The sequence below is a fragment of the Pseudomonas sp. Irchel s3f10 genome (assembly GCF_900187515.1).
Classification (GTDB): domain Bacteria; phylum Pseudomonadota; class Gammaproteobacteria; order Pseudomonadales; family Pseudomonadaceae; genus Aquipseudomonas; species Aquipseudomonas tensinigenes.
This window is the reverse complement of the sequence record NZ_FYDZ01000005.1, coordinates 283,936-341,606: the sequence shown is the minus strand read 5'-3', so window position 1 is coordinate 341,606 and position 57,671 is coordinate 283,936. Positions and strand designations below refer to the sequence as shown.

Genomic DNA, 57,671 nt, shown 5'->3' with positions numbered 1-57,671 from the left:
CCCGTGGGTGCAGTTGTCCTACGCGATTCAAGGTGTGCTGGAAATCCAGACCAGTGCCGGGCGCTTCGTCGCCCCGCCGGAGCGCGCCGTGTGGATCCCGGCGGGCGTGCCGCATCGGGTATTCAGCTCGCCGCACACGGAAATGCGCAGCCTCTACATCGATTGCAGCGTCGCCGGGTGGGCGCTCGAGCGCTGCCATGTACTCGGCGTCAGCGATCTGCTCAGGGAACTGATCCGCGCGTTCAGCCAGGTTCCGGTGGAATACGACCAAAGCGGCCCGCATGGACGCCTCGCTCAAGTGATCCTCGATCAACTGGCCGAGGCGCCGCAGATCGACCTGATGTTGCCGTTGCCGCAAGACGCTCGCTTAAAGCAGATCTATCAGAGCCTTGAACAACACCCGGAACAGCAGACCACACTGAGCCACTGGAGTGAGAAGTTCGGCGTCACCGAAAAAACCATCACCCGCCTGTTTCTGCGCGACACCGGCCTGACCTTCCGCGCCTGGCGCCAGCGCCTGCGCCTGCTCGGTGCGCTGACACCGCTGGAGAAAGGTGAACGCGTCACCGACGTCGCGCTGGCCTGTGGTTACGACTCGACGTCGGCGTTTATCGCGGCGTTTCGTCAGCAGTTCGGGGAAACGCCGGGGGAGTTCTTTCGTTGATCAGCGATCCGCCAGCTCTTCCAGCAAATCCGCCGACGGCACGAAATACAGGCTCCCGGTAACCGCCGTACTGAAGTCCAGCAACTTGTCGTAGTTGCCCGGCGGTTTGCCGACGAACATGTTTTCCAGCATTTGCTCCATCGGCTCGGGCGAGCGCGCGTAACCGATAAAGAACGTGCCGAACTCCCCTGCGCCCGGTCGGCCGAATGGCATGTTGTCACGCAGGATCTTCACTTCCTCCCCGGCTGCGTTGGTGATGGTGGTCAGCGCGCTGTGCGAGTTGCTCGGTTTGACCGCGTCATCCAGTTCGATATCGGAGAGTTTAGTGCGGCCGATAACACGCTCTTGAGCTTCGACGCTCAAGCCGTTCCAGGCAGTCATGTTGTGCAGGTACTTCTGCACCAGCACGTAACTGCCACCGCTGAACTCGGGGTCTTCGTCACCGACGATGGTGAAATTCACCGCTTTGCGCCCGACCGGGTTTTCCGTGCCGTCGACAAAACCGATGATGCTGCGCATATCGAAATAGCGGAAACCTTGCACTTCGTCGACCACGGTCACCGCATCGCCGAGAACCGCCATGATTTGCGTGGCCAGTTCGAAACACAGGTCCATTTGATCGGCGCGAATGTGCAGCAGGAGATCACCCGGGGTTGCCGGAGCGTGGCGACCTTCCCCGCCAAATTCGCGAAAACCGTGCAGCGACGCTGGTCGTGGATGGCCGAACAGGCGATCCCAAGCGTTCGAGGAAAAGCCGCAGATGCAGGTCAGATTGCCGGTCGGTACGCGCTTGCCGACCGAACGCACCAGGCCGGCGACATCGCCGCACCAGTCTTTCACGGTTTGCGCGGCTTCCGGCCCGGCATTCAGCGTCGCGACGATGAAAATCGCGCTGCTGGTGATCGGACTGCACACCGCTTGAGGTTCGAGAATGTCGGTATTCATCGTTGAAAACATTGCTCCGTAAAAAGTGCCCGAGCTGTTAACGGGGGCGGATAATTCGTTTTTATCGAACTGTTGCGCAGAAATAAACGATTTTTCTTTACCGCAAAGTCGTCGCTAGCATGGCCCCGTCTGACCCCAATCCAAGAATAGACAGGGAGCGTGACATGCCAGCCACAAACATCAATATCGGCGAACCGTGGATGTGGGCCGCCTTCATCGTCTTCGTACTTGCCATGCTGGCATTGGACCTGTTCGTCTTCGGTGGACGCAAGGCGCATCGGGTGTCAGTGCGCGAAGCCTTGTCCTGGGTCATCGCCTGGTGCTTGCTGGCACTGAGTTTCGCCGCACTGCTCTGGTGGTATTTGCACGGTGCGTTCGGCGCCGAGATCGCCCGGGAAAAAACCCTCGAATTCCTCACCGGTTATTTGATCGAGCAATCGCTGTCGATCGACAACATGTTCGTTTTCGTGATGATCTTCAGCTACTTCGCCGTGCCGCCCGAATTGCAGCGACGGGTGCTGCTGTACGGCGTGCTCGGGGCGATCGTGATGCGCGCGGTGATGATTTTCGCCGGTGTCTGGCTGGTGTCGCAGTTTGAATGGCTGCTGTATGCGTTCGGCGTTTTCCTGATCTTCACCGGGATCAAGATGCTGGTGTTTGCCGACCACCAGCCGGACCTGGACAAGAATCCGTTGCTGCGCTGGGTGCGCGGGCATATGCGCATCACCAGTAGCTTTCATGGCGAACGGTTTTTCGTCCTGCAGAACGGCGTGCGCTGGGCTACTCCGATGTTTCTGGTGCTGGTGCTGATCGAGGCCAGTGACCTGATGTTTGCGGTCGACAGCATCCCGGCAATTTTCGCCGTGACGACTGACCCGTTCATTGTTTTCACTTCGAATATCTTCGCAATCATGGGTCTGCGCGCGCTGTACTTCCTGCTGGCGGACATGGCCGACCGCTTTCACTTGCTCAAGTATGGACTGGCGATTGTGCTGGTGTTTATCGGCGGCAAAATGGTGTTGATGCCGTGGTTGCACATGCCAGTGGAGTGGTCGTTGGCGGTGGTGGGTGGGGTGATTCTGGGGGCGGTTCTGCTGAGCCTGGTGATGACCAGAGAAAGCGAACGCAGCACGGAATGACACACCACAAAACCTTGTAGGAGTGAGCCTGCTCGCGATAGCGGTCTGTCAAACGACGCGATGTTGACTGATCTGGCGCTATCGCGAGCAGGCTCACTCCTACAGGAGAGCGGTGTTACTTGTCGGATTTGATACTGGTCCACACCCGTGTACGCACACGCTCAAGTTTCTGCGGCAACGGCTGCACGACGTAAAGGTTTTTCAGCGCTTCCGGGGTCGGTGTCAGGTTCGGGTTGTCGGTGATTTCCTTGTTGATCAGCGGTATCGAATCCTTGTTCGCATTCGGGTAACCGAGGAAGTCGCTGATCGGCGCGATCACCTTCGGGTCGAGCAGGTTGTTGAGGAATTCATGCGCCTCGGCGACGTTCTTCGCGCTCTTCGGAATGGCGAAGGTGTCGAACCAGATCGGTGCGCCCTCCTTAGGCAAGCGCCAGTCGACCACCACGCCGTTTTTTGCTTCTTTGGCGCGATTGCCGAACTGGTAGAAGCTGCCGGAGTAACCGATGGCCACGCAGATGTCGCCGTTGGCGATGTCAGTCATGTATTTGGCCGAGTTGAAATAGGTCACGTACGGGCGAACCTTGAGCATCAACTCCTTGGCTTTTTCATAATCGGCGGGGTTCTGGCTGTTCGGGTCGAGGCCCAGATAATGCAGGGCCAGCGGCAGGATTTCCGTCGGCGAATCAAGCATCGCCACGCCGCAGGATTTGAGTTTTTCCATGTTCTCCGGTTTGAACACCAGATCCCAACTGTCGACCGGCGCGTTGTCGCCCAGTGCCGCTTTGACCTTGGCCGGGTTGAAGCCGATCAGCACGGTGCCGACCATGTAGGGCACGCCGTACTGGTTGCCCGGATCGTTCTTGCCCAGCAGTTTCAACAGTTCCGGGTCCTGGTGGCTCCAGTTCGGCAGTTTCGATTTATCCAGCTTCTGAAACACGCCAGCCTTGATCTGCGTTTCAAGGAACTGGTTCGACGGCACTACCAGGTCGTAACCGGAGTTGCCGGTGAGCAGTTTGGCTTCCAGGGATTCGTTGGTGTCGAAGGTGTCCCAGATCACTTTGATGCCGCTTTTTGCGGCGAAATCCTTGGGCACCGACGGCAGGATGTAGTCCGCCCAGTTGTACACGCGCAGTTCGCGTTGCTCAGCCTGGACGGCGCCGGCCAACAGCGTCAGCCCACACACAGTGGCACCCAGAATGCGTTTCATCGTGACCATGGTTGTTCCCCAAAAGGCAGCGTGAGTTCGATGGTTTTTATGTTCTGTACACGGCAGCGGCTGTAAAGGTAGCCAAGGGTAAAAAAGGTTGAGCGTCTGGTTATGGTTTTGATTCTTGCTGACAGCGTAGACGGATCACAGTGGGGGATGGGCCAAAAGGGGATCGATGTGGCCAATTTGATTGACCGCCGGAATGCGGAAACAACAATGCCCGGCACTTGGCCGGGCATTGTCGGGTAGCGGATCAGCTCAGTCGGTATAACCCAACCTGGCCGCCCTGCTCTGCTGAGTCTGGCCGCGTGTCGCCAGGCAGTAATACAACGGCACGGTGACCACCAGGCCGACCAGCCAGGACAAGTCCGCGCCCTCGACCAGATTGGCGTAAGGCCCGACGTACAGCGAGGTATTGGCGAACGGCAGTTGCACGATGATGCCGATGAAGTAAGCAATGATCGCGTGCAGGTTAAAGCGCCCGTAAACCCCGCCATCGGCCCGGAAGATCGAGGTGATGTCGTAGCAGCCGCGCTTGATCAGGTAGAAGTCGATCAGGTTGATCGACGCCCATGGCACCAGCACCAGCAACAGCGCCAGAATCAAACCAATGAACTCGGAAATGAAATCCGCCGACGCGCCCAGCGCAACCACGCAGCAACCCGCCAACACTACGCTCGACAACACTATGCGCACCTTGATGCTCGGCGTCCATTGGCTGGCGAAAGTCTGGATCGATGTGATGATCGAGAGCACCGCACCATACAAATTCAGCGCGTTGTGGCTGATGATATTGAGCAGAAACAGCACCATCAGAATCGGCCCGAGCCACCCGGTCGATTGCTTGACCGCGACCATCGCTTCAGTGCCTTCCGGGTTCGCCAGCACCGCAACGGCGCCAAAGCTGAACGACAGAATCGTGCCCAGCGTCGCGCCCAGATAGGTCGCCCAGAACGGCTTGGCAATGCCGATATCCGCCGGCAAGTATCGCGAGTAATCGGACACGTACGGCGAGAAACTGATCTGCCAGATAATCCCCAACGACACCGTCGCCAGCCAGCCGGACAGGTTGAAACTGCCGCGAGTGAGGAAGTCCGCCGGCAAGTCATGGGCAAAGATATAGATGAACCCGGCCAGCAACGCGCTGCCCATCACCCAGGTGCCAATGCGGTTCAGCGTGTGAATGAAGTTGTAGCCGATCACGCCAATCGCCGTGGCCGCCAGTGCACCGATCAGAATGCTCAGCGGCGCCGGCACCGATGGCGCGATGCCGACGATGGATTTACCCGCCAGGACGATGTTGGAAATAAAGAAACCGATGTAGATCAGCGCGGCAAAGAACACGATCAGCAGCGCGCCGTAACGGCCGAACTGGCCGCGACTCTGAACCATCTGCGGAATGCCCATGCGCGGGCCTTGGGCCGACGCCAGCGCGATCACCACGCCGCCGATCATGTGCCCGAGCGCAATCGCCAGCAGCCCCCAGAGCAAATCGAGATGGAACACTTGAACCACCATGGCGCCGGTGACGATGGGCAGTGGCGCAATGTTGGTGCTGAACCAAAGGGTGAATAGGTCGCGGGCCTTCCCGTGGCGTTCCGCGAGTGGGACGTAGTCGACCGTATGGTTCTCGATCAACGGATCTTGCCGGGACATCTGGGACATATGCATGAACTCGAGTTTGTCTGTTCTTATCGTTGTATGAAGCCAAACCGGGGGGACTCTTTGGCCGCCCCTCATATGCAGACCATATTATGGTATTCCAAACAATTCACAAGACTGATCCGTAGTTTGCGGCGCCAACTGATACGCCATCCTCGCTGAAACCGTGACCTGCAGACCAGCCGAAAGCCCCGTAAACGCTGAGTTTCCGACGAACGCGGCACGTTTATCGGTTCAGCTTAAAAGCCCTTGCAAAGATTGAATACTGGTATACCATCAGACCAACAAACACATAAAAACAGCGTCACAACACCCGAGGACCGACCAATGATCGATGCCGCCATCTACAAACAAGTCATGGGCTCGTTCCCGTCCGGCGTAACCGTTATCACCACCCTGGACGATGACGGTCAGATCGTCGGCCTGACTGCCAGTGCATTCAGCTCGCTGTCGATGGACCCGGCGCTGGTGCTGTTCTGCCCCAACTACAGCTCCGATTCGTACCCGGTACTGATCAAGAACAAACGCTTTGCCATCCACGTTCTGTCCGGCGGCCAGCAAAGCGAAGCCTACGCCTTCGCCCGCAAAGGCAAGGACAAGGCGCAAGGCATCGAATGGACCTTGAGCGAACTGGGTAACCCGATCCTGGCCAACGCGACAGCTATCATCGAATGTGAGCTGTGGCGCGAATACGAAGGCGGCGACCACGCCATCATGGTCGGCGCGGTGAAGAACCTGATCGTCCCCGAACAGCACAGCGGACCGCTGGTGTACTGCCACGGCAAAATGGGCGCCCTGCCCGTCCTGGCCTGATCGTCAGATCCGCACCAATCAACTGTAGGAGTGAGCCTGCTCGCGATAGCGATTTATCCGATGTCGATGTCTTTTCTGACACACCGCAATCGCGAGCAAGCCCGCTCCCACATGTAGCCTCAACAACAAAAGATCCGAGGAAGCGTCATGAAATTTTCCCTGTTCATCCACATGGAACGCTGGGACGAAAGCGTCAGCCACCGCCAACTGTTCGAAGACCTCACCGAACTGACCCTGATGGCCGAGGCCGGTGGTTTCAGCACCGTGTGGATCGGCGAACACCACGCCATGGAATACACCATCTCGCCAAGCCCGATGCCGCTGCTCGCCTACCTCGCCGCGAAAACCACGACCATCCACCTCGGCGCCGGCACCATCATCGCGCCGTTCTGGCACCCGCTGCGGGTCGCCGGTGAATGCGCGTTGCTCGACGTGATCAGCAACGGCCGCATGGAAGTCGGCCTGGCCCGTGGCGCTTATCAGGTTGAATTCGATCGCATGGCCGGCGGCATGCCTGCCTCCAGCGGCGGCCAGGCATTGCGCGAAATGGTCCCGGTGGTCCGCGCCCTGTGGCAAGGCGACTACGCCCACGACGGTGACATCTGGAAATTCCCGACCTCGACCAGCGTACCGAAGCCGATCCAGCAACCGAACCCGCCAATGTGGATCGCCGCCCGCGACCCGGATTCGCATAACTTCGCCGTGGCCAACGGCTGCAACGTGATGGTCACGCCGCTGATGAAGGGCGACGAAGAAGTCCTCGACCTGAAGAACAAGTTCCAGACTGCGCTGGACAACAACCCGGATGTGCCGCGTCCGCAATTGATGGTGCTGCGCCACACTCACGTGCACACTGCCGATAATCCGGACGGCTGGAAAGTCGGTGCGAAAGCCATTTCGCGTTTCTACCGCACCTTCGATGCGTGGTTTGGCAACAAGGAAACGCCGGTCAACGGTTTCCTCGCACCGAGCCCGGAAGAGAAGTTTGCCGGGCGCCCGGAGTTTGAGCTGGAGAGTTTGCACAAAACGGCGATGATTGGTACGCCGGAGGAGATCATTCCGCGGATCAAGTACTACCAGGAACTGGGGGTGGATGAGTTCAGTTTCTGGTGTGACAACAGCTTGCCGCATGAGGAGAAGAAGAAGTCGCTGGAGCTGTTTATCAAGCATGTGGTGCCGGCGTTTCGGTAAACACTTTGCTGGCTCGGCCCGGTAAATGAAAACGCCCCGATAGAGTTCGGGGCGTTTGGTTTTACGTGGGCTCATCGTCCCAGAAATATCCTGCGGGTGCGTATTGTCCATCTCGGAAAACAGCGCACCAACCAAAACTTCGGTAGAACATTTCAAGATCAACGATCTGGTAAAGGCCTTCGCTAATTTTACTTAAGGTAATCAGACCATTGGCATAGTGGGTGTATTGACCACCCGCCCCGGCGACCGCACGTCGCTCCAACTCGTCACGACTCCAGCCAGATACGATCCCGGATGATTCAGGGACTGTATCCGAGAAGGAAATTTCGAACTGCGTTGAAACCTTGCAAAGGCAGGGAATCCGTTGCTGTCTGAGCAAATCATCGGAGATGAGGTTGTCAGGGAAATGAATGTTCAATTTCAAATGGCTCAGGCTCCGATAAAACTGGTAAAACTGGGAAAGACCGTCTGTCCCCCTTTATTACAGCGATTATTCAAATTCGATGGAGTCGAGAATTGTTTGCAGCTGGACGGGATCAGCTGCACCACCAAAATAGTATTCATTCCCGCCCAAATCCTTCAAATCGTCCGGGGTTTCCTTCCAGTAGAGGACGAAGAATTTTTCATCCAGCAAATCTTCCATAGCCCCTCCGTCCTGAAATGACGACACCCGAATGTAGGGTCCATAAATATTGTCAATACATACCACAACACGTTTGCCAGTTACTGAATCAATCATAGTTTCAATCCCATTTTATACTGTTGAACCAGTCGAGTTCCTCCTTGGTTGGGGGGAAAACGGGGACAGACGCACAGAGTTCGGAGGCAACGGAGACCGGGAAACATTGGAGAAAGCTCTGCGTGATGAGGTGCATCATCAGGCGCAGTGCCTGGAGTAGATTTGTGGGGATCCCTCAGGTCTGTTCCCATTTGTTCCCCCTTCTTCAAATCCCACACAAACTTCTGAACTCATCCAGTGACATTACTGAACCCGGGTCAGTTTCTGGTAGCAGTACATCTTGAACAACTACAACCCGCGTCTCAAAATCAATCAAAACATCAAACAAATTGAAGTTGAACTCACGGATGCACGTAACAGCACCGGGCTCTTGCGCACTTAAAACCCCAGTGCGTAATAGCTCACGAGCACCTTCATTAAGCTCCTCACTTAAAAAACGTTGAAACAACTCATTCATGATTACAACCTCACAGTGGAAACGCGATAGGGAAAACGGGGACAGACCATGTTTTCGGAGTACTTTCTAAACGTGGTCTGCCCCCATTTATCCTTCTACATTTAATCTTTAGTGAAGTCGTCGCAACGTATCCAGTCAGTGAGCTCCAATGGTAGCTTACAAATAGAAGTCTGCATCAACTTCGGGAGATCCACTAACTTTAGTGCCGATTTTGGTTTGGCAATTAATTTATAACCACCCTGCTCGGAAGCGTCATGACTGAACAACCCTCTGCCGGCCATTTCAACAAAAGATTTTAAATAGCGCGCACGCTGAGCTTCATCGGCAAACTCAACCAAATTGGCTTCTACTATCTCAACGTCCACGCCTCCAGGCCTTGAATAGAAGTAGTCATAAATTTCCTCATATCTGGAAATTGACTGACGGACATCGTCAGGCACAACCCCATTTCCACCTGTAGCGAAATGAGCGATGACCCCACCACGACATGAGGCAAACCAATCAAGATCATTGATTTCCAGAAATTCGTCATTCATTTCCATTACTCGGCTCCGAAAACATTAGTGCAGTTATCACACCTAGGAACTACCTGCCCCGTCCTTGGGCGGATCGCGGGAGTGAATTTTATATCGCTAAGCTTCAATCCTGGTTTTTTTAGAAGCAACTCATTTGCAGCTCTAAACTCAGCGCAACGACCTATAGTATTTCCACAAGCGGGAAAACGGGGACAGACCATGTTTTCGGAGTACTTTCTAAACGTGGTCTGTTCCCATTTATCCTTCAGTCAATTACGTTAAACGTGGTCTGCCCCCCTTTACCCCTGTCTAAATGTGGTCTGTCCCCATTTCCATTCAACTAGTAAGTCCCCGCAACCTTTTAATCTCTTTCTTAGCCAAGCCTCTGTTTCTTTGAGAAACTTTTTTGTCCGCGGATATAAACTTCAACTCTTCGAAAAACTCAAGAGCCTCTTTAGAATTTAATTGACTCACCCAATTCAGGGCGAGATCAATCCAATAATCAGACTCGTGCTTCAACCCCACGCCTATCAGTGCAAAATAAGGAAAGTCGGACCCCAATTCCAACTTTACTTCACTAAAAGGAAGTTCAAGTAATGAAATCACGCGTTTAAAGTCTGAGTCATCCGCCAAATTAAAGGAAGCCGAGGCTCCATCAAGTCGCCAACCTCCAAATTCATCCTGACAAATGAAGAAATCGCCACCTAGAATTTTTTTTCCTGACGAGGTACTCATACTTCAAATCCCCGGATTATGCTTCACATTGATTCCATACTGCTTCATTGATTCCTCAAAATTAAAACGAACCTCTGGAGTCCAGTTTTTCCAATAATGCCCACTATGCTCATTGGTTAGAATCTCTCCGCTTGGACCTCGCTTAAACATCCCGCCCACCAAAGTCGCTGGATTAGCACCTATGGTAGCGCCTAGCTGCTCATGAGGAGAACCCCCCAGATTTGTACTCGGCTTACCAACAGCGAAATAATTTGTTTTAGGGTCAAAAACAAATTCAATCGCTCCACTTCTGGTTGACGGATAATAGTTAGTTATAGCCTTGGAGGAAGATGAGTTTGGCTGCAAACCTAAAACCCCGGGTATTGGTCCTGACCCGGCCCAGCTAGTGCTCGACTTCGTACCGCCACCGGGGATTTTAATGCCAAGTATAGGCCCCGCGATGATCGGACTTAAACCCGGATCAATCGGGATCGTGAAGTCACCCATCGCTTCCTGCTCTTGCAGCGGAATATGCTCTCTGAGCGTGTGCCTTAACTCTTCATCCACTTCCTGTACAGAATTGTGACCCTGCATTTGGTCTATGTGTGAATGACCCTGTTGGTTGTATACCGTTGCGTTTTTCGCAATTTCCGAACCTAATGAGAGATCTCCACCCACAGCTGCAGCACCAATCAATCCGGTAAGTTGAGAGAGAGACTTTTGAAGCTCTTGATTGCCGTCAGCCATGAAAAGCAGCGCATTCATCGCCGCTTCGTTCAGCCCTGCGGCGGCCGCGCCTGTAGCAAAATCTCCACCCATGACTTGGGAGATCAAACCACCCATCAACGCATGTGCTACGACCTTTTCAACGCTGCCATCCGGAAACTTGATCGTCTTGTCACCAACCCAGTTGAACCCGGTCGCCATGGCGACACTGCTCGCCTCACCCAGCAACGCCGCTCCGAAATTGTCACCAAAGCTACCGCCGCCAATAGTGGTCGAAATACCGCTGGAGATAATCGCGCGCCCCGTCGTGCGGATAGCGACATCAGTAATATTGCTGGTGGTCAGGATATTTGCAGTTTTACTGCCCCCAGCCGCAAACCAGTTGGTGTCTGCATAGTCGAGCATGCCCGCCGTAAAACCGGCGATAGCCGCATTTTTCAAGCTTCCGGCACTGAAGGTCTCCTTGAATGCGGCCCCGAGATCACCCTTGTTATTAATGGTGCTGGTAACGCCCGTGGTTGCCAGACTTGTGGCGACTGCCCCACCGAAGCCACCGCCGACCAGGCCCAGCCCTGCCGGTCCCATCACGAAGGACATCATGATGGCGATTGCGATTTGTGCTGCCGGACCCAGTCCCGAGTTTTCGTATTTGAAAGACTCGTGAATCTCCTTCACCCGCTGCCAATCCACGTCCCCCCGGGCCTCAGCATCTTTCAACCATGCCAACTGCGGATCCGCCTTGACCATAGCGTCGATGGTCTGGCTGACGGACTGCTGATTCACATCTTTGATGTCGATTTTCAGGCCATCGACCGCCTTGATAACGATATTGCCCTTGGCGATCATCTGGGTTTGGCGCAAGGTCTCGTCGGTATTGCCGCGACCTTTGGAGGACACCCAGCCAGCGCTGTTGTTGGTCTTGGTATGGTTTTCGTCATGGAGGTCCTTGACCCCCTGAAAAGTAATCGCCCCGCCACTGTCCAGCGTGATGTTGTTGCCACTTTCCAGTTTGGCGACCTGATACAACTGATCACCCTTGCTCGACAGCGTCAGGTTGCCACCGGCCTTGATTTCGGAGCCGACGTGCTTAATGTCGGTCACCTCGTCGTGCTGCATCTTCAGCTTGCCAAAGCTGCCTTTTTTCTTCATGTCATACAGTGAGTAATCCGTATCTTGCGCGGCCAGGAGTTCTAGGCGGTCTCCCGCAACCAGGTAGGCTTCATCACCCGCAGTAACGCGGCTGGAAATCACACTGAGGTCTTTGCCCGCATCCAGTTTGACGTCGCCGCCCGCCGTGATGCCGGACATGACCTGAGTGACATGGTCTTCCTGACGGGTCATGTGCTTGTTTTTTGAGAGCGAGTGCTCTTCATCCGCCGCCGAGGTGATGACCAGGTTCTCGGTGGCTTTCATCGAGACATCACGCTTGGCTTCTATGTCACTGGCAATGACATTGATGTCACGCTTGGCATCCGCCTTGAAATCACGCCCGGCATCAATATCGGCGCCCAGTTGCGTGACGCTGCTAACAGCTCCCCTCCAACCCAGCGACGCGCTGTCGTTAACCTGCACAGAGACCACATTGACATCACGCCCGGCATTCAACGCCATGTCCTGACCGCTTTTCATCACGCCGCCGATGACGTTGATGTCCTTGGCCGCTTTGACGGTCAGGTCGTTGGCGGCTTCAATCCGCGCTGCGTTATCGGCAAAGTCCTGATGCCGGGTGACGGAGCCGTATTGGTTGTCCATCGAAGTGATGGTCCGTTCGTTGATCACATCGCCCGTGCGGGTAGTCAGGCTGACGTCCTTGCCGGCAATGATGCCGCCGGACTTGTTGACGATGTTATTGGTTGCCAGCAGATCGAGACGATTGCCTGCCTCGATCGAACCACTGTTGACCAGGTCCTTGCCCGCCGTGGCGGAGAGGTTGTTGGTGGCTTTGAGCGTGCCGACGTTGTCGAGGTTTTCCCCCGCAATAAGCGTCACATCGTTACCGGCAATCAATGCCCCGGTCGGGCCGAGACGGCCGCTGGCCTGCGCCAGATACACCACCGGCACCAGCACTTTTTCACCATTCACTTCGTGCTCTTCGAGCCAGACAATGTCGTGGGTCAGTGCCGCGACTTGCTGCGAGGTGAGGCCGACGCCGACCGACAGGTTGAGTGCGTCCTTGCTGGCGATGGCGTTGTTCATCAGGTACTTGAACATGCCCTCGTTGGAGGTCTGGCCGTCGATGAAAGCCTGGCCGGTGCGTGCGGTGACGGCTTGCTGGATCAGGCGTTGTTCGTAGAGGCCGTCGCCCAGACGTTTGGCGCTCTGGTCGGGGTTGTAGCCGAGCTTCTCCAGCAGATAATCCGAGCTCATGAACGACTTGAGGTCGGTGAGCACCGGGTTGGTTTCGATCAGGTATTTGTGCGGGTTCGAGGGCGCCGTGGTGTCCGGCAGGCCAGTGACACGCGTGACCGGACGAGTGTCGATCGACTCTTTCATGTCGTTACCGCGGCCCGGGTTGCCCGTGCCTGCAGAACTCTCCGGCACTTTGACGTCGACCGTACTGGCGACTGTCTGCACCATGCTTGGCGTACGGTGGAATGTATCCACGGCGCGTGTGCTGTCGGACACCGGCGCCGGCGCATCGATAAACAGGTTGCGGGGCCCGCCGCTGCTGTCGGCGACCGTGTGGTCCTGGGCATTCACCGACTCACTGGCGACTGTCCACGTTGGCGCTGGCCCGGTGTTGCCGGCTGTGGCGCCACTGGTGCCCTGCCCGCTCAGACGGAACAAACCGTTCTCGCCTGTCGGCAGCGAGAAGCCAGGCAAGCTCAGCGGATTGACTTGCTGTTGCGCAAGATCCGGCGGCAGTTGGCTGTTGATGCGCACAACGACAGTGCCGCTGTTGCCGACCGAGGTATCGGCGACCTTGTTGGTGCCCCCGGTGGCGCTGTAGTCCTGATGGATAACGCTGTTTTCTACTTCCCGGGTCGCGGTAATCGAGACATTGCCGCCGGCCTGAATCACTGCATTACGCGAGTTATTGGCATCAGCAGCACCGGTACTGTTCACCGGGGTTTCAACCGCAAGACGGCTTTCGTAAGGCGCCAGTTCGCTCGGTAATGCCAGCAGATTATTCGGGTCATACATCGATGGCGTTGACGTCTCAAAGCCGGCGCTGAATCCAGACATGGCCCGGCCGTATTTGCGACTGCCGACGTTTTCGCCCGTCTCGGCGTCGACGATGACGATGCCATTGCCCACGGTTGTGGCGATCGCTTTACGGATCAGACCTTCCGGTGCGATGACGTAGTACACAAACGGGAAATCAGGGTTGTTGCGCTGGTTGTACGGCATGATCACGTTGGCCATGAATTGCGCCGTGGTGCCTGTGCCCATCTCGAAGTTGTACTGACGCGTGACTTCGACAGTCCCGCTCTTGGCGCCGATGTTCTTCAGGCTGTCCGCGGTAATGGTGATGTTGCCGCCCGCCGCTACCGTGCTTTTGCTGTTGAGGAACGTGCCACCCGTAAACGTAAAATCCTTGCCGACGTTGAACATCGCCGAGGCGCTGGTATCGGTGTCGAAGAACTGGTAGGTCTCGCGGCTGGCAAGGAAGTTGTTGAAAGTGCCGCCAACGCAGTCACCGCACGTTGCTGCAATGAACCCGGAAATGAGCTTGCGTTCAACCGACGCCGTCGGCCCTTCTGTGCGGTTTTCAAACACGTCGGCGCTCAGCGTGAACCCGCGTCCGCTCTCCATCGAGCCGGAAATGTTGTACACCCCCGCTGCCCGCGCTGCGCCGCCATACCCGCCCATCACCACATCGCCCAGACCGTAGAAATCACCGTGCTGGTTGGTCAGCGTGCTGACGCCGAGGGTCATGTTGTTGCCGCTGAAAATCAGCCCGCGATCGTTGAGCAACGAGGGCGTGTTGATGATGAGGTTCTGCGCCGCACCCAGGGTGCCGTAGTTGGCAACACTGCCCGCGTTGATCGTCAGGTCTTCACTGGAGGTCATGCGCCCGGCGTTGCTGAGCTGCCCGCCGACATTGACGGTCGACGTGGCACCCACCGCGAAGCTGCCGCCCGCCGCAACGTTCATCTGCGCGACGGAAAGGTAAGCGCCGCGCTGACTGGTCAAGCGGCCGCTGCCGGCGTAGGTTCCGCCGATTTGCATATCGAGGATGCCATCACTGGCGATCAAGCCATCGTTGCTCCAGTTGCCGCCCCGGATCTGCAGGGAATCGGAAGCCAGCAATTTGCCGCTGGCGGTCTGGCTGAATTGGCCGACATTGACGTTCAGGCGACCCGCCTGAATGACGTTGGAGTTGCTCCAGCTGTCGGCGTTGAGTTCCAGCAGCCCGCCGGTGACGATGCTGCCGCCGGCGCCGATGACATTGGCGGTGGAGATGTCGAACTTGCCGCGCCCGACGTGGTTGAGTTGCCCGCCGGCATTGAAGAGGCCTCCCACTGCCAGGGTCATGTCGGTGTTGGCGGTTTCCAGCACGCCATTGCGGTTGTCGAGCAAACCGCCGATCTGGAACAGGGTTTTGCCGGTGTTGCCCAGCGAACGCAGACGACCGTTCTGGTTGTCGACGCTGGCAGCCTTTACGCTCAGTTGGGTATCGCTTTCGATGACACCCGTGCCGTTACGCAACGCGCCACTGAGACCGAAGTCGATGCGGTTGGCAGCGATCTGCCCGCCAGCGTTTTCCAGACTTGTGCCGGTGACGCCCAACAGTCCTTTCGAATACAGCACGCCACTGCTGTTATCCAGCGCCGCCGTGGTAATGCTGCTGTCGGCCGACTGCGCGGAAATGCGCCCGCCGTTGTTGTTCAGGCCAGCCAATGCAGTAAGCGTCAGGCTCTGCGCCTGAATGATGCCGCTCTGACGGTTATTGTTCAGGTCGAAGCCGTTGCGCAGCACACCCACGGTGCGAGCTTCCAGTGCGCCTTTGATGCTGGACAGCGTGCCGCCACGGTTATCGATGTTGGCCGCTTTGACAAAGACATTGCCGCTTTGCGCGATGACCTTACCGCTCTGGTTGTCGAAGTCACCGCTGACCTCAAGGGTCAACGCGCCTTCGCTCTGGATCGAACCTTTGCCGTTGCGCAGGCTGGCTGCATTGAGTTGGACGTCGGCATTCTGGCTGTAGATCAGGCCGTCGGCGCTGTTGTTGACGGCGCCCGTTGCGGTGATCTGCAATTGGTCATTCGCCGCGACGGTGCCCTTGTTGCTGTTGTCCAGAGAATCGGTGTGCGCTTCCAGTGTTTTCTGGCTGACGATCTGGCCGTTCTGGTTGTGCAGATTGGTCACACCCTTGATCAACATCGCGCCGCTGCTCGCCAGTTTGCCGGCGTTGTTGTTCAGCTCTCCGCTCAGGTTGAGGGTGATCGCGGCGTTGCTGGCGATCTGGCCACCGTTGTTGTCCAGACCTGTGGCCGTGGCCGTGAATGCCTGTTCGACATTGATTGAGCCGCCGGCATTGCTGAACGCTGTGCTGACGACATCCAGTGCAGCACCACTGAAAATCAGGCCCTGGTTGTTATTGAGTGCGCCGCTCAAGGTCAGGGTCTGCCCTGCACCGCTGCTCAGATTGCCTTTGTCGCTGTTGTCGAGGCTACCCGCCTTGATATTCAGATTGCCTTGGGCAACTACCGCACCACTGCCGCTGTTGAGCAGCGCATCCTTGAGGTCGACCAAGACATCGGCGAATTTGCTGGAGAGCGTGCCGTTGTTGCGGTTGTCGAGGCTGTCGGCATTGACGGTGAGTCCCTGCCAGCCGGAGATCAGGCCTTTCTGGTTGATCAGGCTGGAGCCACGCAACAACAGTTTTTCACCGCTGATGATTTTGCCGGCGCCGTTGTTCACGGCACGGGCGAGCAGCTCGAAACCGAGGTTGCTGGAAATCTCACCGCTCTGGTTGTTCACGTCGCGCAGACGTTTGAGTGTCAATGGCCCTTGCGCCGTGAGCAAGCCGCGCTGGTTGTCGAGATCGCCATTGGCCAGATCAAGGGAGACGGCTTTGTCACCCATCAGGCGTCCGCCGTTCTGGGTCAAGGACGTCAGCTTCAGGTCGATGTCACCGCTGGCGGAGACTTCGCCGCCGTTGCTGGAGTCCAGCCCGGTGGCGGTCAGCGTCAGGTTGCCTTGGCTGTTGATCAAACCACTCTCGCGGTTGTTCAAATCGGCACTGGTGATATCAAGGGTTTGCACCGCACTGATCAGCCCATGGCCGTCGTTACGCAGCAGACCGTCCACGGTCAGGTCGAGGTCGCTACGGCTAACCATGTTGCCACCGCTGTTGTTCAGACTCGCGGCGCGCGTGTCGATGGCGGCTGCGCCGATCATGCCTTTGACGTTGTCCAGTGCGGCCGCGATGCGCAGGGTCAGACCTTGATTGCTCAGAAGTTTGCCGTTGCTGTTGTCGAGACTTTTCGCGGTCAGGGTCAACGCCTCGGCGCTGGAAATCGTGCCGCCCTGATTGTTGACGCCATTGAGTTGCTTGAGCAGCAGCGTGCCCGGAGCGTTGATCAAACCACCAATGTTGTTCAACTGACCGTGATTCAGGTCCAGGCTCAGTTGCGTATTGCTGAACAGTTTGCCGCCCTGTTGATCAAGGCCGCTGACCGAAGCCGTCAGCGCGTTCTGACTGCCGATACTACCGTCGCCACCGTTGGTGACCTGGCCGGCAGTGAGGTTCAGGGTGTCGGCGCTGCTCAATTGACCGTTGCTGTTATCGAAGGCGCCGGTGGTCACGGTGACCGCGCCTTTACCGCTGAGCGTGCCCCTTTGACGGTTGTCGAGGCTGGCACTGTCGAGGACGAGCGCGCCATCGGTAACCACTTGCCCGCCCTGGTTGTCGACACTGCCGCCGCTGTCCAGCGTCAGATCCGCCGCGCTGGACAGGCTGCCACCGGCATTGGTCACTTGCGCAGCGTTGACCGTCAGCGTGCCTTCGCTGCTGACTTTGCCCGAGGTGTTATCAAGGGCGCCGGTGAGGTTCAACAGCATGCCTTGCTGACTGAGCAATTCGCCGCCGTTGTTCACCAGCGAACGCCCCTGCAGAGTGAACTGCGTGCCGGCATCGATCAGACCTTTGGTGCGGTTGAGCACTTCGTCGACGGTCAGGGTCAGCGCCTTGCCGGTGAAGATTTTGCCGCCGTCGCTGTTATCGAATTTTTTACCGGTAACGCGCAAATCGCCGTTGCTGCTGATCTCACCGCCACGGCTGTCCAGATCAGCGACGGTCAGGCTCATGTCTTGGCTCGACCCCAGCAGACCGTTCTGCCGGTTATCGAGTTGATCGGCCTCCAGTTGGAGGTTGCCGGTGGCGATCAACTGACCTTTCTGGTTGTTGACGGTTTTCGCCTGCACATTGGCATCGGCCTTGCCGGCGATATTGCCTTCACGGTTATCCAGATCGTCAGCGGTGACGGTCAGTTGGCCGTCAGCGATGACCGTGCCGAACTGGTTATCCAGGGTCTTGTCGGTGGTGAGCAACAACTCGCCGCGGCTGCTGATCAAGCCTTCGTGGTTGTCCAGACTGCCGCTGTGGCTGTCCAGCGAGGCGGCGGAGATGACGCCTTTGAGGTTGTTCAATGCTGCGGCAATGCGCAACGTCAGGCTCTGCTGACTGAGCAGTTTGCCGTTGCTGTTGTCGAGGTCATGCGCGGCGAGCGTGAAGGCTTGCTGGCTGGAGATTTCCCCGCCCTGGTTGCTTACGCCGTTGAGGTTTTTCAACAGCAGCGTGCCGGGCGCATTGATCAAACCGTTCTGGTTGTTCAACTGGCCGTGATTCAGATCGAGGGTCAGATCAGTCTTGCTGAACAGCTCACCGCCCTGTTGATCCAGCCCGGTAAGCGAGACATCCAGTGCTTGCTGGCTGGCGATGCGGCCAGTGGCGTTGTTGACCTGCCCTGCCTTGAGCGTCAGTGCCGCGCCGCTGGTGAGTTTGCCACCCTGGCTGTTGTCAAATCCGCCGGTCTCGACCCGGCTGTTGCCTTGGCCGTAGATCACGCCTTTGCGGCTGTTATCAAGACTGCCGCTGTTGACGGTCAGCAGGCTGTCGCTGTTGATCGAACCGACCTGATTAAGCAAAACGCCAGTGCTGGTCAGTTTCAGGTGGCCGGCACTGCCGAGGCTGCCGTTGCTGTTGTCGATGCGCGCAGCATTGACGGTAAGCGTGCCGTCGCTGCTGATCGCGCCGAGCGAATTGGTCAGCGCGTCATCAAGGGTAATCACCAGATCGTTGAGGCTGGTGAGATTGCCGCCGCTGTTGTCCAGCGTGGTGCCGGTAACGGTTACCGCGCCCTTGGTGGCGGCGATCAAGCCTTTGCTCTGGTTGATCAGCTTGGTGACGCTCAGCCCAATGTTACTGCCGGAGAGAATTTTGCCGCCGTCGCCGTTATCCAGACGCAGGCCTTTGACGTTCATCAGCAAGCTGCTGGAGATTTCACCACTGCGGTTGTCGACATCGTCGACCGAGAGTGTCAGCGCTTTTGTCGTGCCGACCAACCCGCCATTGCGGTTATCGAGTGTCTTGCCAGTCAGGCTCAGATTGCCTTGGGCAACCAGCGCACCACCCTGTTGTTGCAGCAGGCCGATGGTTGCCAGCAGGTCGCCCTGACTGGAAATCCGTCCGGCCGCGTTTTGAATTTCCGCAGCCGTAAGGTTGACGGGGCCGACCGCACTGACCAGGCCGCCACTGTTATCCAGACGAGTACCCACATAGGTAAGGCCCTGCTTGCCGCTGATCACGCCTTTTTCGCGGTTATCCAGTTGTACGACATTCAGGGTCAACTGTTGGTCGGCTTGAATCACCCCGCCCCGGTTGTCAGCCAAGTCGCCGCGCACGGCCAGGGTGCTTTTGCCAATGACTTTACCGTCGCTGTTGAGCAGCGTGCCGGCCTGCAGATTGATGGCGCCTTTGGCCGAGATTTCGCCTTTATTGCGGTTGTCGAGCGTGCCACTGATGAGCGCAGTGAGGTTGCCATCGCTGACCAGCGCACCGGCTTCACGGTTGTCCAGGCTGGCAGCTTTCAGAGTCAGCGAACGACCCGAACCGAGCACGCCGTCGCGGTTGTCCAGCGCACCACTGAGATCGATGTTCAATCCCAGATCGCCTAGGATCTGGCCGCTGCGGTTATCGAGCATGCCGCCGCTGACGACGACGTTCTGTGCACTGAGCAACCCGTTTTGATTGTTCAGGGCTTGCGCGGCGTTGACTGTCAGGTTGCGGCTGGCGGTCAGGCTTTTGTCGCTGTTGTTGAGGGTCTGCGCGCTCAGGCTCAGATCACCGTGGCTGTTGCGGCTGCCATCGGCGTTGACGCCGGCTTCGATGGCGCCGGCGTTGGTCAGTTGGCCGCCGGCGCTGAGGCTGATGCTGTCGCGGGCCGCGAGGGTCTGGCGGTTGGTCAGATTGCCCTGGGTTTGCACATTGGCGCTGGTGCCGGCGTAAACCGGGCCGCGTGCGTCGAGGCTGGCAGCCTTGACATTGACCGCGCCGGTGGCCGAGGTGTCGGCCAGACTCAGTTGGCCGTTGGCATCGAGTTGAATATCACCGCCGCTGGCAATCAGCTTGCCGTCGAGCTTCACCCCGACGCCTGCTTCGGTGCCAACCAGTTTGATCGCCCCGGCGTACATGCCGCCGAGTGCCGAAGAATCGATGGCCAATTGCGGTTTCGCACTGCCGTCCTCGGCGCGTGCGGTGGCATTGAGGGTTTGTGCATTGACGTCGTTGCGACCGGCAACAATCGTCAGGCTCTGCGCCTGAAGTTGCGCGTTAATCTTTGCGCTGCGGGTGATGATTTCAAAACGGTCGACGTTGGTCGCGTTGAGGCCTGCACCCTCGATGGCCACAGAACCTTGATCAACCTGAAAGCGATCCAGCCGGCCGTTGTCGAGCACCGGTTTGCCAGTGGTCAGCGTCACCCGTGGCGAGTTGATGAAACCGCAACCGTTGCAAGTAATGCCATAAGGGTTGGCGACAATCACCCGCGCCGACTGCCCCGCCACTTCGGTGTACCCACGCAACTGGCTCGGGTTGCCGCTGATGACTTCGTTGAGAATCGCTTGCGCCGAGCCGCTGTTCTTCAGGTTCGGGTTGTCGACAATGTGCCCACCCAGTTGAGTGAGATTATTCTGCGTCGAGCCGTTATTGAGGATCAGCCCCTGCGCACCGACGTTGTAATCGTGGAACTGGTTATGCGACAGGCCGCTGGCATTGGGCGTGGCGATGTTGATGATGGGCACGCCATTGCCAGCGCGATCGAGCGAGGTGTTCGGGTTGGCCACAACGATGCCGTCGGCCTGCGCCCACATCGGTTGCCAGAACATGACGTTCGCCAACAGGAACGCCAACCCGCGTTTGGGCATGCCCAAGAAGGACTCACGTGTTTTCACGGCCGCAGACGGTTGTTCTGCAAGGAAGGCGAACTGACGAACATCCATGTCGATGGTCTCGAAAAGTTGTTTTTAGATAAAAAAGTCGAGGCGGAAATAGATCGGTGCTTCACGCTCGGTCAGCGCGTCCGGTCGTTCCAGGGAATGGGCAAAGGTCACACTGGCGGCGACGTGCTGGCCACGGGCGAACAGGTCCAGCGAGTTGCTCGACATACGCCCGTGCTGATCGCCGTTGTAGCGACCGTTCTGGATCACACCCTGGTCGTAACCGAGGCTGGTGCCGTATTCGGAGAACACCGGTTGCAGCCACTCGACAGTTACCGGACGACTCCAGCGCAGGTCATTGCGCCAGTAACCACCGCTGTCGCCGGACAGCGACTGATCCTTGTAGCCACGAATCGACGACGAGCCGCCAAGGCTGGTGCGTTGCGGGCTGAACAACACGTCTTCGCTGTGCTGGCCGGTCATCAGGCTGCTGAAACTGAAGGATTCGCCCCAGACCTTGAACGGTTGCAGGTAGCTCAGGGTCGCGGTGTATTTCCGGTAGCGCGCGTCCGGCTCACCAGGGGCGGGATCATGGCTGCCCTGTGCGTCGAATGCGCCGATGCCTTCCTGCATGCCGGCGTCAAAGTTGACGAACGCACTGCCGACGCGGCGACCGTGGTTGAAGCCGAACTGCGCTTCGCTGATGCGGTTGCTGCTCAGCTTGAGTTTGCTGTCTTCGATGAAGTTGTTGGTGCGCAGGTACGACAGGCCAGCGCTGAGCGACGTCTTGCTGACGGCGTCGCGGTGGATCACCCGCTCGGCGCGCAACTGATGGTTCTCGCTGTCACCGGTCTGTTTGAAGTTGTAGCCGTTGGCGGCGATTTGTGAGCGGTACTCGCTCTGGCTGTAGGTGTAGCTGAACGTCCACCAGCCCCACGGCAAGCTGTAATTGAGCATGGCATTGTTGGAGGTGTGCTGGTGATCGGTCATCGCGTCGTGACCGCCGCGCAGGCTCAACTGATCGGCCAGGCCGAGCGGGCTGTCCCAATCAAACGTGGTGCCCCACTGCTGCTCGCCGGTGCTGCGCTGGCCGTCGTTACTGCGTGACAGGCCGGCACGCCATGGTTTTTGCGGCGTGTTGGTGACCAGCACTGCGCTGCCGCCGACGTTCTGGCCGGGCGCCAACTCCATTTTTGCCTGATTCGATGGCAGGCGGTTGAGCTGATCGACCATTTGCTCGATCTCGCGCAGATTGACCAAATCACCGGTTTTGCCGGGAAAGGCCATGGCCAGTTCGCGCTCCGAGAGCTGGCTGTTTTGCGCGCCCTTCATGCCTTCAAGTTTGCCTTCGACCACCAGCACTTGCAGGTGCCCGGTGGACAGATCCTGCTGCGGCAAGTAGGCGCGGCTGGTGACCAGGCCTTTCTCGATGTAGTGATCGGTGATGACTTTGAGCAGCTCGTTGAGCTGAGGTACGCCCAGACATTCGCCGATATAGGGTTTGAGCAGGCGGGTTTTATCACGCTCGGAAAGACTGTCGGCGCCCTTGAGCTCGATGTCTTTGATCGGGAAGCAACGGGTGTCGGCGGGGGCTGCCGGTTGCGCAGGCCTGGCGTCTTTGCCGGGCAAATCCTTGAGCTCTTCGAGGCGCCGCTGCTGCTCTTCGAGCAAGCGATTCTGGCGATCACGGATAAGGTCGGTGTCGCCGGGTGTAGGGGCCGCAATGGCAATCTGGACTGGAGACAGGCACAGCAGCGCTACGCACAACCTCGCCACGAGGGCGGGTGAGGACATGTTCGATCCCTCGAGACAAAAAGTGACATCAAAATAGTGGCGCGATATTAGATGGCCATCATTTTGACGTCAAACAATCGTTTTGACCGTTTGTCGACTTTGTAACGAGGAATGTACAAATGGATTCGCTGGCCAGACCCTGGCTCATTGAGCTGACGACAGCGGGCCCCTCAACTCAAGCAGCGCCGCCCCTCAGTGTTCAACGCCAAGTCGTGTCGCGACGTCTTCCGGGGCCAGCACGCGACCATCAGCCGCCGTCAATGCCAGCTTGCGAATCGGCTGACGGTCCTTCGCATCGACCATCACCGAACCCGGCTCACCCGGCGCGTACATGAACTCGCCGCCCCATTGCGACAGCGCGACGATCACGGTCTGCAGTGCTTTGCCGCGCTCGGTCAGCACGTACTCCTTATAAGCGCCGCCATCGGCCGCTGGCAGCGCTTGCAGGATTCCCTGCTCCACCAGACCTTTGAGGCGTGCGCTGAGCATGTTCTTGGCGATATCCAGACTTTTCTGAAAATCATTGAAGCGGCGAATCCCGTCCAGCGCGTCACGGATGATCAGCAACGACCACCAGTCACCAATCAGGTCCAGCGTGCGGGCAACGGGGCAGGCGTTGCCCTGCAAACTTTTGCGTTTCACTTAGACGTACTCCCTCGTATCAGTGGCCGACCGTGCGGCTTTGGGTTGCATCATACAACTCTGGAGCGGATCCATGGCTGAACCGGCGCAAAACCAGCACCTGCATACAAGTAGCCGGCGCGCTTTACGCTGATAGTGAATGTTGCCATTTCGGCATCACGTGCGATCCCTGACGCAGGAGTTTCCATGAGCACCTTCACCACGCAAGACGGTACCGAGATCTACTACAAGGATTGGGGCAGCGGTAAACCCGTGCTGTTCAGCCACGGCTGGCCGCTGGATGCCGACATGTGGGAATACCAGATGGAATACCTGAGCAGCCGTGGCTATCGCACCATTGCCTTTGATCGCCGTGGTTTCGGGCGTTCCGATCAGCCGTGGACCGGATATGACTACGACACGTTTGCCGACGACATCGCGCAGCTGATCAACCATCTGGACCTGCGCGACGTGACGCTGGTGGGCTTTTCCATGGGTGGCGGCGATGTCAGCCGTTACATCGCTCGTCATGGCAGCGAACGCGTTGCCGGTGTGGTATTGCTGGGCGCGGTGACGCCGTTGTTCGGCAAGAAAGCCGATTTCCCGCAAGGTGTCGACACCTCGGTGTTCGACGGCATCAAGGCTGGCTTGTTGCAGGATCGTGCGCAGTTCATCGCCGATTTCGCCGCGCCGTTCTATGGCACCAATCAAGGCCAGAAAGTCTCTGACGGCGTGCTCGCGCAAACACTCAACATTGCGCTGCTGGCCTCGCTCAAGGGCACCGTGGATTGCGTGACCGCGTTTTCGGAAACCGACTTCCGCCCGGACATGGCCAAGATCGATGTACCGACACTGGTGATCCATGGCGACGGCGACCAGATCGTGCCGTTTGAAACCACCGGCAAGCAGGCGGCGGCGCAGATCAAGGGCGCCGAACTGAAGGTTTATGCAGGTGCGCCACATGGGTTTGTGGTGACGCACGCGCAGGCCCTGAATGAGGATTTGCTGGCGTTTCTGAATCGTTGAAACCGGCGCAGTGGTGAGGGGAAGATTCTGCTCACCACTGCACGTTACGCCAACGTTTCTTTTATCTCCCAACCCCACAGCCGATTCTCTGCAACCCCTGTTTTTCAAGGGTTTCCAAGCGCTGCATCAGATTTTTATCTTCACATCCCAGCTTAATAATATTTTACCGATATCCCCCTCCTCCCTAGTCTGACCGCAAGCAAAACGGACAAGCCAACAGCGGCCCGAATCCCACTGCCTTGCTAGGAAGGATGTAGAGATGACCACTGCAATAATAAAAACAGACACGCTGATCGTGGGTGCTGGCCAGGCAGGCGTCGCCATGAGCGAACACCTGAGCAAACTCGGTGTGCCGCACCTCGTGCTGGAGCGCAATCGCATTGCCGAACGCTGGCGCACCGGGCGCTGGGACTCGCTGGTTGCCAACGGCCCGGCGTGGCACGACCGCTTCCCCGGCCTGGAATTCGATGACGTCGATCCCGACGGCTTCGCCCCGAAAGAGCGCGTGGCGGATTACTTCGAAGCCTATGCAAAGAAATTCAATGCGCCGATCCGCACCGGCGTTGAAGTGAAAAGTGTGGTGCGTAATGTTGGCCGCCCGGGTTTCACCGTCGAGACCTCCGAAGGCGTGATCGAAGCCAGTCGTGTGGTCGCTGCGACCGGGCCGTTTCAGAAACCGGTGATTCCGGCGATTGCCCCCACGGACGAGCGCCTGCTGCAGATCCATTCCGCTGACTACCGCAATCCGCAGCAACTGCCGGCAGGCGCAGTGCTGGTGGTCGGTGCCGGCTCTTCCGGCGTGCAGATCGCCGATGAGCTGCAACGCTCCGGCAAGCAGGTTTACCTGTCGGTCGGCGCCCACGATCGCCCGCCTCGTGCTTATCGCAACCGGGATTTCTGCTGGTGGCTGGGCGTGCTCGGCGAGTGGGATCAAGCGGCGATGAAACCCGGTCGTGAGCATGTGACCATCGCGGTCAGCGGTGCCCATGGCGGGCGCACCATTGATTTTCGTGGTCTGGCCCATCGCGGCATGACCCTGGTTGGCGTCACCGAATCGTTCAATAACGGCGTGGTGACTTTCAAGCAGGACCTGGTCGGCAACCTCACTCGCGGCGACGAGAATTACCTGGCGTTGCTCGATGCCGCCGATGCCTACATCGAGCGCAACGGCCTCGATCTGCCGGAAGAACCTGAAGCGCGCGAAACCTATCCGGACCCCGAGTGCGTGAAAAATCCGCTGGCCGATCTGGATCTGGCCAAGGCTGGCATCACCGCGATCATCTGGGCCACCGGGTTTGCCGTGGATTATTCCTGGCTGCAGGTCGCGGCGTTCGATGACAAGGGCAAGCCTGTGCACCAACGTGGTGTGTCGAGTGAACCGGGCGTGTATTTCCTTGGTTTGCCATGGCAGTCGCGTCGCGGTTCGTCGTTCATCTGGGGCGTGTGGCACGACGCCAAGCACGTCGCCGATCACATCGCCACCCAGCGCAAGTATCTGGACTATCGCGATGCCGAGCAGCGTGAAGCCGAGTTGCACCAGAACACCCATAGCAAAGCCGCCGATACCGTCGACGCTTGATAGCCCTTTTCGCGCCGGCGCCGATTGCGCCGGGGCGCACCATCTTCAGGAGTTTCACATGAGTCAGCCAACCCACACTCGCATCCGCATGTTCAACACCAAAGACACTTACCCCAACCAGACGCTGGACAACGATTTGTGCCAGGCCGTTCGGGCCGGCAACACGGTGTATGTGCGCGGCCAGGTCGGCACCGATTTCGACGGCAACCTGGTGGGCCTGGGTGACCCACGCGCGCAGGCCGAACAAGCGATGCGCAACGTTAAACAGTTGCTGGAAGAAGCCGGCAGTGACATGAGTCATATCGTCAAGACCACGACTTACCTGATCGACCCGCGTTATCGCGAGGCGGTGTATGGCGAAGTCGGCAAGTGGCTTAAAGGCGTGTTCCCGATCTCCACTGGACTGGTGGTGTCGGCGCTGGGGCAGCCGCAGTGGCTGATGGAGATTGATGTGATTGCGGTGATTCCTGAGTAAGGCATCACACCGAGTCGCGGCCTTCGCGAGCAGGCTCGCTCCCACATTTGGAATGCATTTCATTGTGGGAGCGAGCCTGCTCGCGAAGAGGCCAGTCCAGACACACAAGGAGTTCATTAGATGACCTTTTCAATCACAGCCCGCTGCGCCGAAACCGGCCAGTTCGGTGTCGCCATCAGTTCCTCCAGCATCGCCGTCGGCGCCCGTTGCCCGTGGCTGCTGCCCGGCGTTGGCGCGGTGTCGAGCCAGAACATCACCCTGCCGTCCCTCGGCCCGGAAGTCCTCGCGCTGATGGAGCAAGGTCTGGCGCCGGACGATGCGCTGGACAAGGTGCTCACGCGTAACGGCTACAGCCAGTACCGCCAGATCACGGCGATCAACCACCTTGGCCAGACCGCACATTTCAGCGGTGCGCAAACCCTCGGCGTGCACAACGCTGTCACCGGCGAGCAGTGCGTCGCCGCCGGTAACATGCTCGCCGGGCGTTCGGTCATCGAAGCGATGGTCAGCGCCTTCGAGGACGGCGAAGGTCAACTCGCTGATCGCCTGCTCAAGGCCCTGCACGCCGCGCAAGCGCTCGGTGGCGAAGCCGGCCCGGTGCATTCGGCCGCCGTCGTGGTGGTCGGCGAGCAGACCTGGCCGATCGTCAACCTGCGCGTCGACTGGGCCGATGAAGACCCGATCGGCCAGTTGCAAAAACTCTGGAACGCTTACGAGCCACAGCTTCAGGACTACATCGACCGCGCCCTCGACCCGGCCAAAGCACCGGGCTATGGCGTGGCCGGGGATGACCGATGAACAGCGTCGAGTTGCTCAAAGCGTTGGTTGCGTTCGACACCACCAGCCGTGAATCCAACTTGCAGTTGATCGAATTCGTCCGCGATTACCTCGAAGGTTTCGACGTGCCATGCGCGCTGATCTACAACGATGAGCGCAGCAAAGCCAACCTGTTCGCCACGATCGGCCCGGTGGATCAACCGGGTATCGTGCTGTCCGGGCACACCGATGTAGTGCCGGTCGATGGTCAGCCGTGGACGCTGCCGCCGTTCGAATTGACCGAGCGCGACGGCAAGGTGTTTGGGCGCGGTACGGCAGACATGAAGGGTTATATCGCCTGTGTGCTGGCGCTGGTACCGGCGCTCGTGCAGGCGTCGTTGCGCCTGCCGGTACACATCGCTCTGTCTTACGACGAAGAGGTTGGCTGCCTCGGCGTACGCTCGCTACTCGAGGTCTTGCAGCAACGCCCGATCAAACCGTTGCTGTGCATCATCGGCGAACCGACCGAGCTGAAACCGGTGCTCGGCCACAAAGGCAAACTGGCAATGCGCTGCGACGTCCACGGCCATCCGTGCCATTCGGCTTACGCGCCGCTCGGCGTCAATGCGATTGAATACGCCGCCGAACTGATCGCTGAGCTGGGCCGACTCGGGCAGCAACTGAAAGCGCCGGAGCATCACGATGCGCGCTTCGACCCGCCCTACAGCACGGTGCAAACCGGTGTGATCAGCGGCGGCAAAGCCTTGAACATCGTGCCTGCCGATTGCCGCTTCGATTTCGAAATTCGCGCCCTGCCCTCGCAGGATCCGGGCCTCGTCGCCCAAGCACTGAAAGCCTACGCCGAACGCGAAGTGCTGCCGCGCATGCGTGCGATCAGTGCGCAAAGCGAGATCCGCTTCAGCGAATTATCAGCCTATCCGGGTTTGGTCACCGATGCGCAGAGCCAGGCCGCCGAGCTGATTGCGGCGTTCTGCGGTTCAACGGATTTCGCCACGGTGGCGTTCGGCACGGAAGGCGGACTGTTTGATGCGGCGGGTATCCCAACCGTGGTCTGCGGGCCCGGCAGCATGGATCAGGGCCACAAACCCGATGAGTTTGTCAGCCTCGATCAACTGAAGGCCTGCGACGAAATGCTCCAACGGGTGCTGACATTCATCAGCGATTGAACCGTGGCTCGACTGCTCTCAAGCGTACAGTCGGGCCAGTTCCTCACGACAATGGTCGACAAACAACTGCACCGGTTTGGTCAGTTGCACCCGCCGCAGCCAGGCTGCCGACAATCCCGACCCGGTCACGGTTTCCGCCAGCGGCACGCAGACGACTTTCTGGCCGTCGTAGGTGTAGTCGCTGAACGGTTTGGTGACCAGAATCGAAAAGCCGAAACCGCGCCCGACCATGCCGCGCACCATCTCGATTGATGGGGAGCTGAACACAATGTGCGGGGTCAACCCGCGCTCCTCGAAAATGCTCACGAAGTAGGTTCGGCTCGGCACCACGTCGAGCAGAATCATGGGCTCCAGCACCAGATCATGCAGCGAGACTTTCGCCTGTTGCGCAAAGCGGTGATCCGCCGGGAGCAAGGCGTAAGGCTGCTGCGCGGGCATCAGCGGCGTGGTTTCAATCGTGCTATCGAGATCGTGCTCGAACAGCATCGCCAGGTCGATGCTGCCGGCGGTCAGCGCCTGCACCAGCTCTTGCTGCTCACCGTCGCGGATGCGGATTTCCACGCCCGGCCAGCGTTCCTTGAAACCGGCGATCAGGCGCGGCAGGTACAGCGGCGCGACAGTTTCAAAACAGCCGATATCGATTTGTCCGGCCACCACGTCGTTGTCGGCCAGAGCGTTCTGCTCGAATTCGTGGGCAACGCGTAACAGCTCCAGCGCCTTGCGGTAGAAGCGCGAGCCGCTGGGCGTCAGCGATACACCCTGGGCGTGATGGCGGATGAACAGTTGCACGCCGAAACTTTCTTCCAGATGCTTGATAGCCGTGGAGACCGACGGCTGCGCGATGTAGAGCTTGCGCGACGCTTCGGCGACGCTGCCGCAGTCAGCGGTGGTGACGAAGTATTTGAGCTGGCGCAGGTTGTAGGCGGCCATGGGAATCTCCAGAAAATCAAACGATCGCAGCCTTCGGCAGGTCCTGCACAAAGCGCTGTGAATCCAGATAAGAGAGAAGCCTGAACATACCGGAGCTGTGCCTCACCCGGAGCATATTTTTTTTAAGGTCTGTAGCAACAAACTTACTAATTTATCTCTCGCGGTGCTTTGCACATGATCGCTTCAACAAGAAATGCGCCGCCCGTGCCGGCGCTTGCCGAAGTACGTCCACGTACTCATCCTTGCCTTGGAGTTCGTCATGGCTACCCCTGCAGCAACCTCCGCTCCGCTGATTGAAAAACACACGATAGGATACGTGCCCCCCGAAGATCGACACGGAAAGGTCAGGGATCTGTTCACGCTCTGGTTCGGCGGCAACATCGCGCCGTTGCCCATCGTTACCGGTGCGCTGGGCGTGCAGTTGTTTCACTTGAATCTGCTCTGGGGCATCGTCGCCATTCTGGTCGGCCATCTGGTCGGTGGCGTGCTGATGGCGCTGCACTCGGCGCAAGGCCCGCAGATGGGCATTCCGCAGATGATCCAGAGCCGCGCGCAGTTCGGCTCCCTCGGCGCCTTGCTGGTGGTGTTGATTGCCGGCGTCATGTACATCGGCTTTTTCGCTTCCAACATCGTGCTGGCCGGCAAGTCGTTGCATGGCGTGGTCGACAGCGTTCCGGTGCCGGTCGGTATCGTCATTGGGGCAGTCGGTTCGGGAATCATCGGCATCATTGGCTACCGCTTTATCCATGTACTCAACCGCATCGGCACCTGGGTGTTGGGGATCGGCATCGTTGTCGGTTTCGGCTACATCTTCACTCATATTCAAACCGATGACTTCCTCACCCGGGGCAGCTTCAACCTCTCCGGTTGGCTGGCCACCGTGTCGCTGGCCGCGCTTTGGCAGATCGCATTTGCGCCCTACGTGTCCGATTATTCGCGGTACTTGCCGGCCGACGTCAAAGTCTCGTCGACCTTCTGGACCACGTACTTGGGGTCGGCGCTCGGTTCGAGTCTGGCGTTTATTTTCGGCGCCGTCGCGGTGCTGGCGACGCCCGTCGGCATGGACACCATGGATGCAGTGAAACTCGCCACCGGTTCCATTGGCCCGCTGATGCTGGTGCTGTTTCTGCTCAGCGTGATCAGCCACAACGCCCTCAACCTGTACGGCGCGGTGCTGTCGCTGATCACCCTGGTGCAAACCTTTGCCTACCGCTGGATCCCCACCGCCAAGAGCCGCGCGGTCATCTCGACCATCGTGTTGCTGGCCTGTTGCTTTGCCGCCGTGGGTGCCTCGAAAGATTTCATCGGCCACTTCGTCGACATGGTGCTGGTGTTGCTGGTGGTGTTGGTGCCGTGGACGGCGATCAACCTGATCGACTTCTATGCGATCCACAAAGGCCAGTACGACATCCAGTCGATCTTCCAGGTCGACGGTGGTATCTACGGGCGCTACAACCCGCAGGCCTTGCTGGCCTACGCGATCGGCATCGCCGTGCAGATCCCGTTCATGAACACGCCGCTGTACGTCGGCCCGGTGTCGGCGCACATCAACGGTGCGGATCTGTCGTGGCTGGTTGGACTGTTGGTGACCTCGCCGTTGTATTTCTGGCTGGCCAATCGCGACACGTCTTACCGTCGGCGGATGATGGGCGGAAAACTGGCGGGCAATCTGTGAGATTGATGCGCTGAAAAAGAAGGCCCGCACTGTGCGGGCCTTCTCCGTTGCGGTGTGGTATTTGTTTACGCCTGACGACGATTGGGTAAGGGACATCCAATGCTGCGAATACTCGGTAAAGCCTCATCGATCAACGTGCGCAAAGTGCTGTGGACTTGCGCTGAATTGCACATTCCTTTCGAGCGTGAAGACTGGGGATCGGGGTTCAGATCGACGAACGATTCGGAGTTTCTCGCGCTCAATCCCTGTGCCATGGTGCCGGTGATTCAGGACGGTGATTTCACCTTGTGGGAGTCGAACACGATCATTCGTTATCTGGCCGCACGTTTTGACGGTTCGCACCTTTATCCGACTGACACGCAAACACGGGCGCGGGTGGATCAGTGGGTCGACTGGCAAGCGTCGGAGCTGAATCGCTCGTGGTCGTACGCCTTCATGTCGCTGGTGCGCCAGTCGCCCGACTATCAGGACAATGCCGCGCTGGCGAACGGCATTGAGCAATGGTCGAAGACCATGGCCATCCTCGACCGACAACTGGAAAAGACCGGCGCCTACGTCAGCGGCGAACAGTTTTCCCTGGCGGACATTCCCATCGGGCTGTCTGTGAATCGCTGGTTCGAAACGCCACTGGCTCACCCGGATTTTGCTGCGGTGAAAGCCTACTACGAGCGTCTGAGCCTGCGTCCCGGCTACGTGCTGCACGGTCGCAACGGTACGCCGTGATCGAGGTTATTTGCCTTTGAACGCCTCACGCCGCGCCTGCCGTTCGGCGGCGTAGGCTGCTTGTGGCTGGCTGATCAGATCTTCCCGACGCAAGGGTTCGCCACAGTGCTCGCACAGCGGCCCGAGGCCGGCGTCGTGGTTGCAGTTTTTGTGGGTCATGTTCACCGCCACCCCCTCCTCCGGTGCCTTGCACCAGGTTTCTCCCCACGCCCGCAACGCGATGATTACCGGGTAGAACGCCTCGCCTTTCGCGGTGAGGTGGTACTCATAGCGTTTCGGCCGCTCGTTGTACAAGCGCCGCTCAACCAGCCCATCCGCTTCCAGACATTTCAGCCGCGCGGCGACCATTTGCGGCGTACCGCCGGTCTGCGCCTGGATCTCGTCATAGCGATGATTGGCCATGAACAACTCGCGCAAAACCAGCACGGTCCAGCGGTCGCCGACGATCGTCTCGGCCCGGGAGATCGGGCACAGCGTGTCAGGAAGACTATCGTTTACTGCCATCAGGGCTTGCCTCTTTTACAGTTACTATGATTATCATATCTACAAGATGCCGGGACAAGCCCTGTGCACCGATAATCCCATTGCCGGAGCAAGCTGCCATGTCGAATACCTCCTACCCGCTGGACAGAACCGCCTATCTGTTGGTCGATCCATACAACGATTTTCTTTCGGATGGCGGCAAGATATTCCCGCTGATCAAACCGATGGCTGAACAGAACGGCCTGCTCGACAACCTGCGCAAACTCGACCGCACGGTGCGCGAGCTGAAAATTCCGGTGGTCATCGTACCCCATCACCGCTGGGAAAAAGGCGACTACGAAACCTGGGATCACCCGACCCCGACCCAATGCAAGATCATGCACATGCACCATTTTGCCCGTGGCGAATGGGGCGGTGAATGGCACCCGGATTTTGCGCCGAAGGACGGCGATATCGTGGTTCAGGAACACTGGGGCTCCAGTGGTTTCGCCAACACCGACCTGGATTTTCGCCTGAAACAGCAAGGCGTCACCCACGTGATCATCGTCGGCCTGTTGGCCAACACCTGCATCGAAGCCACCGCGCGCTATGCCGCGGAACTGGGCTACCACGTCACTCTGGTCCGCGATGCGACAGCAGCTTTCAAAGCGGAAATGATGCACGCCGCCCACGAACTCAACGGCCCGACATTTGCTCACGTCATTGCCAGCACGAACGAACTGATTGCCAACCTCCAATCCCAGGGTGAAGCGCAATGAATCTGACCGGCCATTTGCTGATCGGCGCGGCGGATGTCGCCGCCACCGAAGGCACGATGAAAGCGCTGAACCCGGCCACTGATCAATTGATCGAGCCGGACTTTGCTTTCGGCGGTGCGGCACAGGTTGATCAGGCAGTAACTCTCGCCGACGCAGCGTTCGACCGCTACAGCCACACCTCGCTGGCCGAGCGTGCCGCGTTCCTCGAGAGCATCGCTGACAACCTCGACGCAGTACGCAGCGAACTGGCGGCACGCGCGGCACTGGAAACCGGACTGCCCGAAGCTCAGCTTGAGGGCGAAGCTTTGCGAGCAGCGACCCAGTTCCGCCAGTTCGCCGACGTGGTGCGCCGGGGCCGCTTTCTGCAACTGGCGATCGACCCGGCGCAACCCCAGCGTCAGCCGCGCCCACGGATGGATCATCGCCTGCAAAAAATCGCCATCGGCCCGGTGGCGATTTTCGGCGCGAGCAACTTTCCGATTGCCTATTCGGTGGCGGGCGGCGATACCGCGTCGGCATTGGCGGCCGGGGCGCCGGTGATTCTCAAGGCGCACAACGCGCATCCCGGCGCTTCGGAAATTCAGGCGCGGGCCATTCGTAAAGCTGCGCAGGCGCATGGCTTGCCCGAAGGTGTTTTCTCGATGGTGCGTGGCGGCGGCAATGCCACTGGCGAAGCGCTAGTCGATCATCCGTTGATCAAAGCCGTGACCTTCACCGGCTCCGAACCGGGTGGCATGGCGCTCTATCGCCGCGCGCAATTGCGCCCCGAGCCAATCCCGGTGTTCACCGAAATGACCAGCGTCAACCCGACCTTCATCCTGCCCGAGGCGCTGGCGGTACGCGGCGCCAAAATCGGTGACGGCTTCATCGAACGAATGCTGGTCAACGTCGGGCAGGCCTGTTTGTGTCCGTCGATCCTGATCGCCATCCGCGGTGCGGGGTTTGAAGAGCTGCGCAACGCCATGCGCAAACGGGTCAGTGAGGCGCCGGCGCGAACGATGCTGACGCCGGGTATTCATGGCGCCTACGTTGAGGGTCTGGTGGCAATGGAAAGTGCCGGCGCGCAGGTGATCGCGGCAGGCACATCGGGCGATGCCCCGCTCGCCGGGCGTGCTGCGTTGCTGGAAGTCGATGGGCACCAATTACTTAGCGAACCGGCACTGGCCCAAGAAGTGTTCGGCCCCTCGGCGCTGCTGGTGGCGGTCAGTGATGCCGAGGAACTGCTGGCGGTCGCCCGCTCGTTCAGGGGACAGCTCAGCGCCGCCATCCACCTTGAAAATACGGACCTGGAATTCGCGCGGCGCCTGCTGCCGATTCTCGAACGGCGCACCGGACGCATCGTGGTCAACGCCTTCGCCCACCCACAGGAAGTGACCTTTGCTACGGTGCACGGCGGCCCTTTTCCGGCCACATCGGACAGCCGCTTCACGTCGGTCGGCATGACCTCGATCGAACGCTTCTTGCGGCCCGTGGCTTATCAGGGGTTTCCCGATGAATTGCTGCCAGAGGTGTTGCGCGAGGGGAATCCGCAGAATCTGCCGCGCAGCGTCGACGGGCAATAACGGCGATCCAGTGCGCGGCAGACGCGATCATGCGTCTGCGCGCACGACCCCGCGCTGTTCCAGCAAACGCACAAACATGCTCAAACTGCGCGACACCGTGCCCCGCCGCCACACCAGCCACGTGGTCAGATAGCGAAAATCCGCCGCCAATGGCCAGACGCTGACCGTGGCGCTGCCGGGCATGCTCTGCAGCATTTTGCGCGGCATCAGCGCCAGACCGGCACCGGCGCTGACACAGGCGAGCATGCCGTGGTAGGACTCCATTTCGAAGATCTTGCCCGGCACAGCGTCGTCGGTGCTGAACCATTTTTCAAAGTGGTGACGGTAAGAACAGTTGGAGCGGAAGGCGTAGATATTCTCGCCATTCACATCCGCTGCACGTTTTACGGGGGCGTGATTGAGCGGCGCGATGATGACCATCTCTTCTTCGAATGCCGGCACGCCTTCCAGCGTTGGATGCAAAACAGGGCCATCGACAAACGCTGCAGCCAGGCGCCCGGAAAGCACACCGTCGATCATCGTCCCCGAGGGCCCGGTCGAGAGGTCGAGGTCGACTTTGGGATGCAACTGGTTGTACGCCGCCAGCAGTTCGGGGATGCGCACCGCCGCGGTGCTTTCCAGCGAACCTAACGGAAACGCGCCCTGCGGTTCCTCCCCCGCCACCGTGGCCCGCGCCTCCTGCACCAGATCGAGAATCCGTCGCGCGTATTCGAGAAAACTCCACCCCGCCGGCGACAGGCGCAAACGGCTTTTCTCGCGGATAAACAGATCAACACCCAGATCCTGCTCAAGCTGCTTGATCCGCGTGGTCAGATTCGACGGCACGCGATGGATCTGCGCGGCGGCGGCGCTGATGCTGCCGTGTTCGGCAACGGCTTTGAAGATTTCCAGCTGCACCAGATCCAAAGTCATTCTCCAATCGTGAAAGAAACGATCTTTATTATTCAGTTTTCAGAAAACAAACACCACCCTACTCTAGGCCCATCCGACGAACCTGCAGGACGATGTCATGAGCCAGATTTCCAGCCAGACCCACGCCATCTCGATCAACCCCGCCAACGGCGAGCAGATCGGTCATTACGCGTTTGAATCCGCCACTGCCCTCGACGCCGCACTGACCCGCGCCGCGTATGGGTTTGGCAAGTGGAAGCGCAAGCCGCTGCAGGATCGCTCGCGTTTATTGACCGCCCTCGCCGGTGCTCTGCGCGACACCAGCGAAGCCATGGCAACCATGATCACCCAGGAAATGGGCAAGCCAATCGCTCAGGCCCGTGGCGAAATCGAGAAATGCGCCAAGCTCTGCGAGTGGTACGCCGAACACGGCCCGGCGATGCTCGACGCTGAGCCGACGCAGGTTGAAGGTGGCAAGGCGCGCATCGAGTACCGTCCGCTCGGCCCGATTCTCGCGGTGATGCCGTGGAACTTCCCGATCTGGCAAGTACTGCGCGGTGCCGTTCCGGCGCTGATTGCCGGTAACACTTACGTGCTCAAGCACGCGCCGAACGTGATGGGCAGCGCCTATCTGCTGCGCGACGCCTTTACCCGCGCCGGTTTCGCCGAAGGTGTTTTTGAGGTGATCAACGTCACCCCGGAAGGCGTTTCCACCGCGATTGCCGATCCACGCATCGCCGCTGTAACGCTGACCGGTAGCGTGCGTGCCGGCATGGCCATCGGCGCTCAGGCCGGTGCCGCGCTGAAGAAATGCGTGCTGGAACTCGGCGGCTCCGATCCATTCATCGTGCTCAACGACGCCAATCTGGACGAAGCGGTACAAGCCGCAGTCATCGGTCGCTACCAGAACTCCGGTCAGGTCTGCGCGGCGGCCAAGCGCCTGATCATCGAAGAAGGTGTGGTTGAAGAATTCACCCGTAAGTTCGTCGAAGCCACGCGTAAGTTGAAGGTCGGTGACCCGTTGTCCGCCGACACCTACATTGGCCCGATGGCGCGCTTCGACCTGCGCGATGAACTCGACCAGCAGGTACGCGACACTCTGGAAGAAGGCGCAACGCTGTTGCTTGGCGGCGGCAAGTCCGAAGGCCCGGGCAACTACTACGAGCCGACCGTGCTGGCCGACGTCACGGACCGCATGACCTCGTTCAAACAGGAACTGTTCGGCCCGGTCGCGTCGATCATCACCGCTCGCGATTGCGCGCATGCCGTGGCACTGGCCAACGACAGCGAGTTCGGCCTGACCGCGACCATTTACACCGCCAACGTGGCACTGGCCCAGCAACTGACCAGCGAACTGGACACTGGCGGCGTGTTCATCAACGGCTACTCTGCCAGCGATCCACGTGTGACGTTTGGTGGTGTTAAGAAGAGTGGTTTCGGCCGCGAGCTGTCGCACTTCGGCGTGCGCGAGTTCTGCAACGCCCAGACCGTTTGGCTGGATCGCAAATAATCCAGACACCGGAGAATAGTGTGGGAGCTGGCCTGCTCCCACAATATTCAGCAATGCTTCCACTTCTTCGCTCAACACAAATCCCTGTAGGAGTGAGCCTGCTCGCGATGAGGCCGGCCCAGTCAACATCTCCATTGTCTGAACCACCGACATCGCGAGCAGGCTCACTCCTACATTGATCGGTGTAATCCCCATCATTCCTGCCCGACACAAAGACCTGTGGGAGCTGGCTTGCCAGCGATAGCGGTGCATCAGTCGACATTTATGCCAACTGATAGTCCGCTTTCGCGAGCAGGCTCGCTCCCACATTGGGTTTATGCGGCTGCCTGTTGTGGTGCTGCGACGCTGCGATCCTTGCTCAACAATCCCAGCACCACCGCCGCCGATGCGAGGGTGATCACCGTCAGGATGTGCAGCAGATACTGAAACGCCGCCGCATAACCTTGCACCAGACGTTCGTTGGCCAGCCCGGGAACGGTGTTGATCGCATGGGCCATATCACCCGTGGTCACCCGGTGCGCGGTCTCGGCAATCAGCGACGCCTCGGCGCTACCCGCCACCACGTGCATGGCACTCGACAGATCAGCGTGCAGCAATGTCGCCAGCACTGCCGCGACAATTGCCAGAGCAATCCCCTCACCCGCCACGCGCACCGTGCTGAAGATGCCCGCTGCCATGCCGGCGCGTTCTTTCGGCACGACACTGACTGACAAACCATCCATCAGCCCCCACGGCAAACCGGCGCCAATGCCGATCAGCAGCATCGGCACCAACAGCGCAAATTTCGCGTCACCGACGTTGTACAGACTCAGCCAATGCAGGCCCACGGCGGCAATCAGGAACCCGGCGCCGGACAAAATGCCAGCGGATACAAAGCGCGCCAGCGACGCGGCCAGCATCGGCACCACCAACATCGGCGCCGACAACGCCAGCAACAGCAGACCGGCGTCGATCTCGCTCAGCCCCTCAACGCCGATGAAGCGCAGCGGCAACATCACCACCAGCACGATGTAGCAGAAACACGTGCCGATCGGCAGCACCTGCACGCCAATGAATCGCGGATAACGGAACAGGGTCAGATCGAGCATCGGCCGCTCGACGCGCATTTCGACGAGTACGAATGCCGCCAGCAACACTGCCGACGCACCCAGCAAGCCGATCACCAGCGGACTATCCCAACCACTGTCCGGCGCCTGGATCAGGCCAAACGTGAACAACGCCAGCATTGCGCTGAACAGCAGCGTTCCCGGCCAGTCCAGCCCTTTGGCATCCGGGTCGCGGGTTTCGCGCATGCGCGGCAGACCGAAGACCATCGCGATCACACCGATCAACGCCGTAAAGACAAAAATCGCCCGCCAGTTAAAAGCCTCAATCAACGCCCCGGCCACCAAGGGTCCGAACGCCAGACCGATGCCGAACGTCGTACCGAGCACGCTGTACGCGCGGGTCCGGGCATGGCCTTCGAACTCCTGCGCCAATGCCGCCGAACCACTGGCCAGCGCCGCCGCCCCCGCCACTCCTTGAACCGCGCGCAACACATCCAGCCAGAACACCGACGGCGCCAGACTCTGCGCAAACGACGCGGCGGTAAACAGCAACATACCGAAGGTGAACAGGCGTTTGCGTCCGTACACGTCAGCCAGCGCGCCGGCGGCCATCAGCAAACTGCCGAACGACAACATGAACGCATTGGTGATCCAGGTCAGCGCCACCGGACTGCCGCCCAAGTCACGACCGATGGCCGGTGTCGCTACAGCGCCGCCGGTAAAACTTAACGGCAAGACCAGTGCTGAGAGGCACACGGCCGCGAGTATGAGCAACTTGTCGCGCGCTCCGTGCGGCTGAGTCATAGAAATCATTCGTTCCATCCTTTGAGAAATCACAAAGCTGCGTTGCGCAGCGAACAAGGCGCGAAATACACAGAAAAATCCACTGAAGTTTGCGCACAAAAAAGATGAGAGCGAGCGGCCCAGCTCTCACAGCTCTGGCGTTCAGTCGTTGAAGTCGGTGGACAGCGCCAGCTCATTCCACTCGACCAGTTCTTGCGCCACCAGCCGATTCTTCGCCTCGATCCGCGCCACCGTGTCACTTCCCAGCGCCAGGCGCAGCGGTGGGTTCGGTGCATTGACCAGCGTCAGCATCGCCTCGGCGAACTTCTGCGGATCACCCGGTTGCGCATGATTGGCCGCTTCGGCAAACACTCGCATCTTGCCCACGGTTTCGTCGTAGTCCGGCAGCTCAAGTTGCGTTTTGATCAACGACTGTTCATCAAGGAAATCGGTGCGAAAGAAACCCGGCTCGACCACCGTGGCTTGAATGCCCAACGGCGCCAGTTCCTGATGCAACGCTTCGGTGATGCCTTCGACGGCGAACTTGGTCGAGCCATAAACACCCCAGCCCATATAAGCCTGGTAGCCGCCGATCGACGAGATGTTGATCACCCGGCCACTGCGTTGCGCGCGCATATGCGGCAACACCGCGCGGGTGACGTTGAGCAGGCCGAACACGTTGGTCGCGAACAAGCGCTCGGTCTCGCTGGCGCTGGTTTCTTCCACCGCGCCGAGGACGCCAAACCCGGCGTTGTTGATCAGCACATCGATACGGCCAAAACGTTTGATGCCTTCGGCGACCGCTTGATGCGCTTCGTCCTCGCGGGTGACGTCGAGACGCACCGCCAGCAGGTTCGGCTGATCGCCGAGACGATCGGTGATGTCTTGCGGGTTGCGCGCGGTAGCGATCACCGCGTCACCGGCACGCAAGGCACGTTCTGCGATGAGGATGCCAAAACCACGGGAAGCGCCAGTAATAAACCAGGTACGCATTTCAACTCCTCCTGTCTGCGACCTTTGGCGAGGGTGCCAGGTCTTCTTGATGAGTTGATGCGACTTTAAGGCCGTGCTACTGATGTGATAATCCCAACAATTTTGCATGACTTTGTGAAAGGCATTCACAGATGAAATCACCTTCGGCGGCGGATCTCAGCGTTTTCCTCTGCACCGCGCAGTACCTGAACTTCAGTAAAGCCGCCATCGAACTCGGTCTGACGCCCTCCGCCCTGAGCCATTCGGTGAAGGCGCTGGAAAACCGTCTAGGCGTGCGCCTGTTCAATCGCACCACTCGCAGCGTGGCGTTGACCGAGGCTGGCGAGCGCCTGTACGCGCGATTGAAACCAGCCTTTCGTGACATCGACGATGCGCTGGAAGACCTCAACCATTTCCGCGATAAACCCTCGGGCAACTTGCGCATCACCTGCGGGCGGCAAGCCTGCGAACTGGTGTTGCTGCCGATTGCCAGTGAGTTTTTGCAGATGTATCCGGACATTCGTCTGGAAGTGGTCGAGAGCGATGCGCTGCTGGATATCGTCGCCAATGGATTCGATGCCGGGGTGCGCTTCGGCGATCGCCTGGAAGCCGACATGGTGTCGCTGCCGATCGGCCCGACAATGCGCTCGGTGGTCGTTGGTTCACCGGCGTTTTTTGAACGCCACGCAGCACCGCAAAAGCCCGAAGACCTGCACGCACTGCCGTGCATCCGCCACCGCTTTCCCAGCGGCTCGCTGTACCGCTGGGAACTCGAACGCGGCGGCATCGCCCAGGAAATCGAGGTCAACGGCCCGCTGACCCTCGGCGATGTCAGCCTGATGGTCGGCCCCGCGCTGCAAGGGCTGGGCCTGGCCTATGTGTTCGAAGACATGGTCAGCGAACACCTCGCCAGCGGGCGCCTTGTGCAAGTGCTGGCAGACTGGTGCCCGTACTATCCGGGTCTGCACCTGTACTACCCGAGCCGGCGTCATGTGCCAGCACCGCTCAAAGCGTTTATCGACTTCGTGCGCAACCGGCACTAGCGCTTACAGGTACTTCAACCAGGCGATGTCGCGGCGACGGGCCTTCAATGCCGAGAACCAGCGCACGGCCGGGAACAGCGCAATTGACAGAAGCGCTGCCGCCAGCCAGATCGCCGCCACTGACGAGAAGCCGAAATAGCTGCCCTGATTCAGCCCGAACAGGGCCACGCCGATCAGGTACAACACCTTCAACGCGTACAGGTGCAGCAGGTAGAAAAACATCGGCGCCGAACCGAACACGGTCAACCAGCGAATCCAGCGACGATCCTGCAAGCGTTCGAATGCCAGTAGCAGCAACAGCCCGACGCTCACGGTCAGCGCGATAAACAGCAACGACGGCGGGTACTTGGTGATGTTGAAAAAGCTCATCAAGGTTTGCACCGACGTGTCGCCCACGGCCCACGGTTTTTCGCCATAGCCATTGATCAGCCGCAGCCCGACAAAGCCAAGCAGTCCTGCGCTACCCGCGATCAGCAGTTGCCAGTGACGCAAACCCGCTTCAACGCCGCGAGCAAACCACGGCCCCAGCGCATAACCCAGACCAATCACACCGATCCATGGCAACAACGGATAGGAGGTGCGCAGACGCAGAGTGTCGCTGACGTCGATCCAGCCGCGATCATGCAAAATCGCCCACGGCACATGCAGCGCCGACTCCACTGGAAAATGCACGGCGTCGAGCAGGTTGTGTCCGGCGATGATCATCAGGCTCAACGTCAGCAACAGCCAGCGCGGCAGCCAGACCAGCAACGACAAGGCGATCATGCTCAAACCGATCGCCCAGATCACTTGCAGATAAATCACGCTCGGTGGCAGCTGGAAGGTCCACGCGAAGTTCACCAGGGTGAATTCCAGCAGCACCAGAAACAGACCACGCTTGAACAGAAACGCACTGACATCAGACTTGCCCGCGTACTTTTCGCCGAACAACCACGCCGACAATCCGGTCAGCAGCACAAACACCGGCGCACACAGATGCGCCAACGTGCGGCTGAAAAACAGCGCCGGTTCGGTGCTGGCAATGTCCATCGGGTCGCTGACCTGGCGGTGCAGCAAAAAGGTTTCGCGCACGTGGTCGAGCAGCATGAACAGAATGACCAGGCCTCTGAGGGCGTCAATGGACAGCAGCCGGCCAGTGGCCAACGGGGCAGAACGAGGAAGCACAATCGTCATGAGCGTTTCGCAATCGAAGGGTTAACAGCAGGTGCCCAGCAGGAACACCGCTAAAAATTCGCGTTACCTTATAACAACAAACAGTAAAAACCCAAGCTCAATCGATAGTGATTCTCAGAAAACCTCAGCCGCACAAGTTGCCCTATAGCCTCAGGCTTCTATAGTGATCAAGTCCCCTGCCCTTGCGGCTTGCTGTCGAGCGTTGTCCATGGTCAACACCGAACACCTGATCATTTGCGAGCACTGCGATTGTGTGTACGAAAAAGCCGTGCTGGCCAAACACCAGAAAACCTCATGCGTGCGCTGCGGCGGCGTACTCCAGCGCTTCAACGGTTTGACCGTCGAACAGCGTCTGGCCCTGACGTTCACGGCGGCGATGCTGTGGTTGTTTGCGAACTTCTACCCGGTGATGAGCATCAGCCTCAAAGGCCTGAAAAACAGCGCGACGCTGTGGGATTCGGTGCTGGCGCTGAGTCAGGGGCCGATCACGTTCATGGCGATGGTCGCGGCGATTTCGATCATCATTGCCCCGGCGTTTCAACTGGTGCTGCTGATCTGGGTGCTCAGCTTCGCGCTGTCATCGCGACGGGCACCGGGCTTCAAGCTGTGCATGCGCTGGCTGGAAACCCTGCGACCGTGGAGCATGCTTGAGGTGTGTCTGCTGGGAGCGATGGTGGCGGTGTTCAAACTGGCGGGGCTACTCGACGTGTTGCCCGGCATTGGCCTGTTCGCGCTGGCCGTGCTGAGCCTGATGATGATCAGGATTGCCGGCCGCGATATCCGCGACCTCTGGGACATTCTATGAAACGGCCACCGATTGCCAGCGAACTCAATCTGTGCCTGTGCCACAGCTGCGGCCTGGCCTGCGACATGACTGACGAGCCACACGAGTGCCCGCGTTGCGACGCGCCGCTGCACCGGCGCAAGACCAATTCACTGGCGCGCACCTGGGCCTACATGCTCGCGGCGCTGGCGTTTTACGTGCCGGCCAATCTGCTGCCGGTGATGAACACCACCATGCTCGGCAGCGGCGCCGACAGCACGATCATGAGTGGCGTGCTGGAGTTCTGGGAGCACGGCGCGTGGGACATCGCGCTGATCATTTTCATCGCCAGCATCGCCGTGCCGGGAGTCAAGTTCGTCGCCCTGACATTGCTGCTGATGACCGTGCAACGCGACAGCGTCTGGGCGCGCAAGGAGCGTTCGAAGCTGTTCCGCTTCGTCGAGCTGATCGGCTATTGGTCGATGCTCGACGTGCTGGTGGTGGCGCTGGTCGCAGCACTCGTGAAGTTTCAGGCGCTGGGCGATATCGAGCCACGACCGGGCATTCTGTTTTTCGGCCTGGTCGTGGTGTTCACCATGCTCGCAGCGATGAGCTTCGATCCGCGCCTGATCTGGGACAAGGACACGGACGAATCCCTCAGCGACGCTGACCCTCAAGCAGCACCTGCAACGGATGGCGCAGTGCCTGATCCGACTGGCGCTTGACCTGACTGCGGCAGGAATACCCCGTGGCCAACGCTTCGCCCTGCTCTGCCGGCGCGTCTACCTGACGTGCCCACGACTGCTCGTAGATCACCGCTGAGGTTTGGCGATTGCGCGCCTCGTGGCCATAAGTCCCAGACATGCCGCAGCAACCGGTGGCCTGCGTGGCCAGCTTCAAACCCGCACGCTCGAACACTTGCTCCCACTGCCGGGTCGCGGCCGGGGCATTGGTTTTCTCGGTGCAATGGGCGAGCAATCGGAACGACACGGGGTTGTCCTGTTTCGTCTGCTCCGGCATCACCTTGAGCAACCACTCTTGCACCAGCTCCACTTCCGGGCATTGCTCCATGCCCGGCACTTTCAGGTATTCCTGGCGATACACCAGCGTCATGGCCGGATCGAGGCCCAGCAACGGCACGCCCACATCGGCCAATTCACGCAACTGCCGCGCATTGCGCAACGCCACGCGGTTGAACGCCGAGAGGAAGCCCTGCACATGCAACGGCTTGCCGTTGGCACTGAACGGTGCCAGATACACCTGATAGCCGAGGCGCGAAATCAATTCGACCAGATCGGCCAACAGCGGCGCCTCGAAGTAGCGGGTGAACGCGTCCTGCACGATGACCACGCTGCGTTCACGTTGCGCCTCGGTCAGCGCCGACAACGTCGAAACCTTCGCCGGTTGCACCTGCCAACGGCGCATCGCCGCATGGAAATCAAAACGACTGAGCAACGGCACGTCGATCATGCCGCCGACCCGTTCCAGCAAACTGCGAACGAATGAGGCGCCCATCAACCCGTTGTACAGCGCCGGAATCCGCGCCATGTACGGGATGCTGTACTCCAGCGAGGCGATCAGGTAATCCCGCGCCGGGCGCAGATAACGGCTGTGATACAGCTCGAGAAAGCGCGAACGAAACTCCGGGACATTGACCTTCACCGGGCACTGCCCCGCGCAGGACTTGCACGCCAGGCAACCGGCCATGGCGTCATAAACTTCATGGGAGAAGTCTTCGGCCTGCGTACGGCTGTTGCGCCAGCGCTGCCACAACGTGCTGAAAAACGCCGGCTTGCGAATCGCATCGGACAACACGTCGACACCCGCCTCGCCCTGCAAACGCAGCCACTCGCGGATCAACGAGGCGCGGCCCTTGGGCGACTGAGCACGTTCGCGGGTGGCTTTCCACGACGGGCACATCGCGTCGTCGGGATCGAAGTTGTAGCAGGCGCCGTTGCCGTTGCAATGCATGGCCGCGCCGTAGCTTTGCCAGACCTTTTCGTCGATCTGCCGGTCGAGTTCGCCGCGCAGAGTCACTTCGTCGATTTTCAGCAGTGCGGCGCCGGTGTTCGCCGCTGTGGCGATCTTGCCCGGGTTGAACTGGTTGAACGGGTCGAACGCGGCCTTCAAGGCTTGCAGGGCCGGATACAGCTCACCGAAAAACGCCGGCGCGTATTCCGAGCGCAAGCCTTTGCCGTGCTCGCCCCACAGCAGGCCACCGTAACGCTGGGTCAGCGCAGCGACGCCATCGGACACCGGGCGCACCAGCGCCGCTTGTTGCGGGTCTTTCATGTCGAGAATCGGCCGCACGTGCAGCACGCCTGCATCGACGTGACCGAACATGCCGTACTGCAAACCGTGGCTGTCGAGCAAATCGCGCAACTCGGCGATGTACTCGGCCAAGTGCTGCGGCGGCACTGCGGTGTCTTCAACGAACGGCTGCGGCCGCGCTTCACCGGCGACGTTGCCGAGCAGGCCCACCGCACGTTTACGCATGCCGTAGACCTTGTTCACTGCCGCATGACCGATCGCCAGCGTGTGGCCCAAACGCTCAACCGTGCGGTCGCAGCTCAAGTGGTCGACGAACGCTTCGACCCGGCGCTGCAAATCCTCCGGATCGTCACCGCAGAACTCCACCAGATTGATGCCCAACGTCGGGCGCTCGGCGCTTTCCGGGAAATACTCGGCGACGCCGTGCCAGACGATGTCCTGCATCGCCAGCAACAGCACTTTGGAGTCGACGGTTTCGATCGACAATGGCTTAAGTGCCATCAAGGCCCGCGCATCGCGCAGTGCGTCCATGAACCCGGCGTAGCGGATGTTCACCAACATCGTGTGTTTGGGGATCGGTAGTACGTTCAGCCGGGCCTCGACGACAAATCCCAGCGAACCTTCCGCGCCGCACAGCACGCTGTTGAGGTTGAAACGGTTGTCCGCCTCACGCAGATGCGCCAAGTCATAACCGGTCAGGCAACGGTTGAGATCAGGGAAGCGTTGTTTGATCAGCTCACCCTGCTCATCAACGATCTGCCGCGCGCAGCGATAGACTTCACCGACCCGATCTTCGCGGACACACAGTGCTTCAAGTTGTTTTTCCTCAAGGGGCAACCCGTGCAAACGCTCACCGCCGCGCAGGACCATATCGAGCTCAAGCACATGATCACGGGTCTTGCCGTAAGTGCAACTGCCCTGACCACTGGCATCGGTGTTGATCATGCCGCCCACGGTGGCGCGGTTGGATGTCGACAATTCCGGGGCGAAAAACAGCCCAGCGGATTTCAGCGCGGCGTTGAGCTGATCCTTGACCACCCCGGCCTGCACGCGCACCCAGCGTTCCTCTACGTTGATTTCGAGGATGCGGTTCATGTGCCGCGACAGATCGACGACGATGCCGTCGGTCAGTGATTGGCCGTTGGTGCCGGTGCCGCCACCGCGCGGGGTGATCACCACTTGCTGATACGCCGGCTCGGCGATCAACCGCGCTACCCGCGCTACGTCCTCGGCGTCCATCGGGAACACCACTGCTTGCGGCAGCCGCTGATAGATCGAGTTGTCAGTCGCCAGCACCACGCGGCTGACGTAGTCGGCGCTGATCTCACCGCGAAAGCCACTGGCTTTCAGGGCTTGGAGGAACTGCTGGTAATCGCTGGTCAGGGCTTTGGCGGGGGACAGCTTGGCAATCATCGGTCAGGTTATCTCGGTCAAATCGGGCCGCGTGGCGGTGAACAGTTGTACGCAACGAATGATTGCGTCAGGCTCCGCCATCTCATGGTGCCCATGTTCATTGCTGGCGAACGCCGGGACAACCGTAAATTCGACCCGTTATTGATGACTTTTACGAATGAATCCGCGCACGCTCACCCCCTCCATGTCGTTATTGCTGGCCTTCGAGGCCGCCGCGCGCCATGAAAGCTACACCCGCGCCGCCCACGAACTGTCGCTGACCCAGAGTGCGGTCAGCCGTCAGGTGCAGACTCTCGAGAAGATGCTCGGCATGCGCTTGTTCAGCCGCGAAGGCCGGCAAGTGGTGCTGACCGATGTCGGACGCATGTATCAGCGCGAACTCGCCGAAGCGCTTGGGCAGATTCGCAGCGCGACCTTGCAGGCCATGGCGTTCGGCTCGGGCATTCACAGCTTGCGCCTGGCGACGCTGCCGACCTTCGGCTCGAAATGGTTGCTGCCACGGTTGAAGGATTTCTACACCGCACACCCGGGCATGACCGTGCATTTGCATTCGCGGATCGCAGCGATTGACTTCGATACCAGCGAAATTGACGCGGCGATTTGTGTCGGTGGCGGTGACTGGCCGGGATTGACCGCCCTGCCCTTGCACACCGAGGAACTGGTGGTGATTGCCAGTGCGCAACTGTCTGACGCTGAGCGCGACGACGCCGAACAACACATCGCCGGGCAACTGCTGCTCAATGTCAGCAGCAATGCGCAGGCGTGGGCAGAATGGTTCAGCCATCAAGGTCTGCCGCACCGAAGCATGCGTATCGGGCCGAGCTTTGAAATGACTTCGCACTTGATTCAAGCGGTGCGGGCGAATATTGGCGTGGGCTTGGTGCCGCGGATTCTGGTCGAGGATGAGTTGTTGAAGGGTGAACTGCTGCAACTGGGCGAGCCGATTACCAGTCGCCGCAGCTATTACCTGGTGTATCCGCCGCGCAATGAGAATTTGCCGTCGCTGAAAGCGTTTCGGGATTGGCTGGTAGAAACGTTGTAACCGTGAGGACGCCAATCGCGAGCAGGCTCACTCCTACAATTGGAATGCGTTTCCCTGTAGGAGTGAGCCTGCTCGCGATGGCGTCAACTCAGACACCTCAAAATCTCGGTTTAACTGCCTTCCAATCCGGCTTGTACCGCTGCATCTGCCGCACATCATCACGCTGACGAATCCCGCACGTCAGGTACTGATCATGCAGCTTGCCCAACTGATCCTGATCCAGTTCCAGCCCAAGCCCCGGCGCTCGGGTGATCTTCACGCAGCCATCGACAATCGGCAGTTTGCCGCCCTTGATCACTTCTTCATCCGGCTCCTGCCACGGGTAATGCGTATCGCAGGCGTAATCCAGATTCGGCACCGCCGCCGCCACATGCGCCATCGCCATCAGGCTGATGCCCAGGTGCGAATTGGAATGCATCGACACACCAACGCCGAACACATCGCACATCTTTGCCAGCGTCTGCGTGTCGCGCAGGCCGCCCCAGTAATGGTGGTCGGCGAGAACAATCTGCACGCTGTTTTGCGCGATGCTGCGGCGGAATTCGTCGAAATCGGTAACGACCATATTGGTCGCCAGCGGCAGACCAGTGCGTTTGTGCAGTTCGGCCATGCCGTCGAGGCCCGGGGTCGGGTCTTCGTAATATTGCAGATCAGCGCCGAGCAACTCGGCCATGCGAATCGAGGTTTCCAGTGACCAGTTGCCGTTCGGATCGATGCGCAACGGGTAGCCGGGGAAGGCCTTTTTCAACGCCTTGATGCACGCCACTTCATGCTCCGGCGGCAACGTACCGGCCTTGAGCTTGATGCTCTTGAAACCGTACGCCTCGATCATCCGCGCGGCCTGCGCAACGATCTGCTGCTCGCTGAGTGCTTCGCCCCAGTTGTCCGGTTTGTACGGCGAATCGACATGCTGTGCGTACTTGAAGAACAGGTAGGCGCTGAACGGCACTTCATCGCGAATCGCGCCGCCGAGCAGATCCACCAGCGGCACATTCAGGTAATGCGCCTGCAAATCGAGAAATGCCACTTCGAACGCCGAATAGGCATTGCTCACCGCTTTGCTGGCGTGGGAACCGGGCGCCAGTTCGGCACCGGCAAGACTGGCCGGTTTGTTCGCAGCAACGGTGGCCTGCACGATCGCGCGTAACTGGTTGAGGTTGAACGGATCGAGGCCGATCAGCTGCGCCTGCAACTGCTGCTGAATCGCCAGCGCCGGGGCATCGCCATAGCTTTCGCCGAGGCCGATATAGCCGTTGTCGCTTTCGATCTCGATGATCGAGCGCAGGGCGAAGGGTTCGTGGATGCCGCTGGCGTTGAGCAGCGGCGGATCGCGAAAAGCAATCGGGGTCACGGTGACACGGGTGATTTTCAAGATAACGCTCCTGACAGATCAACAATCAATTCAATGGCTCGCGGCCGGGCTGGCCGTCGCAACAACGGCGGTGACCTCATGCGGCTTTGCGAGGTTTTTGCCTTTCGCGCCAGGCGCCGTGCGGGCAAAAAAGATCACCACCGCAGCGATCAGCGACGTCGCCGCCAAGCCATAAAGTCCGCCCTCGATGGAGCCGGTGGTTTCTTCGAGGATGCCGAACGCCGTCGGCGCAACGAAACCGCCGAGGTTGCCGATGGAGTTGATCAGCGCGATCACTGCAGCGGCGATACGCGCATCCAGATAGCTTTGCGGGATCGGCCAGAACAGTGCCGATGCAGCCTTGAAACCGATGGCGGCGAAACAGATGGCGACGAAGGCAAAAATCGGCCCGCCGGTGGTTGACATGAACATGCCGATCGCCGCAATCACCAGCGTCAGCGCGACCCAGGCTTGCTGGAATTTCCACTTGCCGGCCATCGCCGCGAAACCGTACATGGCGACAATCGAAATGATCCACGGGATCGAGTTGAGCAGGCCAACCTGGAAGTCGCCGAGGTTGCCCATCTTCTTGATCATGCTTGGCAGCCAGAACGTCGCGCCGTAAATGGTCAGTGCGATGGAGAAATAGATGAAACAGAACAGCGCAATCTGCCGATCCGCCAATAGCTTGAACATCGACGACTTGGCCACCTGCGACGCCTCACGAGCGCGCTGTTCCTCGGCAATCGCCGCCACCAGCGCTTCGCGTTCCTCTTCGCTCAACCACTTGGCCTGACGCGGATGCGATTGCAGCCAGAACCATACGAATGCGCATAGCACCACCGACGCCGCGCCTTCGATCAGGAACATCCACTGCCAGCCATGCAGGCCCAGACCGCTGATATGCAGCAACGCACCGGACACCGGGCCGGAAATCACCGAGGCAATCGCCGAGCCACTGAGAAACACCGCCATGGTCTTGCCACGCTCGGAGGCCGGCAGCCATTGGGTGAAGTAGTAAATGATCCCCGGAAAGAACCCCGCCTCGGCCGCGCCGAGAATAAAGCGCAACACATAGAAACTGGTTTCACCTCTGACGAACGCCATGGCCATGGCCGCTGCGCCCCAGGTGAACATGATCCGCGTCAGCCAGACCCGCGCGCCATAACGCTGCAGAAGCATGTTGGACGGCACTTCGAACAGTGCGTAGCCCACAAAGAACAAACCGGCGCCGAGGCCATAAGCCGCCGCGCCGATGCCCAGATCGGTTTCCATGTGGCTGCGCACGAAACCGATGTTGACCCGATCGATGTAGTTGACGATGAACATCACCACGAACAGCGGCAGCACGTGGCGCTTGACCTTGGCGGCGGCACGGGCGAGAACCGTGACGTCCAGCGGACTCTGGAGGGTTTTCAAGGGGCGACTCCCGATCTTGTTTTTTTAGGGATGGCGTAAAGCGATGGGCCGATCATGGACGGCGATCATTGATCCCGTCTAATCTAACTTGGCATTCGATTGATACCTGGATTAGATCAATGTTCGAATTGACCCAACTGCGCTGCTTCACCACTGTCGCCACCGAACTCAACTTTCGCCGCGCCGCCGAACGATTGAACATGACCCAGCCGCCGCTGAGCCGACAGATTCAGTTGCTCGAGCATCACCTCGGTGTCGAACTGTTTACTCGCAGTACCCGCAGTGTTGCGTTAACCGCCGCCGGCCGGGCCTTTTTCATCGAAGCACAGAACCTGCTGGAACGCGCGCAACAAGCGGCAGTCACCGCCCGGCGGTTTGCCGAGGGCGATATCGGTTCGGTGAACATCAGTTTTGTCGGCAGCGCGGTGTATGAGTTTCTGCCCAAGGTGATCGCCGAGGCACGACTCAAACAGCCGCAGGTGAAAATCGATCTGGCGGAAATGAACACTTACCAGCAACACGAAGCCCTGCGCGCCCGCCGCATCGATCTGGGCATCGCCCGCGCGCCGTTATTGGAGCCGGGCTACGCCACCGAATGCCTGGTACGCGAGCCGTTTGTATTGGCGGTGCCGAGTGGACATCCATTGGCAACGGCGGCTGAAGTGTCGGTCAGTGACCTGGATAAACAGCCGTTCCTGATGTACTCCCACGCCGCGTATCCGCCGTTCAACGAATTGCTGACCGGCATGCTGCGCTCAGCACGAGTCGCGCCGGATTATGTGCAGTGGCTGGGTTCTTCTCTGACGATTCTGGCCTTGGTCAACGCCGGCATGGGCCTGGCGCTGGTGCCGCGTTGCGCTACCAGTGTGGTGTTCAAGAATGTGGTGTTTCGCGATATCGATCTGGGCGAAGGGGTGCAGAGTGAGCTGCATCTGATCTGGCGGGAGAACAACGACAACCCGGCGTTTGCGATGTTGCTGGAAGCGATTCGCCGGGCGGTGGCTGAGGGTTGGGGCTGAAGAAATACTAGCTCTTGAGCGGTGGTGGAGCACTGGGCGCCTTGGGCTGCGCATTTGCCACTGGCTTGCCATCTTTCGTGTAGCGACGCGCTACCCATTCCGGCATTGGTTGCGGTGCTCTGGCTGTCATAACGAAACCTCCGATTTCGGGCCGAATTCGACCCACTTGACCTTGCCGGAATCTATCAGCAAAAACTCAGCGCCAAAAGGCACCTCTGCCCCTTCGGCATCCAGCCAACAGGGATTCTGCATCACGAACTGGCCACTGCTGGATTCCGGTGGCCACTCCACCGGCCAGCCAAACACGCGCCTTTCGTCGTTCAAATGCAGTGTGACCAGACGATGGTGTTGGGCAAAAATGCTGAACCATTCGCTGGGATAGGAAGTTTGTTTCGTGACATTTCGACTACGTAACCAGCCATGCAATTTGTCATTCGTAGCCAGATAGCAGGAAAGCAACCCGAGCGTCACCGACACAACGAATGCCCATATTGTTTCGGCCTTGGCATCCCAACGTCCGACAGAAAAGCCTTTCGAGCCTACCCACAAACACATTGCCCCAACCCCCAATACCGCTCCCTGAATCACAAACGTAAAAATCAGCGCCTGCACAATCTGCCCGAACGTATCGGGTCGCTTGAATGCCGTCAGCGAGTAAAAAATCCATGCTGACAAAAAACCGGGAATCAGATACTGCAACAGCGGAATAACTTCTTTGACCAGATCATCCATGATCCGAGGCTCCTTGAAAGACCGGCCGACCTGACTATCGACCGCCCCGCAAAAGCCTAGTGCACACGGAGGAAACCCTTCGTGCGCAACTGTCACCGTTCATTTCGCGAATCAGATCCACACCTTTCAGCCTCCAGGCAGCCAAAAAAAAGCAGAAGCCGTCGATGCGGCTTCTGCTTTTTTTGTCTCTGCAGGCGTCGTTACAGGCAATCACGCACCGATTGGCGCAACGAACCGGACTTCGCCCATGGCGGCCCCTGATACAACGAAACCCGGCTTCCGTCCTTGTACTTGACGATGTCGAGGATCTCGTCCGCAGTGATGATGCTCGGCGCCGTGATGCGATAGCCGTTGGAAATCGATGTCTGCGAAGTCTTGGCCACATCCTTCTGCCACAACGGTAATAAACACGCCGCATAGTCCTTGGGCGACTTGGCGCTGGTCTTGCTGATATTCGGCTCACCCGGCACCAACGAGGCCGGCAACGAGCAACCCGCCAACATGGCCAACGCCAGACTCCCGATCCATACCCGCATGGTGTATTCCTGATCTGAAAAAAGTGAATGTAGCGTGTAAGCGGCACTACATCCATCGTGGCAACGCGCCCTTGGCGCAATCTGCACAACTTTTCACAACCGTTCAGCGTGCTGATGAACAGGCTTTGCCCATCGACGAAAAATGCGACTACTCTTTTCTACCGAGAATGTTCTGGAGGTGATCATGCGGCTCAATGAATACGAACACGAACTTCAACGCGATCTGCAAAGCGTTGCATCGGACTTGAGATGGTCGGCGGTCGACCTGAAACGTATCGCGGAACAATTGCGCAAATCCGGCAACGAGGCGGATGCGCAAACCGTGCTGAGATCCTGCGAGGTGCTGCAAAGCGATGAAGAACGGCTGCAACTCTATGCCAGGGAAGTGAAAGCCCGCGCGATCAGCCGGACCAAGGTCCACTGAGACCACCCTCCCCAAAAACAGAAGCCCCGACAATTGCCGGGGCTCTTTCATTACAGCCAGCCTGTCAGTGGGTTTTGTGACTTTGCGCGCGCGTCGTGCGTTTTTTGTAGCCAGGCAGCGCTGCGGCATAGGCCAGCGCCTCTTCCCGGCTACCAAACGACGCCAGCCGATCGCCCTGAGTGCAAACCCGCCATGGGCCATTGTTCACGCTAAGCACGTCATAGCCGTTCATGTGCATCTTGTTCAACATCGGCATGCTCATGGATACCTCCATTTTTGCTAACGGTCAGATCCAGCTTCACGCTTTTACCTTACACCCTGACCCGCCCGAAATGCCGACCGGGTGTCGCCAGCCGCAACAGTCAAGGGTCTGGCACTTTTCAACACAGCGAACGCTCCAAACTCCAATGAAACCTTTGTCGCACGCTTCGGCTCAAATATTGCAGTTTTATTTCTATTTTGTGACAAGCAGTAAAAACAGGTAACAGATGAAAGTACGTGCAACCGTTATATGCGAGCAGGATCGCCACATTCTCCTGGTACGCAAACCCCACTGCCGCTGGACATTGCCCGGCGGCAAGGTCGAGCACGGGGAAACCCGAGCGGAGGCTGCCGTGCGCGAACTGCAAGAAGAAACCGGCCTGGACGCCGACGATGTGTTGTATTTAATGGAATTGCAGAGCGGCAGCACGCGGCATCATGTCTACGAGGCGTCCGTGATGGACTTTGAGCAAGTGCGGCCGCAGAACGAGATCATCGATTGCATCTGGCATCCGCTGGATTCAGTGCGCAATCTGCACACCAGCGAAGCGACGCTGCGCATCGTTCAAGCGTTTCAACGGCGTTTATGACGCGTTAACCAGCGAACGCTCGGCGGCCCGCGCTGATTTCGGTGCGTAATTCACCGATGAAGTTGGAAATGTCACGAATCGTGACGAGGTGTTCCGGAGAGACGCCATTCAACAGCAACTCGACTCGCCCGCTGTCCGGTTCATACACCTTGATTTGCAATAGCCCCTGCGTGCTCGGGATGCAATCGCACTTGAACGCAGGAAAGCCGGATTCGACAATCCGGCAGATATCGTCAATGGCAAGCATGAGTGGACGCCTCGCAGGCGGTGGGTCGGTCGACTCGTAGAGCATAGATGAGCAATTTGTGTCTCGCTCGACACAAAAATGCCAACCCGATCACAACTTTCAAGCACGCCGTCAATGCGCGTCATGATCCCAGATCCAGTTCCACATCCCCGGCAAGTTCACCGACTCCGAACTGTTCTCCACGGCACGCGCCAACGCGGCTTTCTCAAGTTCAGCGTGATCATCATAGAAAGGCTTGTCCTCCAGCCTCACGCCCGTGGCAGCGGCGCTCTCCAGCAGAATCTGCAGGTATTCGCGCGTGTGCCGCGCGGTATAGCGGTTGAGATCATGAAACGTCACCACGACCGGGATGACCCCGTCCACGGTGGGCAATTCGCCAAGGGCGATACGTTCACGGACTTCCGATAATTGCCGCAGCATGTTGGCCCGACGTCGCGGGCTGGCATTGAAGCCCCAGATCTTGCCGTCGTTGGCGCTTAAATCGGTGAGCAAAACGTGCAAACCGTGCTGCTGATAGGCGGCAAAGGTGCGTTTGTCGTAATTCCAGAACGGCGGGCGCAGCAGTGTCGGTGGCGCGCCGGTGATGGCGGCGATATCAGCCGTGCCGTTGCTCAGCGACTCTTCAAGCTCTTGCGGGTCGAGCAAACGATGATTGGTGTGCCAGTGGGTCGCGGTGTGAAACGCGAGAATGTGCCCCTCATCATGTTCACGACGCATGATGCTGCGACCAATGTCACTGTTGCCCGCTCGTGGCGCACGCGTCTGCACGAAGAACACCGCTTTGATGTCTGGCTGCAGCGGATTGTCCTTGAGACTGTCGAGCACTGTGGCCGACGGATTCCACAAACTCGAAGCGCTGGGGCCATCGTCAAACGTCAACAGAAAGCGCACCGGTGCCTGGGTTTTCAGGCGCGTTTCGGTTTGCGCGGTCATTTCGATCGGGGCGGCGATACAACCGGCCAGCCCGAGAGCAATCAGCGCGGCACAAAGAAGTTTGAATCCGGATGTCATGTTTTGCCTTGAGCACGGCGGCTGCCGTCATGTTGTCGATTGGCAAAACTCCCTCGCCCTTATCCATCCTTGCGCCCCGATCCGCGAGCGGAGGTTGGATAAGGTACACAGGGTTTGGTTCCGGCGCTCGCTCAGTGAGCCAATGCCTGCTGAAAAGACGTGTCGATACTTCCGGCGGTGGCCAACGGAGCCGGCAGCGCTTTCACTTTGAACAGGAAGTCGGCAGTACTTTGCAGATCCGTCGCCGCTTGCGTGTCCACTGGCCCGACGGTCATGTGCGCCTGGCGCAACCAGTGGCGCGACACCTGCTGATCGAGATTGGCTTTCTTTGCCCACAGATCGGCGTATTCATCTGTGTGGCTGTCGACCCAGGCCCGCGCCTGCTTCAAACGCCCGAGAAAATCCGCAATCGCTGCACGCTTACTGTCGATGGACGGTGTCGACGCCGCGATTGCGCTGAGCCCCGGCATCAGATTTTTTGCGGTCAGGATCGGTCGCGCGCCGGAGAACACGATCTGCTGGGAAATGTACGGTTCCCACACCGGGAAAGCGTCGATGCTGCCCTGTGGCAGGGCTGCGGCCGCATCGATCGGCATCAACTTGACGAACTCGACGTAGTTTTCCGGCAGACCGCCCTGCTCCAGGGCGCGCAAGGTCAACTGCTGACTCCAGGCGCCGGGCCAGTAGGCGACTTTCTTGCCCTTCAGATCGGCGATGGTTTTCACCGGCGAGTCCTTGGGCACCAGCAACGCGATGGTGTCGGGATTCTGCCGCGATACGCCGATCAGTTTCACCGGCGCCTGCTTGGCGGCCAGAAACAGAAAACCTGAATCGCCCAGAAAGCCAAGGTCCAGAGAGCCGGTTTGCAAGGCTTCCGCCAAGGGTGCAGCGGCCTGGAAGTGTTTCCAGTCGACAGTATAAGGCGCGTCTTTCAATACACCGGACGCCTCCACCGAGGCACGGATGTTGTAGTAGTTCTGATCGCCGACATGCAGGACCAATGGCTCGGCGGCGTAGGACAGGGGCGACGTAAACAGTGCAGCGCTCAGCGCACCGCGTAGGAAACGAGAAAGCTTCATGGCGAGTCCTGCAAAGGGAAATTGCATAGACCATAACGCTGTTGATTCCTGGTTTTGAAATTCGATTAATGCATAAGACCATCACTGTCGATTTCTACTGTTTCTACAGCAACAGTGCCCAACCACAGTGTTGCCTAGCCAACAGCCGAAATCCTGCACATGGCGTTAAAACCCTTATAAACCGGCACTCTCAAGCACATGGCACAGAGCCTGCAATATTCCATTCATGCAGGAAGCATTCGATGAAAATATCTTTTTGGACATAAGAAACCTGTGCCTTTGCCGGAGCGCCCCATGACATCGTTCTTTCCTCGACTCAAAACCCTGCTGGCTGCCAGCGCAGTGGCACTGAGCCTGCAACCACTCGCCCACGCGGCTGAAAACGCACCGGCGGAAGTGCATCTCGACTATGCCTATTACTCGCCGGTCAGTCTGGTGCTCAAGCATTTCGGCTTCCTCGAAAAAGCCTTGCCGCAGACCAAGGTCAGTTGGGTACTGAGCCAGGGCAGCAACCGCTCGCTGGAATACCTCAACAGCGGCGGCGTGGATTTCGCTTCCAGCGCCAGCCTCGCCGCCGTGCTAAGCCGCGCCAACGGCAGCCCGATCAAATCGGTCTACGTCTACAGCCGTGCCGAATGGACTGCACTGGTGGTGCGCAAGGATTCTCCTTACCTGACCGTCGCCGACCTCAAGGGCAAAAAGATCGCCGCCACCAAGGGCACCGACCCGTATCTGTTCACCCTGCGCAGCCTGCAACAGGCCGGGCTGAAAAAAGACGACGTGGAACTGGTTCACCTGCAACATCCGGACGGCCGCACCGCGCTGGAAAAGGGTGATGTCGACGCCTGGGCCGGACTCGATCCGCACATGGCCGCCAGCCAGGTCCAGGCCGGTTCGCGCCTGCTCTACCGCAACCCGGCGTTCAACAGTTACGGCGTGGTCAGCGTCACCGAGCAATACGCCAAAGAACATCCGCAGACCATCGACACCGTGATCAAGACCTACGAACAGGCCCGCGACTGGGCGCTGAAAAATCCCGATGAGTTCGCCGCCCTTCTCGCCAAGGAGTCCGGATTGTCGCTGGATGTAGCCAGGTTGCAACTGTCGCGCACTGACCTGAGCAGCCCGCAACTCACCCAGCAGGACATCAGCGCCTCCAAGGCAGCGGCGCCGATTCTGGTCTCCGAGGAACTGGTGCGCCGTGGAGTGAATGTCGATCAAGTCATCGATCAATTGCTCAACAGCGGTGTGCAGCAAGCCGTCGCCCACCAGTAACCGATCAGCCTCACGACAAATCCGCGCCCGTCGCGGATTTGTCGTGAGCGGAGCCAAAACCATGACCACTCACAGCAAAGACTTGCCCGCGCC

General features: G+C 59.1%; 49 protein-coding genes (2 of these 49 only partly in view). 23 read left to right on the top strand and 26 right to left on the bottom strand.

The window, feature by feature from the left end; all coding sequences use genetic code 11:
- Positions 1-664: the 3' portion of a helix-turn-helix domain-containing protein gene (locus CKW17_RS14595; protein ID WP_095120377.1), read on the top strand. The gene continues 125 nt to the left of window position 1, outside the view; 664 of the gene's 789 nt are visible here — the last part of the coding sequence; its start codon lies off the left edge, out of view; its stop codon occupies positions 662-664.
- On the opposite strand, the gene CKW17_RS14590 is transcribed toward CKW17_RS14595, so the two are convergent.
- A complete protein-coding gene (locus CKW17_RS14590; protein ID WP_095120376.1) occupies positions 665-1,609 on the bottom strand; it encodes a Dyp-type peroxidase in 945 nt (314 codons plus the stop codon). It abuts the gene before it with no gap.
- A gap of 164 nt (positions 1,610-1,773) precedes the next feature.
- Here CKW17_RS14590 and CKW17_RS14585 point away from each other — a divergent pair, with 164 nt between their 5' ends.
- Positions 1,774-2,748, top strand: coding sequence for a TerC family protein (locus CKW17_RS14585; RefSeq protein ID WP_095120375.1), 975 nt, complete (start codon positions 1,774-1,776; stop codon positions 2,746-2,748).
- Between the two features lie 115 nt (positions 2,749-2,863).
- On the opposite strand, the gene CKW17_RS14580 is transcribed toward CKW17_RS14585, so the two are convergent.
- A complete protein-coding gene (locus CKW17_RS14580; RefSeq protein WP_095120374.1) occupies positions 2,864-3,964 on the bottom strand; it encodes a polyamine ABC transporter substrate-binding protein in 1,101 nt (366 codons plus the stop codon).
- Positions 3,965-4,213: 249 nt separating this feature from the next.
- Positions 4,214-5,620 (bottom strand): cytosine permease, encoded by a 1,407-nt coding sequence (locus CKW17_RS14575; RefSeq protein WP_095120373.1) that lies wholly within the window; start codon positions 5,618-5,620, stop codon positions 4,214-4,216.
- A gap of 324 nt (positions 5,621-5,944) precedes the next feature.
- On the opposite strand from CKW17_RS14575, the gene CKW17_RS14570 reads away from it, so the two are divergent.
- Together CKW17_RS14570 and CKW17_RS14565 are read left to right on the top strand one after the other, a co-directional pair.
- Positions 5,945-6,430 (top strand): flavin reductase family protein, encoded by a 486-nt coding sequence (locus CKW17_RS14570; protein ID WP_095120372.1) that lies wholly within the window; start codon positions 5,945-5,947, stop codon positions 6,428-6,430.
- A gap of 147 nt (positions 6,431-6,577) precedes the next feature.
- Positions 6,578-7,621, top strand: a complete 1,044-nt coding sequence (locus CKW17_RS14565) for an LLM class flavin-dependent oxidoreductase (RefSeq protein WP_095120371.1) — start codon at positions 6,578-6,580, stop codon at positions 7,619-7,621.
- 61 nt (positions 7,622-7,682) lie between these two features.
- Here CKW17_RS14565 and CKW17_RS14560 read toward each other — a convergent pair whose 3' ends face one another.
- From CKW17_RS14560 to CKW17_RS14530, 8 genes are all read right to left on the bottom strand, one after another.
- Positions 7,683-8,045, bottom strand: coding sequence for a hypothetical protein (locus tag CKW17_RS14560; RefSeq protein WP_095120370.1), 363 nt, complete (start codon positions 8,043-8,045; stop codon positions 7,683-7,685).
- A gap of 66 nt (positions 8,046-8,111) precedes the next feature.
- Complete coding sequence (locus tag CKW17_RS14555) at positions 8,112-8,360, bottom strand: hypothetical protein (protein ID WP_095120369.1); 249 nt, start codon at positions 8,358-8,360, stop codon at positions 8,112-8,114.
- Between the two features lie 205 nt (positions 8,361-8,565).
- On the bottom strand, positions 8,566-8,817 hold the full coding sequence (locus CKW17_RS29890; RefSeq protein ID WP_141234570.1) for a hypothetical protein: 252 nt from the start codon (positions 8,815-8,817) through the stop codon (positions 8,566-8,568).
- Between the two features lie 101 nt (positions 8,818-8,918).
- On the bottom strand, positions 8,919-9,359 hold the full coding sequence (locus CKW17_RS14550) for a hypothetical protein (protein WP_095120368.1): 441 nt from the start codon (positions 9,357-9,359) through the stop codon (positions 8,919-8,921).
- A 309-nt stretch (positions 9,360-9,668) separates the two neighbouring features.
- Positions 9,669-10,067 (bottom strand): hypothetical protein, encoded by a 399-nt coding sequence (locus CKW17_RS14545; RefSeq protein ID WP_095120367.1) that lies wholly within the window; start codon positions 10,065-10,067, stop codon positions 9,669-9,671.
- Between the two features lie 3 nt (positions 10,068-10,070).
- Complete coding sequence (locus CKW17_RS14540; protein WP_095120366.1) at positions 10,071-21,221, bottom strand: filamentous hemagglutinin N-terminal domain-containing protein; 11,151 nt, start codon at positions 21,219-21,221, stop codon at positions 10,071-10,073.
- Positions 21,222-21,245: 24 nt separating this feature from the next.
- Positions 21,246-22,952: a ShlB/FhaC/HecB family hemolysin secretion/activation protein gene (locus CKW17_RS14535; protein WP_095120365.1), complete on the bottom strand. Its 1,707-nt coding sequence runs from the start codon at positions 22,950-22,952 to the stop codon at positions 21,246-21,248.
- Between the two features lie 192 nt (positions 22,953-23,144).
- Complete coding sequence (locus CKW17_RS14530) at positions 23,145-23,594, bottom strand: helix-turn-helix domain-containing protein (protein ID WP_095120364.1); 450 nt, start codon at positions 23,592-23,594, stop codon at positions 23,145-23,147.
- Positions 23,595-23,780: 186 nt separating this feature from the next.
- Between CKW17_RS14530 and CKW17_RS14525 the strand changes: the two genes are divergently transcribed.
- The 5 genes from CKW17_RS14525 to argE all read left to right on the top strand — a co-directional run bounded on the left by CKW17_RS14525 (position 23,781) and on the right by argE (position 28,596).
- Complete coding sequence (locus CKW17_RS14525) at positions 23,781-24,599, top strand: alpha/beta fold hydrolase (protein WP_095120363.1); 819 nt, start codon at positions 23,781-23,783, stop codon at positions 24,597-24,599.
- A 259-nt stretch (positions 24,600-24,858) separates the two neighbouring features.
- Positions 24,859-26,178: an NAD(P)/FAD-dependent oxidoreductase gene (locus CKW17_RS14520; RefSeq protein ID WP_095120362.1), complete on the top strand. Its 1,320-nt coding sequence runs from the start codon at positions 24,859-24,861 to the stop codon at positions 26,176-26,178.
- Between the two features lie 58 nt (positions 26,179-26,236).
- Positions 26,237-26,653 (top strand): RidA family protein, encoded by a 417-nt coding sequence (locus CKW17_RS14515; RefSeq protein ID WP_007910844.1) that lies wholly within the window; start codon positions 26,237-26,239, stop codon positions 26,651-26,653.
- Between the two features lie 120 nt (positions 26,654-26,773).
- Positions 26,774-27,451, top strand: a complete 678-nt coding sequence (locus CKW17_RS14510; protein WP_095120361.1) for a DUF1028 domain-containing protein — start codon at positions 26,774-26,776, stop codon at positions 27,449-27,451.
- Positions 27,448-28,596: an acetylornithine deacetylase gene (argE, locus tag CKW17_RS14505; RefSeq protein ID WP_095120360.1), complete on the top strand. Its 1,149-nt coding sequence runs from the start codon at positions 27,448-27,450 to the stop codon at positions 28,594-28,596. Before CKW17_RS14510 ends, argE begins: the two co-directional genes overlap by 4 nt.
- Before the next feature lie 18 nt (positions 28,597-28,614).
- On the opposite strand, the gene CKW17_RS14500 is transcribed toward argE, so the two are convergent.
- Positions 28,615-29,526, bottom strand: a complete 912-nt coding sequence (locus tag CKW17_RS14500; RefSeq protein ID WP_095120359.1) for a LysR family transcriptional regulator — start codon at positions 29,524-29,526, stop codon at positions 28,615-28,617.
- Positions 29,527-29,785: 259 nt separating this feature from the next.
- Here CKW17_RS14500 and CKW17_RS14495 point away from each other — a divergent pair, with 259 nt between their 5' ends.
- Positions 29,786-31,201: a cytosine permease gene (locus CKW17_RS14495; protein WP_095120358.1), complete on the top strand. Its 1,416-nt coding sequence runs from the start codon at positions 29,786-29,788 to the stop codon at positions 31,199-31,201.
- Between the two features lie 99 nt (positions 31,202-31,300).
- A complete protein-coding gene (locus tag CKW17_RS14490) occupies positions 31,301-31,924 on the top strand; it encodes a glutathione S-transferase family protein (RefSeq protein ID WP_095120357.1) in 624 nt (207 codons plus the stop codon).
- A gap of 6 nt (positions 31,925-31,930) precedes the next feature.
- Here the strand turns inward: CKW17_RS14490 and CKW17_RS14485 are convergent, their stop codons facing one another.
- Positions 31,931-32,428 (bottom strand): helix-turn-helix domain-containing protein, encoded by a 498-nt coding sequence (locus tag CKW17_RS14485; protein WP_095120356.1) that lies wholly within the window; start codon positions 32,426-32,428, stop codon positions 31,931-31,933.
- A gap of 98 nt (positions 32,429-32,526) precedes the next feature.
- Here CKW17_RS14485 and CKW17_RS14480 point away from each other — a divergent pair, with 98 nt between their 5' ends.
- Both CKW17_RS14480 and CKW17_RS14475 read left to right on the top strand, forming a co-directional pair.
- Entirely contained in the window at positions 32,527-33,165 is a 639-nt protein-coding gene (locus CKW17_RS14480; protein ID WP_095120355.1) for an isochorismatase family cysteine hydrolase, read from the top strand.
- The gene (locus CKW17_RS14475) at positions 33,162-34,727 is read left to right on the top strand and encodes an aldehyde dehydrogenase (NADP(+)) (protein WP_095120354.1); all 1,566 of its coding nucleotides are present in this window, start codon (positions 33,162-33,164) and stop codon (positions 34,725-34,727) included. Before CKW17_RS14480 ends, CKW17_RS14475 begins: the two co-directional genes overlap by 4 nt.
- A 27-nt stretch (positions 34,728-34,754) precedes the next feature.
- Here CKW17_RS14475 and CKW17_RS14470 read toward each other — a convergent pair whose 3' ends face one another.
- On the bottom strand, positions 34,755-35,633 hold the full coding sequence (locus tag CKW17_RS14470; protein WP_095120406.1) for a LysR family transcriptional regulator: 879 nt from the start codon (positions 35,631-35,633) through the stop codon (positions 34,755-34,757).
- Between the two features lie 103 nt (positions 35,634-35,736).
- On the opposite strand from CKW17_RS14470, the gene CKW17_RS14465 reads away from it, so the two are divergent.
- On the top strand, positions 35,737-37,128 hold the full coding sequence (locus CKW17_RS14465; protein WP_095120353.1) for an aldehyde dehydrogenase family protein: 1,392 nt from the start codon (positions 35,737-35,739) through the stop codon (positions 37,126-37,128).
- Positions 37,129-37,442: 314 nt separating this feature from the next.
- Here the strand turns inward: CKW17_RS14465 and CKW17_RS14460 are convergent, their stop codons facing one another.
- A complete protein-coding gene (locus tag CKW17_RS14460; protein WP_095120352.1) occupies positions 37,443-38,987 on the bottom strand; it encodes an MFS transporter in 1,545 nt (514 codons plus the stop codon).
- Between the two features lie 132 nt (positions 38,988-39,119).
- Complete coding sequence (locus tag CKW17_RS14455; protein WP_095120351.1) at positions 39,120-39,950, bottom strand: oxidoreductase; 831 nt, start codon at positions 39,948-39,950, stop codon at positions 39,120-39,122.
- A gap of 131 nt (positions 39,951-40,081) precedes the next feature.
- Between CKW17_RS14455 and CKW17_RS14450 the strand changes: the two genes are divergently transcribed.
- Positions 40,082-40,972: a LysR family transcriptional regulator gene (locus CKW17_RS14450; RefSeq protein WP_095120350.1), complete on the top strand. Its 891-nt coding sequence runs from the start codon at positions 40,082-40,084 to the stop codon at positions 40,970-40,972.
- Between the two features lie 3 nt (positions 40,973-40,975).
- On the opposite strand, the gene CKW17_RS14445 is transcribed toward CKW17_RS14450, so the two are convergent.
- Positions 40,976-42,145, bottom strand: coding sequence for a DUF1624 domain-containing protein (locus CKW17_RS14445; protein WP_095120349.1), 1,170 nt, complete (start codon positions 42,143-42,145; stop codon positions 40,976-40,978).
- Positions 42,146-42,353: 208 nt separating this feature from the next.
- On the opposite strand from CKW17_RS14445, the gene CKW17_RS14440 reads away from it, so the two are divergent.
- Both CKW17_RS14440 and CKW17_RS14435 read left to right on the top strand, forming a co-directional pair.
- A complete protein-coding gene (locus tag CKW17_RS14440) occupies positions 42,354-42,950 on the top strand; it encodes a paraquat-inducible protein A (RefSeq protein ID WP_077573324.1) in 597 nt (198 codons plus the stop codon).
- Positions 42,947-43,633, top strand: a complete 687-nt coding sequence (locus tag CKW17_RS14435) for a paraquat-inducible protein A (RefSeq protein WP_095120348.1) — start codon at positions 42,947-42,949, stop codon at positions 43,631-43,633. Before CKW17_RS14440 ends, CKW17_RS14435 begins: the two co-directional genes overlap by 4 nt.
- On the opposite strand, the gene CKW17_RS14430 is transcribed toward CKW17_RS14435, so the two are convergent.
- A complete protein-coding gene (locus CKW17_RS14430) occupies positions 43,566-46,592 on the bottom strand; it encodes an FAD-binding and (Fe-S)-binding domain-containing protein (protein WP_095120347.1) in 3,027 nt (1,008 codons plus the stop codon). The two genes, CKW17_RS14435 and CKW17_RS14430, sit on opposite strands and share 68 nt — an antisense overlap.
- Before the next feature lie 157 nt (positions 46,593-46,749).
- On the opposite strand from CKW17_RS14430, the gene CKW17_RS14425 reads away from it, so the two are divergent.
- A complete protein-coding gene (locus tag CKW17_RS14425) occupies positions 46,750-47,634 on the top strand; it encodes a LysR substrate-binding domain-containing protein (protein WP_095120346.1) in 885 nt (294 codons plus the stop codon).
- A 97-nt stretch (positions 47,635-47,731) separates the two neighbouring features.
- On the opposite strand, the gene CKW17_RS14420 is transcribed toward CKW17_RS14425, so the two are convergent.
- Both CKW17_RS14420 and CKW17_RS14415 read right to left on the bottom strand, forming a co-directional pair.
- Positions 47,732-49,006 (bottom strand): glucarate dehydratase family protein, encoded by a 1,275-nt coding sequence (locus CKW17_RS14420; protein ID WP_095120345.1) that lies wholly within the window; start codon positions 49,004-49,006, stop codon positions 47,732-47,734.
- 30 nt (positions 49,007-49,036) lie between these two features.
- Complete coding sequence (locus tag CKW17_RS14415; protein WP_095120344.1) at positions 49,037-50,404, bottom strand: MFS transporter; 1,368 nt, start codon at positions 50,402-50,404, stop codon at positions 49,037-49,039.
- A 119-nt stretch (positions 50,405-50,523) separates the two neighbouring features.
- Between CKW17_RS14415 and CKW17_RS14410 the strand changes: the two genes are divergently transcribed.
- Positions 50,524-51,423: a LysR substrate-binding domain-containing protein gene (locus tag CKW17_RS14410; protein ID WP_095120343.1), complete on the top strand. Its 900-nt coding sequence runs from the start codon at positions 50,524-50,526 to the stop codon at positions 51,421-51,423.
- 126 nt (positions 51,424-51,549) lie between these two features.
- Here CKW17_RS14410 and CKW17_RS14405 read toward each other — a convergent pair whose 3' ends face one another.
- Both CKW17_RS14405 and CKW17_RS14400 read right to left on the bottom strand, forming a co-directional pair.
- Positions 51,550-52,155, bottom strand: a complete 606-nt coding sequence (locus CKW17_RS14405) for a DUF6338 family protein (protein ID WP_095120342.1) — start codon at positions 52,153-52,155, stop codon at positions 51,550-51,552.
- A 200-nt stretch (positions 52,156-52,355) separates the two neighbouring features.
- Positions 52,356-52,691, bottom strand: coding sequence for a hypothetical protein (locus tag CKW17_RS14400; protein ID WP_095120341.1), 336 nt, complete (start codon positions 52,689-52,691; stop codon positions 52,356-52,358).
- A gap of 184 nt (positions 52,692-52,875) precedes the next feature.
- Between CKW17_RS14400 and CKW17_RS14395 the strand changes: the two genes are divergently transcribed.
- Positions 52,876-53,115 carry a hypothetical protein gene (locus CKW17_RS14395; RefSeq protein ID WP_065259780.1) on the top strand — a complete coding sequence of 80 codons (240 nt, stop codon included), beginning with the start codon at positions 52,876-52,878 and terminating at the stop codon, positions 53,113-53,115.
- Positions 53,116-53,179: 64 nt separating this feature from the next.
- Here the strand turns inward: CKW17_RS14395 and CKW17_RS14390 are convergent, their stop codons facing one another.
- On the bottom strand, positions 53,180-53,377 hold the full coding sequence (locus tag CKW17_RS14390; protein WP_095120340.1) for a DUF2188 domain-containing protein: 198 nt from the start codon (positions 53,375-53,377) through the stop codon (positions 53,180-53,182).
- Between the two features lie 226 nt (positions 53,378-53,603).
- On the opposite strand from CKW17_RS14390, the gene CKW17_RS14385 reads away from it, so the two are divergent.
- Positions 53,604-53,966, top strand: coding sequence for an NUDIX hydrolase (locus tag CKW17_RS14385; RefSeq protein WP_095120339.1), 363 nt, complete (start codon positions 53,604-53,606; stop codon positions 53,964-53,966).
- Positions 53,967-53,970: 4 nt separating this feature from the next.
- Here CKW17_RS14385 and CKW17_RS14380 read toward each other — a convergent pair whose 3' ends face one another.
- The 3 genes from CKW17_RS14380 to CKW17_RS14370 form a co-directional block, all read right to left on the bottom strand.
- Positions 53,971-54,213 (bottom strand): DUF1652 domain-containing protein, encoded by a 243-nt coding sequence (locus CKW17_RS14380; RefSeq protein WP_095120338.1) that lies wholly within the window; start codon positions 54,211-54,213, stop codon positions 53,971-53,973.
- Between the two features lie 111 nt (positions 54,214-54,324).
- Positions 54,325-55,224 carry a polysaccharide deacetylase family protein gene (locus CKW17_RS14375; RefSeq protein ID WP_095120337.1) on the bottom strand — a complete coding sequence of 300 codons (900 nt, stop codon included), beginning with the start codon at positions 55,222-55,224 and terminating at the stop codon, positions 54,325-54,327.
- Positions 55,225-55,355: 131 nt separating this feature from the next.
- The gene (locus CKW17_RS14370) at positions 55,356-56,303 is read right to left on the bottom strand and encodes an ABC transporter substrate-binding protein (protein WP_095120336.1); all 948 of its coding nucleotides are present in this window, start codon (positions 56,301-56,303) and stop codon (positions 55,356-55,358) included.
- A 294-nt stretch (positions 56,304-56,597) separates the two neighbouring features.
- Between CKW17_RS14370 and CKW17_RS14365 the strand changes: the two genes are divergently transcribed.
- Positions 56,598-57,578, top strand: coding sequence for an aliphatic sulfonate ABC transporter substrate-binding protein (locus CKW17_RS14365; RefSeq protein ID WP_095120335.1), 981 nt, complete (start codon positions 56,598-56,600; stop codon positions 57,576-57,578).
- A 61-nt stretch (positions 57,579-57,639) separates the two neighbouring features.
- Positions 57,640-57,671, top strand: partial view of an ABC transporter permease gene (locus tag CKW17_RS14360; protein ID WP_095120334.1) — the 5' portion only. Its footprint extends 811 nt past the window's final position; 32 of the gene's 843 nt are visible here — the first part of the coding sequence; it begins with the start codon at positions 57,640-57,642; its stop codon lies beyond the right edge, outside the window.

Coding starts and splice junctions, on each gene's coding strand:
- CKW17_RS14480 (WP_095120355.1), top strand. CDS start 32,527: ATGTCGAATACCTCCTACCCGCTGGACAGAACCGCCTATCTGTTGGTC.
- CKW17_RS14430 (WP_095120347.1), bottom strand. CDS start 46,592: ATGATTGCCAAGCTGTCCCCCGCCAAAGCCCTGACCAGCGATTACCAG.
- CKW17_RS14410 (WP_095120343.1), top strand. CDS start 50,524: ATGTTCGAATTGACCCAACTGCGCTGCTTCACCACTGTCGCCACCGAA.
- CKW17_RS14525 (WP_095120363.1), top strand. CDS start 23,781: ATGAGCACCTTCACCACGCAAGACGGTACCGAGATCTACTACAAGGAT.
- CKW17_RS14390 (WP_095120340.1), bottom strand. CDS start 53,377: ATGAGCATGCCGATGTTGAACAAGATGCACATGAACGGCTATGACGTG.
- CKW17_RS29890 (WP_141234570.1), bottom strand. CDS start 8,817: ATGAATGAGTTGTTTCAACGTTTTTTAAGTGAGGAGCTTAATGAAGGT.
- CKW17_RS14570 (WP_095120372.1), top strand. CDS start 5,945: ATGATCGATGCCGCCATCTACAAACAAGTCATGGGCTCGTTCCCGTCC.
- CKW17_RS14495 (WP_095120358.1), top strand. CDS start 29,786: ATGGCTACCCCTGCAGCAACCTCCGCTCCGCTGATTGAAAAACACACG.
- CKW17_RS14450 (WP_095120350.1), top strand. CDS start 40,082: ATGAAATCACCTTCGGCGGCGGATCTCAGCGTTTTCCTCTGCACCGCG.
- CKW17_RS14365 (WP_095120335.1), top strand. CDS start 56,598: ATGACATCGTTCTTTCCTCGACTCAAAACCCTGCTGGCTGCCAGCGCA.
- CKW17_RS14490 (WP_095120357.1), top strand. CDS start 31,301: ATGCTGCGAATACTCGGTAAAGCCTCATCGATCAACGTGCGCAAAGTG.
- CKW17_RS14550 (WP_095120368.1), bottom strand. CDS start 9,359: ATGGAAATGAATGACGAATTTCTGGAAATCAATGATCTTGATTGGTTT.
- CKW17_RS14585 (WP_095120375.1), top strand. CDS start 1,774: ATGCCAGCCACAAACATCAATATCGGCGAACCGTGGATGTGGGCCGCC.
- CKW17_RS14385 (WP_095120339.1), top strand. CDS start 53,604: ATGAAAGTACGTGCAACCGTTATATGCGAGCAGGATCGCCACATTCTC.
- CKW17_RS14555 (WP_095120369.1), bottom strand. CDS start 8,360: ATGATTGATTCAGTAACTGGCAAACGTGTTGTGGTATGTATTGACAAT.
- CKW17_RS14400 (WP_095120341.1), bottom strand. CDS start 52,691: ATGCGGGTATGGATCGGGAGTCTGGCGTTGGCCATGTTGGCGGGTTGC.
- CKW17_RS14440 (WP_077573324.1), top strand. CDS start 42,354: ATGGTCAACACCGAACACCTGATCATTTGCGAGCACTGCGATTGTGTG.
- CKW17_RS14580 (WP_095120374.1), bottom strand. CDS start 3,964: ATGGTCACGATGAAACGCATTCTGGGTGCCACTGTGTGTGGGCTGACG.
- CKW17_RS14535 (WP_095120365.1), bottom strand. CDS start 22,952: ATGTCCTCACCCGCCCTCGTGGCGAGGTTGTGCGTAGCGCTGCTGTGC.
- CKW17_RS14380 (WP_095120338.1), bottom strand. CDS start 54,213: ATGCTTGCCATTGACGATATCTGCCGGATTGTCGAATCCGGCTTTCCT.
- CKW17_RS14510 (WP_095120361.1), top strand. CDS start 26,774: ATGACCTTTTCAATCACAGCCCGCTGCGCCGAAACCGGCCAGTTCGGT.
- CKW17_RS14405 (WP_095120342.1), bottom strand. CDS start 52,155: ATGGATGATCTGGTCAAAGAAGTTATTCCGCTGTTGCAGTATCTGATT.
- CKW17_RS14590 (WP_095120376.1), bottom strand. CDS start 1,609: ATGAATACCGACATTCTCGAACCTCAAGCGGTGTGCAGTCCGATCACC.
- CKW17_RS14500 (WP_095120359.1), bottom strand. CDS start 29,526: ATGGCCGCCTACAACCTGCGCCAGCTCAAATACTTCGTCACCACCGCT.
- CKW17_RS14370 (WP_095120336.1), bottom strand. CDS start 56,303: ATGAAGCTTTCTCGTTTCCTACGCGGTGCGCTGAGCGCTGCACTGTTT.
- argE (WP_095120360.1), top strand. CDS start 27,448: ATGAACAGCGTCGAGTTGCTCAAAGCGTTGGTTGCGTTCGACACCACC.
- CKW17_RS14485 (WP_095120356.1), bottom strand. CDS start 32,428: ATGGCAGTAAACGATAGTCTTCCTGACACGCTGTGCCCGATCTCCCGG.
- CKW17_RS14375 (WP_095120337.1), bottom strand. CDS start 55,224: ATGACATCCGGATTCAAACTTCTTTGTGCCGCGCTGATTGCTCTCGGG.
- CKW17_RS14465 (WP_095120353.1), top strand. CDS start 35,737: ATGAGCCAGATTTCCAGCCAGACCCACGCCATCTCGATCAACCCCGCC.
- CKW17_RS14425 (WP_095120346.1), top strand. CDS start 46,750: ATGAATCCGCGCACGCTCACCCCCTCCATGTCGTTATTGCTGGCCTTC.
- CKW17_RS14455 (WP_095120351.1), bottom strand. CDS start 39,950: ATGCGTACCTGGTTTATTACTGGCGCTTCCCGTGGTTTTGGCATCCTC.
- CKW17_RS14475 (WP_095120354.1), top strand. CDS start 33,162: ATGAATCTGACCGGCCATTTGCTGATCGGCGCGGCGGATGTCGCCGCC.
- CKW17_RS14565 (WP_095120371.1), top strand. CDS start 6,578: ATGAAATTTTCCCTGTTCATCCACATGGAACGCTGGGACGAAAGCGTC.
- CKW17_RS14435 (WP_095120348.1), top strand. CDS start 42,947: ATGAAACGGCCACCGATTGCCAGCGAACTCAATCTGTGCCTGTGCCAC.
- CKW17_RS14395 (WP_065259780.1), top strand. CDS start 52,876: ATGCGGCTCAATGAATACGAACACGAACTTCAACGCGATCTGCAAAGC.
- CKW17_RS14520 (WP_095120362.1), top strand. CDS start 24,859: ATGACCACTGCAATAATAAAAACAGACACGCTGATCGTGGGTGCTGGC.
- CKW17_RS14515 (WP_007910844.1), top strand. CDS start 26,237: ATGAGTCAGCCAACCCACACTCGCATCCGCATGTTCAACACCAAAGAC.
- CKW17_RS14575 (WP_095120373.1), bottom strand. CDS start 5,620: ATGTCCCAGATGTCCCGGCAAGATCCGTTGATCGAGAACCATACGGTC.
- CKW17_RS14540 (WP_095120366.1), bottom strand. CDS start 21,221: ATGGATGTTCGTCAGTTCGCCTTCCTTGCAGAACAACCGTCTGCGGCC.
- CKW17_RS14445 (WP_095120349.1), bottom strand. CDS start 42,145: ATGACGATTGTGCTTCCTCGTTCTGCCCCGTTGGCCACTGGCCGGCTG.
- CKW17_RS14460 (WP_095120352.1), bottom strand. CDS start 38,987: ATGATTTCTATGACTCAGCCGCACGGAGCGCGCGACAAGTTGCTCATA.
- CKW17_RS14545 (WP_095120367.1), bottom strand. CDS start 10,067: ATGAGTACCTCGTCAGGAAAAAAAATTCTAGGTGGCGATTTCTTCATT.